We start from the raw sequence: 57,671 nt of genomic DNA on the forward strand, positions 1-57,671 counted from the left end.
TTTACATTCTCTTATTTCACATCTGCTTCTACTGGCAAGTAACTACCGCCAAAGAATTTTTGGGATAGTTTTTCCAGAGTTCCGTCTTTATACAACTCTTGAATGCGCCTATTAACAAATGTCTTCAACTCATCTTGTCCTTTTGCTAAAAGTGGATAAACATAAGGTTGTTGGTCACTTGGTAAATCAATCACTTTCAAGTTGTCCAGTTTTTGATTTTTAATGACTGTTTCTACACCAATTTTATCAAAAATCTTATAATCAAACTTACCGTCGTTTAAATGACTCATAATCTGTTGAAAATCTGCTTTTGTATAGCTAATTTTCGTTGGATTGCCAGAATGTTCTTGGTTGTATTTTTCTAATTGTGCTGCAGTCGTTGTCCCTTGTACAACTTCTGTTGTTTTCCCACCAATATCATCCAGCGATTGAATGCTTTTATCAGATTTTTTCACCACTAAAACGTTTGGATTTTTAGCAGTTGGAGCTGCATACAAATACTTTCCTGCACGTTCTTTTGTATAGCTGATATTGTTGACCGCCATTTGGTAGCGATCACTATCCAGACCTGCGAAAATACCTGACCACTCTGTTGTTTCAAATTTTACCTTGTATTTGTCAGAATCTTTGAAGATCGCACGAACGACTTCGATTTCATAACCTGTTAGTTTACCATTTTCTTCATAGTTAAACGGCTTGGGTGAAGCATTCGTTGCGACTTTAATTTCTGTTTTTCCAGATGAAGTCGTTGATTTTGAATTGGAGCAAGCTACTAAAGCTCCTATTGTCAAAAGCCCAAGGGCTGTTAAAGAAGAATATTTTAACACTTTTTTCATATTCCTATAATAACCTCTTTCATTAAGATAAATCTTATCATATCAAATATTTTCCTTCTTGACTATTATTTGATTTTTATCAAAGTGATAGATTTTCTTTATCAAGTAGAGCTAAACGAAATCAGATTTTTACCAAACATTGATACATTTGACGAATAGTGGAAAACTCAATTACCTTTCTAAACTAACTGCGCGCGTTAAAGCGACATCAATATTAGCACAAAAGTTGTCTGCACCAACTCTATCAATAAAGCTTGCTTTTTCCATGACATGGTAAGGTTGTTCGTTGACATTGCCAAGGAGCTCTTCAAGAGCATCCAATCCTGAAATATCCATTGCAGACACACTGCGCATACGAAGAATTAAGACATTTTTACCTTGTTCAGACAAAATAAGTCCTTGATTTGTCCAACGATGATTCCAACGGCAATTCCAAGGGTAAATCCAACAGTGATGGTCTTTGAAATAAATTTAATCAGATCATCAAAATGCAACAAACCTATGCCAATGAGCATAAGACCAGCTAAGAAAGTAGCCACTGTCAGACCAGCCAGACCGTATTGCGCAATAATTCCATAAATGATAACAACCAAAGCGGCTGTTGGCTCACCAATCTGACCACGACTCCCACCTAAAAAAGGAAATGAAAAAACCAACTACAACAGCTGTATAAAGATCTTGCTTTGGATTGACCCTCGAAGCAATCGCTAAAGCAATTGACAATGGTAAGGCAATAATTGCCACGATAATCTAGCTACAAGGTCTTTGACAAATTGTGCACCCGAATAATTCTTTACCATACTAAAAACTTAGGATTGATATGCTTAAAAGCGTCCATTTCCCTGTTCCCAGACGCTTGCGAGAATCTTATTACCATTGTAATATAACCCCATGTAAAATCTCTAGATGACCTGAATATGAAAACTTACCAGAAAAGGCGATAGTTATTTCACCAACGCCTTTAACAATTATTCTCATTCGTTTCTATCCTTTAGTGAGGAGATAGAAAGGCTGGCTAAACCAAGTCCAAGCATTGTCAGTGCAGCCTTAGTGTCCACTTTTCCTAAAGCAGATAAAACCACTACAACAATCCCCATGGCTACTCCAAGTCCTCTCAACACGGTGTCAACAATATCAGATTTTCTATTTTTCTTGTTTTCTTTCATCACTGTCTGTCCTTGCATCAGCTCATCTACCGATGTATCAAACAGGTCTGCTAATTTAGGAATGGTATTAATATCTGGATAGGATAAATCTCTTTCCCATTTTGAAACAGCCTTATCAGTGACCCCCATCTTTTCAGCCAGTTCTAATTGTGTCATCCCTTTTGCTTTCCTTAATGATGAAATCATCATACCTAGTGTTTGTTTTTTCATCAGATTTTTCCTCCTTCCATTTGCTAATTATATTGTAGCACCTTTTCTTACAAACTCAATCGACCAATAGTTTACTTCTCTCAACTTATAGTTTATCACTGGTTTGTCTGCTTTTTACGCTCCTTATTTGAATTTCTAGAATAAACTAATCTACAACAAGCAGTCTTGGAAACCAACCTCACTCTTCAACTACATATTATTAGCTAGCCACCTTTTCTACCAAATTTCATGTCTACTCTATCAAAGTAAAGAAGATACTAGCTCAACATACTTACGGTCTTATAACTAAATTTCTTAAAAAACACTGAGAGATTAGTAAGTAACAAAAAAAGAGACTGGGACAAAATTATCTCAGTCTCAATCTGTATTAGTAAAAAACTCTTGACGCAGTAGCTGTCGGACTCTTCATTTGCTTTTTAAGCTCAGAAGAGTATCTAAGCAACCCTACGGTGGTGGGACAGAAGTAAAAATCAAAAATATTTACTTCTGTCCCACCACCTCTTTCTTCACTATTAAAATCCTTCTACATTTGTATAAATCTTTTGGACATCTTCGTCATCTTCCAAAACAGCATACAATTTTTCAAATGTTTCTAAGTCTTCACCTGATAAGGTCACATCAGATTGCGGAATCATTTCCAACTCTGTAACTTGGAATTCTTCCACACCAGATTCGCGGAGAGCAGTCAAAGCCTTGTGCAAATCTGTCGGTGCGGTGTAAACTGTAATGCTTCCGTCTTCTGCTTCTACATCATCCACATCAACATCAGCTTCTAGCAGTTGTTCAAACACACTGTCCGCATCGTCTCCTGCAAATACAATGACACCTTTATTATCAAACATATAAGACACTGAGCCACTCGCTCCCATGTTTCCACCATTTTTACCAAAGGCAGAACGAACATTTGCTGCGGTACGATTGACATTTGAAGTTAGTGTATCCACAATAAGCATTGAACCATTTGGACCAAAGCCCTCATAACGTCCTTCAGTAAAGGTTTCGTCTGTATTTCCTTTTGCCTTATCTAACGCTTTGTCAATAACATGCTTTGGCACTTGCGCTTGCTTCGCACGTTCAATAACAAATTTCAAAGCTGAGTTCGATTCTGGATCTGGCTCTCCTTTTTTAGCTGCTACATAGATTTCAACACCAAATTTAGCATAAACTTTTGAGTTTGCACCGTCCTTGGCAGTTTTTTTCGCCACAATATTGGCCCATTTACGTCCCATTGGATATTCTCCTTTAGATTTTCACTTTTTCAATCTTTTTTATTATATCACAAGTCAGGTTGAATTTCACTAGCAAATTATTAACAAAAAATCTGTTCCAAAAAATAATTTTTGCATCAATCTAGCATTATCGGGATTCTTCCAAAATTCTGATCCTCTAGTTGGGCGTTCCCTAGCTGATAAATACAATCAGCTCGCTGGGTTAAGGAATCCCATGGTTCTTGACCGATACGACTGACGAAGTCTGTTTTCCCTTTCATCTTTTTAAGATGTTCTCGACCTGCTTGAGTAAAGCCCAAGATATGAATACCGCTAGGCAACTGATCATTTCTTGCACCGACCAAAATATAAGTCAGAATTCGTCTGATTCGTGCTTTCGTATATCGCTTGGTTGCGACTTGTTCGACCAACTCCTCTACGCTATAACTGGTTTTCACTGCTTCCTGCAAGCGTACCGAAAGTTCTCGATTAACCTGATAAAAACTCGTCAAATCGGGATGACTGATAATCTGGTAACGCAGCAAAGGATAAAGTGCTGACCAGGTCACTTTGGGAGACTGAATCAGCAGTTCATGAGCCGGGGTAAATTTCTCCAGAAAGTCTGGACAATTAAGACGCTCTCTAAGAGCCGTAGCTGAGGCATATTTTAAATTTTCTTCTTGCGAATGATAGCCAGCTCCTTGACGCTTGATTGGAAGAATCTCAATAGCCTTTCCAGCACAAGCTTTGGCATAAGAAAGTCCTAAAATGTGATTGGGTGTATTGCCTGTGAATTTTACACCAGCAAACTTTTCCCACATTTTCTGTGTTTTCTGTGGATAAGACAAATCATCTGGCAAACTTTGTACGTAGTCCAGCATTTTCTGTTGATTATCTGTATAAATCTGTGAAAAGTGTTGATAATCTAAGACCTCTTCCGTGCCAAAGGTCAACTTATTCACACTAAGGCGCTCTAAAATATCTACTGCTCCTTGTGCGAAGTAGTCAGCTGACTGAACAGCCACCAAAAATGGCAATTCAACCACCAAATCAGCGCCATTTCGCAGAGCCATTTCCGCGCGTATCCACTTATCTACAATCGCGGGCTCACCACGTTGGACAAAATTGCCGCTCATGGCAATAATTTTCAAACCTTTAGCCTGCTCTAGCAAGTATTTATGACCATTGTGGAAGGGGTTGAATTCTGCAATGATACCGGTGATAGTCATGTGGCGCTCCTATTTTAAATTAGCTCTTCACTAACATTGTGGTTTGTTTTTTTCAACAATTTTATATTTTCATCAAGTTTAGACACTTCGTCATATATTTTCCAGACATCATCAGCATATCTCGAAGAATTATTGTATTTTAAGGCGAAATTCCTTATTCTCTGGTAAGGGTAATCATCTTCTCCTATAATATATAAATCATGAATTTCTTTCACAAGTAAAGAAACGCTATGATTATCATTTCTAGAATCATTTTGCGCAATATTTCGGGTAGAAGATTTTATAATATTCTCTATATATCTAATAAATTTTGGGCGTTCAAAATCTTCCACTATCAGAATTGCAAGAGCCAAGTAAAGTTCTTCACCTTCTAATTCAAATAAAACTTTAAACTTAGAAAGGTACAAATCCAACTTCTCTAAAATGAATCTAGTACGTCTTAAATCGTAATCATCTCGCTCATAAATAATTTGTATTGTTGAAACTAAAAATATTCCCAATATCAAGTAAAGCTGAAATGTCGTATTATTAGCATTCGGCAGTATATCTTTTACATCTCCAGTAAAAGATATTGAAGATAAATACCAATTAAACAGAATTGAACTTCCAGCTATAAAACTAACAAAAAGCCAATTTACCAGTTTTCGTCTCCCTAATACAAACACTAATAGAGAAAACCATAACCAAAACAGTACACTTATAAGCCAAAGCATATCAAATTGGATATAATTACACTCCAGTGTAGAATTTACAAATAAAGTAAATATATATGCTAGAGACGAAAAAATAGGAGAAGCCAATATCCAGAAAATAACACTGCCTGTACTGATACTATTGTTGCTTGGAGAAAAAAATCTCGTACTAAATCCCTGATAATCTTTTACATTCACGGATAAAATATTCTTCAATACACAAAATTCTATAACTACGATTCCTACAATAATTAATAATTGAAACATTAAATCATTCCTTTATACATATAATACGTGGGGATATAACGATTTTCTCATTTCTCCACCACAAAGAACCAGCGGTTTGATTTTTTGCGTGGCTTTTTGTCCTCAAAGTCGGCGTAGAGTTTGAATGATTTGAAACCTGCTTGTTCCAAGAGGATATCGTAAGTTAGAACTTCATAAGTACGTTCTTCATGAACTTCGTCATAGCGTGTGAAGCGTCCATCCTCGTCTTGCAGGAAGAAAGTCAATTCATGCACAACAGAATGCGGTGCCTCATCGGCGTATGTATCCCAGACCATGGCAAATTCTTCAGCGTTTTCATGGTAAGAATAGCCAGGAAAGACTGTGTCTGTCTGGTAAGTTGAGTGCACGTCAAAGATGAATACCCCGCCTTCGTTCAAACAGTTGTAAACTTGCTGAAAGACATCACCGACTTCAACTTCATCGGCCATGTAGCAAATTGAATCAGAGTAACAAGTCACCAAGTCGTATTTCCCAGCTTGCGATAAATCAAGCATGTTGCCCTGTTTGAATTCAATGGCTTCACCTGCTTCTTTGGCACGTTTACGAGCGATTTCAAGCATCTCGTCACTCAAATCAAGTCCTGCCACATCAAAGCCAGCTTTGGCAAAGCGTACGGATTGAATTCCTGTTCCACAAGCTAATTCTAAGAGCTTTTTCTTATTTTTTGGAAAATGGCGGAGCGAAAAATCGGTCCATTTATCATAAAGACTATCATCCATAATAGCATCATAGACTGATGCGAAGGTTTCATAAGTTGTCATCTTATCTAGAAGTACCAAAAAGGTACTCTTCCTTTCTTCTCATTGAAAGAGGTTGGGACAATGTCCTCAACCCTCATCGTTTTTTATCTACAAGGCTTGTTTCTCAAGCAATGGTGTCACATCCACACCAACGGCTTCATGCCAGAGTTTTTCAAGGTTGTAGTGATTCCGCATTTCCTCAGAAAAAATATGAACAACCACCTCGCCTAGATCCAAAAGTACCCAGCCTCCAGCAGAGTCTCCTTCTACATGGCTAGCTGATTGCCCTGCTTCTGTGACTTTTTCACGAATATTATCAGCAATAGCCTCTAGTTGACGGCTGTTCATAGAGCTGGCAATGACAAAATAGTCTGTCATCGTCGTCAATTCTTGCAAATCTAGCACAGTAATGTCTTCTGCTCGTTTTTCATCCGCTGCTTTTACAACAATTTCTAATAGTTCTTTTTTATCCATTTAATCCTCTTTTAAAATTTCTTCTAAATCAGCCACTTGGGCAAAACGTCCGTTCCAAGTATTTTCATAATGCTGTATTAATTGTTCTGCTGTAATTTCTCTTTCAGCAAAGGTAGTCGTGCCATTTTTAACAACTGCCAAATCATAACCAAACTCAAACGCCACCTTAACAGTCGTATCAATGCAATAATTCGTTGCCATGCCAATGATAATCAGCCGCTCAATAGCTTGGCTATCCAGATAAGTCTGTAAATGAGTTTCTTTAAAAGCACTATTATAATGTTTATCAAAGATTTTTTCGCCAACTTCTGGAGCAATAACTCCGTAAATTTCCCAGCCATGACTTCCTGTCAGTCGTTCGTCGTCATTGTGGCGGACATAAATCACTTCAATGTTTTTCTCACGACAAGTGGCGATTGCTTTTTGCCAGACAGATAAGCAGTTATCAACAGCATACGGTTTAGCCTCTATCAAGGCTGTTTGAATATCAATCACTAACAGAGCCATTTTCATTTGTCATCTTTCATAAAGCCAACATACGCATTATAAGTCTCAATGGTTTGTGGGAAGATAGGCAAGCCCTTATGTGCCAGGTGCTCTACCGTCCGCGCTGTTTCGTAGGCAACCGCCTTATTTAACGATTTTTTAGCAATTTCACGTGCTTGCTCCACTCCTGGAAAGTTCCGATTAGGCTCAATATAGTCTGCTACGTAGACCACCTTATCTAAATCGGACATTTGGGCAGAACCTACGGTATGAACTTCGATAGCTCGTAAAATTTCTGGATCTGTCAATCCTAAATCTTCCTGAATTTTATAAATGCCGACCATGCCATGCCAGACATTATTTCCCCAATCTTTCAATGCTGGATCCAGAGCATACTTATCAATCAGTGCCAGAAATTCTTCGTCAGAGAGCTTTTTTGCATAATCATGGAGCAGACCTGCCAAACCAGCTTTTTCTACATCTACACCGAAGCGCTCTGCCAAGTCAATCGCTGCTTGTTCCACTCCTAGACAATGTTTAAAACGTTTCTCTGGTAAAAGATGCTGCATTTTGACTAAAAGCTGCTCACGAGAAATTCCCACGTAAGTTTCATATCCCATTATTGTAAAGCCCTTCTTTCTCAATATAGTCTAAAACTGGCTTGGGTAGGAGAAAATTAGGCGTCCGACCTTGAGCCAGAAAATCTCGAACCATACTCGAAGAAATATCCATCAACGGCACATCTACCCAGATAACTGGATAAGAGGTACCAGCTTTATAACGGGGACGCTGAACACCAACAAATTGCACCAAATCAACTAATTCGTCAATTCGATGCCACTTGGGAAGGTAATCTACCATATCCGCTCCGATGATGAAATAATAATCTGTATCTGGATGTTTTTCCGTCAAGAGCTTCATCGTATCATAGGTGTAACTAATACCCTTTCTCTCTAACTCAATGGTTTCAATTCCCAGACCTTCAATACCTTCAATCGCCAACTCCAGCATTTTCAGTCGGTGTTTCTCATCAATCGTGGATTTCTTATCAACATGTGGTGGCTCATACTCAGGCATCAGCAAGACTTGATCTAAACATAATTGTTGCCGAACTTGATCCGCCACAACCAAATGGGCATTATGAACTGGATTAAAGTTTCCACCTAAAATCCCCACCTGCTTTCTTTTTTTTGCTTTTACTTCTGGTTCCAACTTCACCTTGGTGAAGGGAGTCAGTAATTCAATTGCCATAGGCTGCTTCCTCTAAATTTCTTTTACCTTTACTGAAATTTTGCGGTTTTCCTTTTTGCTAGACTGTTTGTAGAGAATTAAAATACGGCCAATTTTTTGAACAGTATCCACACCGATTTCCTCTTCGAGAATTTCTGCTACTTCATGGATGTTCTCATCTGTATTTTGTAGAAGAGTTACTTTAATTAATTCTCTAGCATCTAGAGCTTGACGAACACTCGTTTTAATCTGGTCGTTGAGACCGTTTTTGCCAATCTGAATAATGGGTTTGAGACTGTGAGCTTGACTATTTAAAAAAGCTCGTTGTTTGGATGTTAATGACATAATAAGATACAAAGAACGACAAAACCAACAGAAAACTAGGAAATTCGACGAAGAATCAATGATTTTCTAAGAGAATTTTTCTATTTTCCAAAGTTTTAACTCGTGTTCAATTCCTTTCTAAAAATTGGTTTAACTGTGACGGTTTCTTACTAGAATTCCTTAGATAATGGCTTTTCGGGTCACCACCGCTACTCCCTCTGGTGCCCAGGCTACAATCTTTGCTGGCCCTGTCACGCGAATCCAGCCCAAGCCTGAAAAGACTACATCTGTTTTGGTTTCAATTTTCAACTCATGTTTGACGAGCTGAGGAAAATCTGCCACTTCTTTTTTAGAGGGCGGTGCTAGCAAAGAGCCAACATGCTTTTCATAAAATTCTCCCGCTCCTACAAGCTTGGTGCGGTGCAATTTGAGTTCATTGTCAAAATAAGCCGTAAAGCCTTGTTTATCACCTGACACAAAATCAAAGCGCCCCAAGCCCCCTAAAAAGAGGGTTTGTTCAGGATTGAGTTGGTAAGTTTTGGGTTTGATTTCCTTTTTAGGACTGACATATTTAAGATTTTTAGCAGACAGATAATGAGCCATTTGGTGGCGGTGGATAATCCCTGGTGTGTCGTAGATATGACTGCCGTCAGCCAGCGGAATCTCAATCTTATCCAGTGTGGTTCCTGGAAAACGCGAAGTCGTAATGATTTCCTTATCCCCAGTAATTTCCTGAATAATAGCATTGATAAGGGTGGACTTACCAACATTGGTCACGCCGACCACATAAACATCTCGGCCTTTCCGATATTGCTCAATCTTTTCAATCAATTCTTTAATCGCTTGCTTGTTTTGAGCTGAAGTCAAAACTACATCAACAGGGCGCAGTCCTTCCTCGTGAGCCCGCTCCGTCAGCCATTGGGCAACCTTGCTCGTCTTAACCGACTTAGGGAGAATATCTTTTTTATTCCCGACCAACAGCACATCGTTACCAGCCACAAAGCGTGGCAAACCCGGAATCACCGAACCATTAAAATCAAAAATATCTACTACATTGACTACGAGAGCATTGCTGTCGCCGACTTCGTGGAGAAGTCTGAGAAAATCATCGTCTGTCAATTGCACATCGGTAATTTCGTTGTAGTGACGCAGACGGAAACAGCGCTGACAATACAGCTCACCTGTCTCCATTCCCTTTTCCAAAGCCGACTGAGGGGTGTAGCCAAGCCTATCCTTATATTTTGTCTGAATCGGTGCTCCACACCCAATACAGAGAATGTCTTCCATACTTAAATTCCTTTTTTATACTCAATCGATCCATATTTTTCGGTGATTTTTTTCAACACACGACGCTCACGAGCTCGGTTAATCTGGGTCTTTAACGAATCATGCTCAACCAGTGGCTTAACCAAAATCGAACGAATTCCAGCTCTATGAGCAGCTCGAATGTCCGTCATGAGTTGATCTCCCACCATGACAACTTCATTTTTTTCAAAATGAAATTCTTTCAGCGCCCGATCAATCCCCCAAGTGAATGGTTTCATAGACCAACAGACATAGTCAATTTCAAACTTTTCAACTGCTCGTTTTACTCGTTTTTTAGTGTTATTGGACACCACAATAATCCGAATCCCTGCATCGCGCACGTCATGGAGCCACTGTTTCATTTCTGGCGTTCCGTCAGGATTGTTCCATGCGATAAGAGTATTATCTAAATCCACCAAAACAGCCTTGATACCGTGTTTTTTTAAACTTTCAACTGTCAAATCATAAACTGCCTCAATCGCAAAATCAGGCATGTAGTTTTCAATTGCCACATTTCTCTCCAAACATTATACTTCTACCTATTTTAACATAAAAAAAGAGTTTTCGCACCCTAGATTTTTTCATCGATTTTATGTACAATTTGCCAAAAAATGTTTAAAAATGTTATAGTAAGAATAGAGAATTTAACACGGAGGAACTTATGGCAAATACGAGTAAGAAAATGACTGCCGTCTCCCCTCTTTTACAAAAATTTATCAACTGGTCTTCTATTGTTGGAGCAGTTGGAACAGTAATTTTCTGTATCTGGGCCTATTATACTGGCATTTTACAATCCAAAGAAACTCTGTCAGCCTTTATTAAGCAAGCTGGCATTTGGGGACCGCCACTCTTTATTTTCCTGCAAATTCTACAGACAGTTGTTCCTATTATTCCTGGAGCTTTAACTTCGGTTGCTGGTGTTTTTATTTATGGTCATATCATTGGAACCATTTATAATTATATCGGCATCGTCATCGGCTGTGCTATTATTTTTTACCTAGCGCGTACCTACGGTTCTGCTTTTGTCCAATCGGTCGTCAGCAAACGCACCTATGATAAGTACATCGGTTGGCTGGATGAAGACAATCGTTTTGAGCGTTTTTTCATCTTTATGATGATTTGGCCTATCAGCCCAGCGGATTTTCTTTGTATGTTAGCAGCCTTAACAAAGATGACCTTTAAGAAATATATGATGATTATCATTTTGTGCAAACCAATCACACTAGTCATCTACACTTACGGTTTGACATACATCATTGATTTCTTTTGGCAATTATTTTCAAAATAAAAGGCAGAGCGAAACAAACGGCTCTGTCTTTTTATAAAATGCCTTTTCGTTTTTCCACTATCAAATCTTTTATAGAAATCAAGGCAACTGCTGATAAAATCATGAACATCCCGACAAAATCCAAAAAGTAAAATTGCTCGTGCATTATGAGAAAGGCAAAAAATACAGCCGATATAGGCTCAACAGCTGCTAGAAGGCTAGATTTTACCGGTCCAACCGAACTAGTTCCTTTGAGAAATAGCGTATAGGCGATAATTGTCCCTACTAGGATAATCCCCGCTAAAGCCAGATATACTTCCATTGACAACTGCCAATGAAAACGCAAAATACCGCTAAATGGTGTTAAGACAATGCCTGCTAGCATCATGCCCACTCCAACCACCGGAATGCTACCCCACGCCTTTATCAGCTGAATCGGAATAAGAATATACAAAGCGTAAGTGAATGCGGCAAACAGTCCCCAAAACAGTCCTGCAGGCGTGACAGATAACTGATTGAGCTGTCCGTGAGTGGCAATCAAAAAGGTTCCACCAACCGCTAATATCATAGACAATACTTCTGTCACAGTAGGTGCAACACGGTCTTTGAGACAAGTGTAAGCAAGGATTCCCACCGGACAAACATATTGTAAAACGGTTGCTGTTCCTGCATTGCTTTCATAAATAGACTTTAAATAAGCAAATTGATTGAGCAACAACCCTAATAAAGCAAACAGTGTCAAAGACATCATCGTCTTTCGGTCTTTTATCATTTCAATCAATTTTCTACGATTAGTTAGCACCATATACAATACCAACAGAAGTCCTGCAATTAAAAGTCGAATATTCGTTAAAACTAAAACAGGAAATCCATGCGTCATCAAGTATTGTCCGCTCGTCCCAGACAATCCCCATGCAATTCCTGCGACTAAGGTTAAAATGGTGCCTTTTGCTATTTTTGACATATCTTACCCCCAAGCTTTTCCATTCTATGATTATAGCACAAAAAATCAGCCGAAACGACTGATTTTTTTTTAGATTTTACAACTTTGCCAATTCTTCATTAAGAAGTTTTTGAGCTACTTGTGGATTAGCTTGTCCTTTGGTTGCTTTCATGAGCTGACCAATTAAGGACTTGGCAGCATTCTTATTGCCACCCTTGTAGTCGTTGATTGCTTTTTCATTATTGGCAAAAACCTCTTGGATGATTGGAAGAAGTTGTGCTGGGTCAGAAATCTGCACTAAGCCAGCTTTTTCAACGTATTCCTTGGCTGAACCACCATTCTTCGCCAAATGAACAAAGACTTTTTTAGCGATTTTAGAGGAAATCGTACCGTCTGCCACCAAACTCAACATTTCAGTCAAGTTGACTGGTGTTAAGCCGATTTCTTCAATCGTTTTACCTTCAGCATTGAGGTATTGAGCAACCTCACCTTGGAGCCAGTTTGACACAGATTTCGCGTCTCCACCTGCTGTCACTGCAGCTTCAAAGAAGTCAGAGATGTTCTTCGTTGCTGTCAATTGCTTGGCATCATAGTCTGACAATCCAAAGTCTGCCTTGTACTTAGCCCGACGTTCTTTTGGAAAGGCTGGTAAATCTGAGCGCACTGACTCAATCCAACTATCATCAATCTCAAAGTTTGGTAGGTCAGGCTCTGGGAAGTAACGATAGTCAGCCGAGCCTTCCTTGACCCGCATAAGTAGGGTTTCACCCGTTGCTTCGTCATACCGGCGAGTTTCTTGACGAATTTGACCGCCGCTACGCAAAATCTCAGCCTGACGTTTTTCCTCAAAGGCCAGACCTTTGCGAACAAAGTTGAAAGAGTTAAGGTTTTTCAGCTCAGTCTTGGTACCAAACTCTTCCTGACCGTAAGGACGGATGGAAATATTAGCATCTACCCGCATGGAGCCCTCTTCCATCTTGACATCAGAAATGCCAGTGTACTGAATGATTTCCTTGAGGGCTATCAGGTAAGCATAGGCTTCTTCTGGACTGCGCATATCCGCTTCAGAGACAATCTCAATCAACGGCACTCCTTGGCGGTTAAGGTCAACATAAGAATAACCGTCACTGCCATGGGTATTCTTGCCAGCATCCTCTTCCAAATGAGCCCGCTCGATGCGAATTTTTTTAGTCGTACCGTCTTCTAGCTCAATCTCAATCCAGCCATTGTAGCCAATGGGCTCATCAAATTGAGAAATTTGATAGGCTTTAGGATTATCTGGATAAAAATAATTCTTGCGGTCAAAGTGCATTTTTTGATGAATGTCCATATTGAGCGCCAGAGCAGCCTTGATACCGTAATCAATAACTCCCTTGTTCATCACCGGCAAGACACCTGGGAAAGACCAGTCAATGATATTGGTGTTGGTATTTGGATCTTCTCCGAAATGAGCCGGTGCTGGTGAGAAAATTTTTGAATTTGTTTTTAATTCAACGTGGACTTCCAGCCCAATAATCGTTTCAAAGTTCATTATTTTTCACCTCCAAAAATGACTGGTTTTTGCTTGTGGTAGTCTGTCGTTGCTTCAAAAGCAGCTGCCACTTGATAAATCGTTTCTTCATCAAAATGATTTCCAATCAATTGCAGACCAACCGGAAGTCCGTCCGCAAAGCCTGCTGGAATAGAAATACCAGGAAGCCCTGCCAAATTGACCGGAATTGTCAAAAGGTCAGCCAAATACATCGCTACTGGATCGTGACTTTGAGTTCCTAAGTCGTAAGCAACCGTTGGTGCAGTTGGTCCTAAAATCAAATCATACTTTTCAAATACCTTGGCAAAATCCTGCATAATGAGCGTCCGAACTTGACCTGCTTTCTTGAAATAAGCATCGTAATAACCAGAAGATAGACTAAATGTTCCCAACATAATCCGGCGCTTTACTTCCTCACCAAAACCTTGGCTACGAGACTTGACATAGACATCTTCTAAGTTCTCAATCTCATCTGCCCGATAGCCATAACGAATCCCATCGAAACGTTGCAAGTTAGAGCTGGCTTCAGAGGAAGCGATGATATAGTAAACCGCTACCCCATATTTGCTGTGCGGCAGGCTGACTTCTTCAACAATCGCTCCCAGACTTTCCAAATGTTTAGCAGCTGCCAAAATGCGTTCCTTGACTTTTTCATCAATCCCTTCACCCATATATTCTTTTGGAAGAGCAATTTTCAATCCTTTAATATCTTGACCAATCTTGCTAGTGAAATCAGGAACAGTCCGTTGAGAAGAGGTTGAGTCTTTTTTATCATTGCCTGCAATTACGCCCAACAGCTGAGCGTTTTCTTTGACCGTCTGAGAAAAAGGTCCAATTTGATCCAACGAGCTACCAAAAGCAATGAGCCCAAAGCGAGAAACTCGTCCATAAGTTGGCTTCAGTCCGACCACTCCGTTAAAGGAAGCTGGCTGACGGATAGAGCCACCGGTATCAGAACCTAAAGACAAGCGAACCTGACCAGAAGCAACTGCTGTCGCTGAACCACCAGATGAACCACCGGGAACTTTTGTAGCGTCCCAGGCATTTTTCGTAGTCTTAAAATAAGAATTTTCACTGGAGCCACCCATGGCAAATTCGTCCATATTGGTCTTACCAATGACAATCATATCTTTCTCATGGAGTTTTTCTACACTGGTTGCATCAAAAATTGGCTTATAATTGTAAAGAATTTTTGATGCAGCTGTCGTTAAAATCCCCTTAGTAGAAATATTGTCCTTAACAGCTAGTGGAATCCCGCTCATAAGATTATCTGCGTCAATTCCCTTCGCGTCTACTGCTGCTGCTTGCGCCAATGCTTCTTCTTCACTAATCGTAATAAAGCTATCAACTGCACTTTCTCGACTCTTAATATCTTCCAGAGTAGCTTTCGCCAGCTCAACTGCGGAAAGTTCCTTTTTGACAAGGAGATCATGCAATTCTTCAATTGTTTTTTGATTCAAAGTCATTAGGCGTCTCCTCCGTCATCTAGAATAGCAGGCACTTTGATATAGCCTCGCTCTTTTTCAGGCACATTTTGGAAAAGTTCTTCTCGATTCCAACCTGCAACTGCTACATCTTCACGCATATAGTTGACATTTTCTGCAACATTTGATGTAAAAGGCACACCAGTCGTATCAACTTCGTTTAACAACTCCACCATGTCCACAATTTTTGACAAAGTTGTCGCAAATTCTGCCGTTTCTTCAGGTGAAAAAGCTAGTTTTGACAAGTGGGCAACATGCGTTACTTCCTCTTGAGTAATTTTCATCTCTGTTTCCTTTCTCTTCTTTTATTTTTCAGCATAGCCGAAAAACAATCATCTTCTTATTTTATCACAAATAGGCTTAGTTCTTCAATTCCAAATGAAGTTCTTTCACTTGACTCGCATCTACTTGGCTGGGACTTTCTAGCATCGGATCAAAACCAGTTCCATTTTTAGGAAAGGCGATGACTTGGCGGATATTTTCTTCCCCAGCCAAAATCATAACCAAGCGATCCAAGCCTAGAGCCAGGCCACCGTGTGGTGGGAAACCATAATCAAGCGCTTCTAGGAAAAATCCAAAGTCCCGCTCGTAATCTTCTTTTTCCATGCCCAAGAGTTCAAACATAGCTTCTTGACTCTTTCGATCATGAATCCGCAGGCTACCACCCCCAATTTCATAACCATTAAGGACAATATCATAGGCATGACTTTTGATTGAAGCTAAATCTTCTTTCTCATTTTCAAAAATTCCTTGGGTGAACGGGTGGTGCATAGCTTGATAGCGCCCCTGCTCCTCATTCCACTCTAGCAAAGGCCAATCTAATACCCAAAGGAAGTCCAGTCGACTCTGATCGATTAAATCTAATTGTTTGGCAATCTCCAATCGCAAGTGCCCCAAGGCTTCCTGAGCTTGTCTTTTCTTGGCGATGACCAGTAAAAGCAAATCACCGTCTTGCGCTTCCAATCGGTCTAGGAAGGCAGCTGCTTCTGCTTCAAAAGTCGAAGCCAAATCCCCTTGAAGTTCACCTGCTTCCACTTTAAGACTAGCAAACCTACTAGCTCCAAATTCTTTCATTTCCTGATAGAAATGACTGAGTTGCTTCTTCGTGAAAGAATCCGCAGCATTTGGAACACAGATACCCCATAATTCTTCGTGACGAGCAAAAGCCTGCTTCAGCAAAAGAGAGGAATTATCCTGACAGAGAGCGGTCAGATTTTTCAGTTCCAAACCAAAACGCGTATCCGGTTTATCTGTACCAAAGCGACTCATAGCTTCCTCATAACTGATAGTTGGAAAAGCTTCGGTCAGTTCCAAACCATGAGTTTTCTTGACAACAGCTTTGAGCATCTCTTCTACAAGCATACGAATATCTTCTTCACTAGCAAAACTCATTTCCATATCGACCTGAGTAAATTCAGGCTGACGGTCTCCCCGTAGATCCTCATCTCGAAAGCAGCGAACAACTTGATAATAACGCTCCAGACCAGCTCCCATTAGGAGTTGCTTCAGCATTTGCGGACTTTGAGGCAAGGCATAAAATTGATTTTTAAAGACGCGGCTGGGAACCAAAAAGTCTCTGGCTCCTTCTGGTGTAGACTTTGTCAAATAAGGTGTCTCCACTTCCAGAAAATCCTTACCGTTTAAGTAGTCACGAATTGTGCTGGTTACTTGGTGACGAAGTTTGAGGTTCTCCGTCATCTTACTCCGACGCAAATCCAGATAGCGGTACTTCTGCCGCAACTCTTCTCCTGTATGGGCGTGCTGATCGAGTTCAAAAGGAAGAGGCTTACTACTTGCAAGGATTTGAATCGCCTCTGCTCGCAGCTCCACCTGTCCAGACTTGATTGCTCTGTTGACAAAGCGGGCTTCTCGCTCGACAACTTCTCCTGTAACAGCAATCACATCTTCTTTATGTAGATGTTCAATTTCCGCAAAAGCCGAGCTATCACCTGCGACAAAAACTTGAAGCAGTCCTTCTCGGTCTCGTAGCTCTATAAAAGCCAATTTCCCATGATTTCGGATATTTGCGACCCATCCAGTCGCTGTCATTTTCTGACCAACTTGTTCCAAACCGTAGTTTCCAATAAAAACTTCTTTCATATTCTCTACCTCTTTCTAAATTCATTTCAGTTAAATCGTCAACTTGCCGCAAATTACTTATAGAGATCTACGCCCGTAGCTCTAGATACTAAAAGTAGGAAGCATTTTTTGTTTACAGCTTTTGTCCAACTGACAAAATTGCAACCGCTCCTCTAAGTACTAAGAATTATAAGGAACATTGACTTTACTACGTAAATCTATGACCATAGCTCTAAACACTAAAACATTCAGAGCTATAGAAAAACGGCTTCCGCCTGTAAAACAGACGAAAGCCGTGGTACCACTGTTATTCGTTGCATTGCAACCTCTGGCTCGTAACGTGAGCAGACGTTTGTGCTTTGATTCACACAAATTATTTACAATGATCTAATAGTTTCAGACAATATCATCCTTTGCCATTAATAGTATAGAAAAAAACCATTTTATCATTGACAGTATGTTCTTCGGATTTTGCTTCCTTGGTGCTGCTCTCAGCTTTCAGCACTCTCTGTTCAAGTCAACAAGCCTACTCTACTGCTTTTTTACTTTTAAATTGTTATCTATTATAGTCGAACCTAAAACATTTTGCAAGTGGTTTAGTGCAAATTTATGATTTTCCTCCGAAAGAGAAGCTACAGCAGACTCTACCACCTCAATTTGATACCCTAAATTATAGGCATCAATAGCTGTGTGGAGAACGCAAATATCCGTCAGAACACCAGTCAAAATCACCGTGTCAACTTTTCTTTCTCGCAGACGAATATCCAAATCTGTTCCCGAAAAAGCTGAATAATGCCGTTTATCCATCCAAAAGACGCGAGAATCTGCTTTATGCTCCTGATAAAAATCCGCCAACGGTCCATAAAGGTTACGTCCACTAGTGCCTTTGATGTTATGTGGTGGAAAGAGTTTACTCTCTGGGTGAAAAATATCCCCTTCATCATGGGCATCAATGGCAAAAAAGATATAATCGCCTCGATCAAAAGCAACCTTTGTTACCTGTGCGATAGTTTTAGAAATCGCCTGAGCTGGTGCACCTGCCGTCAATTTCCCATTATCTGCTACAAAGTCCACCGTATAATCAATCGAAATCAATGCTTTTGTCATCAGTAATCTCTCTTTTTAATCTCTTCAAAGACATCTGGAATAAGGACTTTAAGATAGGTCCCTTTCATTCCTAGAGAGCGACTTTCAATAATGCCTGCACTCTCTAGTTTACGCAGAGCATTGACAATCACCGAGCGAGTAATGCCAATACGATCCGCAATGACCGATGCTGTCAATTGACCTTCATTACCGTTTAATTCACCTAAAATAGCTGAAACAGCTCGTAATTCTGAATAAGACAAAGTATTCACAGCCATGGTTACCGCTGTTCTGCGACGAATATTTTTTTCATCTTCTTCTCGTTGGAAATTGAGTAACTGAATACCAACCACTGTACTTGCAATTTCTACTAAGATTAGATCATCATCGTCAAATTCTTTATCATTGCGCCAAACAATCAAAGTCCCTAAGCGAATCCCTGAAACATGAATAGGCGAAATCGTCGTCAAGCCGTCTGGAAATTCATCTTTGGTTTCGACAGGAAAAATTGACAAATCATGATTGACAGGAAGATTGGCCTCTGTGTCATACATTAAATTCGCTGTGCGAACATATTCTTCTGGGAAGATTTTCGTTTGATAAAATGCTTCCACTCGGTCATTATTCGTCTTGTAGCGCATGAAATACCCCAAAAGACGCCCTTTACTGTTTACAATGCAGGCATTGCAATCCATAATTTCAGCTAACTGCTGGGTAATTGCATTGTAAGGTAATTCATCCTGTAATCGCTCATCTGAACGACGCAAAATAGATGTAATTTTTCGTGTTTTTGCTAATAAGTTTGCCATAATTTACCTCGCATATAATCTTATTGATTATATCATAAAGCGCTTTAATCTTCAACAATTATCTGAAAATTGTTTATTGAGATACAATTGTGTGCAATTAGTCCTGCTAAGTTTATTACTCTTTTATTTCAGCAACAAAAAAGCAACCTTTCGGCTGCTCTTCATCATCTCCGATATTGCCTTAAGAAACGAGTCATCTTTTCTTGAATTTGTGCCAGTTCATCTACACGAGGCAGATAAACAATCCGGAAATGATCTGGATCTTTCCAGTTAAAGCCTCGTCCGTGCACCAGCAAAATCTTTTCTTGCTTTAAGAAATCAAGCACGAATTGCTCATCATCGTCCACTCGGTACATTTCTCTGTCAATTTTAGGAAAAATATAAAGACCAGCTTTAGGTTTGATTGCTGACAAGCCTGGAATTTCATTGATAGCCTTGTAAATAAAGTTTCGTTGCTCATAAATGCGCCCACCAGGAAGCAGCAATTCATCGACTGATTGATAACCACCAAGCGACGTTTGTACCACATGCTGAGATAAGACGTTTGAGCACAAACGCATATTGGATAGCATGTTTAGCCCTTCAATATAATCTTTCACGTGATATTTAGGACCAGATAACACCATCCACCCGACACGAAAACCCGCGATACGGTGTGATTTAGACAAGCCATTCATGCTGACACAAAAAAGGTCAGGAGCCAAACTGGCGATAGCCGTATGTTTCTCACCGTCCATCACTAAACGGTCATAAATCTCATCTGCAAAAATAATCAAGTTGTTTTGCCGCGCAACTTCAACAAGTTCTTCCAACACCTCTTTAGGATACAAAGCTCCTGTCGGATTGTTTGGGTTGATAACGACAATAGCCTTTGTATTAGAGGTAATTTTTGATTTGATGTCATCAATATCTGGATACCAATCAGCAGCTTCATCACAAAGATAGTGAACAGCATTCCCTCCTGCTAAACTGACCGCTGCGGTCCAGAGAGGATAATCCGGCATAGGTACCAGCACCTCATCGCCATTGTCTAGCAAACCTTGCATAGACATGACAATCAGCTCGCTGACTCCATTTCCAAGGTAGACATCGTCAATATCAACATTTGGAATACTCTTTAACTGGCAATATTGCATAATGGCTTTTCGAGCAGAAAAAATCCCTTTCGAGTCTGAATACCCCTCGCTATCACGTGCATTCATAATCAAGTCATGAATCACCTCATCTGGCGCTGTAAAACCAAACTCAGCTGGGTTTCCTGTATTCAAACGGAGGATTTTCTCACCGTTTGCGCGCATCCGCATGGCTTCTTCTAAGACAGGACCACGAATATCATAAGCCACATGTTCTAATTTTGTTGATTTATTAAATTCTTTCATCGAATTTTTCCTCATTTCAAAAGAGTCAATTTATTATAACGCAATTTTCCTAAAAAATCTAAAAAACTTCTTGTAAAGTCTGCATGAAAATGCTTTACTTTTTTCATGTAAAGGGTTACAATATAACTAAAGAAAGAATGGAGGTATTCCTATGCTACAAAGATATCAAAACATTATGGTCGCTGTTGACGGTTCTCACGAAGCTGAGCTTGCCTTTGAAAAGGGTGTAAATGTTGCGCTTAGAAATAATTCACGCCTAACGATTGCCCATGTAATTGATACACGTGCCTTGCAAAGCGTTTCTACATTTGATGCAGAAGTCTATGAAGAATTGCAAGAAGATGCAAAGAAACTCATGGATCAATATGCTGAAAAAGCCAAAGAAGCCGGCGTGGGAAATGTTGTCACAGTTGTTGAAATGGGAAATCCGAAAACCCTTCTTGCCACTGATATTCCAGAAGAACAAAAAGTTGATCTCATCATGGTCGGTGCTACTGGGCTCAATGCCTTTGAACGGTTACTGGTTGGTTCCTCATCTGAATACATCTTGCGTCATGCAAAAGTTGACTTACTTGTTGTTCGTGATAAGGAAAAAACATTATAATACAAAGATAGAGAGATTGGCATAAACCAGTCTCTCCTCTTTTTTATTCTTCATTTTTTTCACAATTTCGTTGATAAGCTTGAATTTGACGTTCAAGCTCTTTTTTGATAGCAGGTTCCGGTGCATAATTTTTTTCCCAATCATCTGGTTTTAAAATTTTATGAGTAACTGGGTCAAAGTGCGCTTTGCCATCTGGGAAGAGTTTCCCCATATTCGCTTGGTGTACAATTTCAAATAAACGCTCAGGATCTACTCCCATTAAAACAAAACTACCATAAGTAAAATACAACATATCAATCAGTGCATCTACTTGCCCAACTAAGGACATCTCTGCTTTGCTCTTCTTTTTGACTTTTTCAGCAGCTTTGTTCACAGCTTCGTGCAAAGATTGAACAGACTGATTGAAAATTTCTTCTGACGGACTGGCTGCCCGTAAAAATTCTACTAATTCTTCTACCTTGAAACCTGCACGATGACGAGCACCTTCTGTTGTCCACAGGATGGGCTCTTCCTGCGTGCATTCATCCATTATCCCATGAAATTCTTTGACCTTATTAAAGTGGTGGTCGTTACTGACAAAGACTTTTTCACTTGCCAAAATACCAAAATGCTCCAAAGCCTTATGAATTCCGTCCTGACTATTACTGCTAGTAGTGTGTTTCGCGACTTCTTTCACTCGACTGGTTCCATTTCCCATGGCGATGGACATACCAACCCCCGCTAACATTTCAACATCATTATCAGAATCACCAAAAGCCATGACTTGATTGATGTCAAAACCGTATTCTTTTCCGACCAGCTTAATTCCTTCTAACTTTGACATTCCTTGATTGACGATATCAGCTGCGAAAGGACTGCTACGAGTAAACTTTAAATCTGGAAAATCTACTTCGATAGCTTGTGTTTCTTTTGGTGTTGCCAGCATCAGTACTTGATAAATCGGCTCTTGAATAGATTTCAATAAATCATCCTGTTGTTGAGGAAGTGCCTTACTAATCACATTGTTGAAACTTTTATTGACCAAGTGTGTCATCTTCTTCGGAACAAAGTGACTGGTCCATTGAGAAAACTTGCTCATGCCAAAGCTCATGATTTTGGAGCCAACCACTCCTGATTTTGTCCCAAATGAAATTTCTATTTTATGCTGGCGAGCATACTGAATCAAGTGACGCAAACTGGTTTTATCAATTGGCTTCGCAGAAATGACTTTATCTTTTGAAAAAATATATTGTCCATTATAGGTTACTGCAAAGTCCAAATCCAACTGCTCCATAAAAGATTGAACAAAAAATGGACCCCGACCTGTCGCTAAACCAACTAAAATACCTTGCTGTTTTAAACTATGAATCGCTTGTTCTGTGGATTTCAAGACTGTCCGACTATCATTTACTAACGTCCCATCAATATCAAAAAAGACTGCTTTAATTTCCATTCATTTCTCATCTCTTTCTTTTATGATACAATAATTATAGCATAGATTCAGGAGAAGCTCACTTATGACCAAAAGAATTTTAGTTTTACATACTGGCGGTACTATTTCCATGCAGGCGGACACTACTGGAAAAGTCATCACAACTGAACACAATCCCATGAACCATGTCACAGTTCCTCTAGAAGGTATTCAAGTGACGGCTCTTGATGTTTTCAATATTCCTAGCCCTCACATAACACCACAGCACATGCTGCAATTGTATCAAAAAATCAAGACAGACGGGAAGCATTTTGACGGGGTTGTCATTACTCATGGAACGGACACTCTGGAAGAAACAGCTTATTTTTTGGATACCATGGAACTTCCAGATATTCCTGTCGTCTTGACCGGTGCCATGCGAAGCTCCAATGAACTAGGAAGTGACGGAGTTTACAATTACTTATCTGCACTCCGTGTAGCAAGTGATGACAAAGCACGCGGAAAAGGCGTTCTGGTGGTTATGAATGATGAAGTCCATGCTGCCAAATACGTGACAAAAACGCATACGACCAATGTCAGCACTTTTCAAACGCCAACTCATGGACCACTCGGACTGATTATGAAGCAAGAAATCCTCTATTTCAAAACAGCTGAACCACGCGTTCGTTTTCATTTAGATAAAATTTCTGGGTTTGTACCGATTATCCCAGCCTATGCTGGAATGAAAACCGAACTGCTTGATATGCTAGACTTGGAAAAGATAGACGGTCTCATCGTTGAAGGCTTTGGCGCTGGAAATCTACCACAAGAAGTTGCCCAAAAGCTCAGACAACTTGCGAATTCTGGATTGCCAATTGCACTTGTATCACGTTGCTTTAACGGGATTGCAGAGCCAGTTTACGCTTATGAAGGAGGCGGTGTAAAGTTACACGAATCAGGAATCATGTTTGTCAAAGAACTGAATGCTCCTAAAGCTCGTATCAAGCTGCTAATCGCCCTGAATGCTAGACTTCAAGAGCAAGAATTAAAAGACTACATGGAAGGCTAGGTTCTTACATAGATAAAAAGCCTCGAGTGATTCGAAGCTTCTTAGGATATTTTATGTTTAGGAGATTTATGAAAAAAAGTTTTTAGCTCTTTTGTTTTTTAGTTATTTGCCATATATTTCTGATTCCTTTCCTGTTTTTTTGAATGTTTTGTTATAATTTACTTTAATATTTACTGTCATTGGACTTACCTCTTTCTTTTTGATGAATTTAGTATAGCCCGAAAAACTTAAAGCAGACTTATAGATTTCTTTCAGAAAACTTAATTTAAAAAACTTCATCCAAATGAAAATGGTGAAGTTTTTTTGTTTTATACATGATGATAGACTCAAATCAATCCAAATAATCCTGTTGTTCCAAATGAAGTGCTACAATATACCAGTCTGCATTCGTTCGCCAATCAGGAGTGGACACAATTTGACTGGCGACCTTTCTGGCCTCTTCTAAAATTGGATAATCCTCCAAAATATCCGCTACCTGAAATTCCGGCAAACCAGACTGACGAGTGCCAAAGATTTCACCAGAACCACGCATTTTCAAATCTTCCTCAGCTAAGACAAAACCGTCAGTTGTTTCCGTCATGATTTTCATGCGTTTCTTGCCAGATTCCGTCTTGGGATTAGCCACGAGAACCGCATAAGACTGCTTATTCCCACGACCTACTCGACCACGTAACTGATGAAGCTGACTGAGCCCAAATCGATCCGCATCCATGATTAGCATGACCGTAGCATTGGGCACATTGACACCGACTTCAATAACAGTCGTGGAAACCAGAATGTCCGTTTTCCCTTCCTTAAAATCCTGCATAATGGCATCTTTTTCATCGCTCTTCATTTTACCATGTAGTAGTGCTACATGAGCTTTGTCACCGAAATAAGCCTTTAGTTCCTTTTCCAAAGCAAACGCATTTTTCAGATCCAGCGCTTCTGACTCCTCAATCAAAGGAGAGATGACATAGATTTGAGCACCTCGTTGCAGCTCTTTTAGCAACCAATCCAGAACTACTTCCAGCTGCTCATGCTTGACCCAACGGGTGATGATTGGCTTACGTCCTGCTGGCATTTGATCAATAATGGACACATCCATATCGCCAAAAGCAGTAATAGCAAGCGTCCTAGGAATGGGCGTTGCAGTCATCATGAGGACATCAGGATTATTTCCTTTTTCTCGCAAAATTCGCCTCTGCCCCACTCCAAAGCGGTGCTGTTCATCAATAATCACCAGACCGAGCTGATGATATATCACACTTTCTTGAATCAAAGCATGAGTGCCGACAATCATATCCACCTGACCAACCTCAATAGCTTCTAGTGCCTGTCTGCGTTCTGCTGGCTTCATTCCTCCTGTCAACAGAATTATCCGCAGTTCAGGAAAAAGTTGGCTCAAGCTATCAAAGTGCTGCTCTGCCAAGATTTCAGTCGGTACCATGAGAGTAGATTGCAAACCAGCTGTATAAGTAGCATACATAGCTAAACCTGCAACCACCGTCTTTCCGCTTCCGACATCTCCCTGCAAGAGCCTGTTCATGTGAGCTGGCGATTTCATATCCTGTAAAATCTCGTTTAGACTGCGCTCTTGAGCAACTGTCAGCTCAAAAGGTAGAGTAGCTTTTTTATTTTCTAGCAAGTCTGCCTGCCAAGGAATAATTAAGCCCTGACTAACATCTTTTGTTTCACATTTGAGAACCTGCAATTGCATTTGAAAATAAAAAAGCTCTTCAAACTTGACCCGACGCAAGGCTTGTTTGTACTCTGTTAAGTCTTTTGGAAAATGCATTGCTCGTACAGCCTGACTACGTTCCACTAACTGATAGCGCTCCAGCAGAATTTGAGGCAGATTTTCTTCCAACAGAAGTTCTAAGCTTTGGTCAAAAGCTGTCTTAATGACCTTCACCAAACTAGCTTGACTAATCCCTTGTGCCACTCGATAAACAGGCTGCAAATCATCTTCTACTTGTGCTAGAATTTTCATCCCGGTCAAACTAGCCTTTGCCTTATCCCATTTTCCGAAAATAGCAATGGTTGAGCCAACCTCCACCTTGTCTGCTAGATAAGGTTGATTAAAGAAGTTGACTGCAAGTACCACCTCTCCCTGCTTTATGGTAAAACGCAGGCGATTGCGCTTGTAGCCATAGTACTGGACATTTGCTGGTGTAGTCACCACCCCTGAAATAACTGCCTTTTCACCATCTTCCAGTTCTAACACATTCTTACTTTTAAAATCTTCATAGCGAAAGGGAAAATAGAGCAGCAAATCTTGCAGGCTTTCAATTCCCAGCTTAGTAAATTTTTCAGCAGATTTCGGTCCTACACCCAGCAGAACCGTTAAAGGTTGGTGTAAATTCATAATTCCTCTTTCAGTTCTGTTTTTCAAGAGTTTGTAAAAGCAGATTGGAACAACCATGCTGAAAATAGCTTTCTAGATTTTTCCAACTGCTTTTTAGTTTCAATCAATTTTTATAAACTCTAGGCACACGATCACTAATCAAGCAAACCACCTCGTAGTTGATTGTTCCTCGTTTTTCTGCTACATCTGTTGCCGAAATAGATTTTTTACTGCTTTCTCCGATAAAAACAACAGGTGTACCAATAGGATAAGCTTTAGGTAGACGAACAGTAATCTGATCCATAGACACACGCCCAACAATAGGACAAGGTTGCCCGTCAATCAAAACATTAAAACCTTGCATATCTCGTGTCCAACCGTCTGCATATCCTAACGGGATCGTTCCAATATACTGCGAATTTTCACTTGTATAAGTAGCTCCATATCCCACATCTGCCCCTGCTTCCAGCTGCTTGACATGAACTAATTCCGACACCAGAGAAAGAGCCGGCTTCATTTCATAAGGAAGCTGCAAGGTACGACCGCTAGGATTGAGACCATAGATAATATCACCCAGACGCACCGCTTTCATCACAGTCTCTGCATGCCAAAGAGTCGTTGCAGAATTACTAGCGTGAACAATCGGTGGAACGGTTTCTAATTGCTCTAAAATTTCTTTAAAACGTGCCAACTGTGCCTCAAATTTATGGGTATCTGCTTCATCAGCTGTTGCAAAATGGGTGAAGATGCCTTCTACCTGAGCACCCGCTTTTTCCAAACGATGAATGGCTTCTTGAGCGTCTTGACTATCTCGAAAACCAATCCGTCCCATTCCAGAATCAATTTTTATGTGAACAACCAAGCTAGCTACATCTATATTTGACTTCAAGAGCAAATCAATCCATTCTAAACTAGCAACCGTACAGGTCACTTTGCGCTCAATTGCCAATGAAATGGCATGAACATCTGACACTCCTAATACCAAAATCTTTTTCGTAATGCCAGCATCACGCAACTCTACAGCTTCATCAATATTGGAAACACAAAAGCCATCTACAATTGACTCAATATAGCGTGTAACAGCAACCGCACCGTGACCATAAGCATCTGCCTTCACCACAGCCCACTTTTCCACATCGTTTGGAATGTGGGCAGCAATTTGCTTAATATTAAAGCTGATAGCAGCTAAATCAACAACGGCCTTAGTAGGTCGATGATTACTCGTTTTCATGATGTTCCTCCAAAATAACACTAGCTGTAACAATATTTCCTGCATGGCTGAGCGACACCCAGACCTTGCCAGAAAAAGGCGATTTGGTAAAAACGGGCGCTCCCTTTTCATCGTTTAAAATTTCTAAATCCTGAAAAGTGACACAGCCAATACCAGTCCCCCACGCTTTAGAAAAAGCCTCTTTAGCAGACCAACGTCCCGCCAAATATTCCATTTTTCGCTTGCCCGTCAGCTTTTCAAATCGGTCAAATTCTGCAGCTGTCAAAATCTTTTGGGCAAAGCGAGCATTTTTTTCGTAAACTTTTTGAATAGAAGAAATTTCCTCTATATCAATACCATGTCCTTTAATCATCTTTTTAAAAAGAGGCTGGGACACAAACGTGTGCCAGACTCAGTTACTTTCTAAAATAAAACTTAATGCGCTAATACTATCAGATTTTACAAATCCACTCCCCATCTTTTTTATTTTTCATTTTTAGATAGGGTAGTATAAATTTCCTTGACCAGTCTGACTGTATTATCCCAACCCAAACAAGGGTCTGTAATCGATTTTCCAAACACTTCAGGCTCATTTTGACGGCCGTCTTCTAAGTAAGACTCAATCATAAATCCGCGTACAACTTTTTTGATTTTATCATTCCAGTCACGATTGATTAGGGTTTGACGGACAATCCGAATTTGTTCTAAATAACGTTTGCCTGAGTTATCATGATTGGTATCAATCATAATAAAAGGGTACTCTAGTCCCATTTCTTCATACTGTTGAATATCATTTAAGAGATTTTCATAATAGAAATTGGGAATATTTTTACCATATTCATTTATAGACCCACGCAAAATAGCATGCGCCAAAGAATTGCCAGATGTCTCTACTTCCTGACCGTGATATAGGAAAGTTTGCTTATTTTGCGCTACATAAATTGCATTGAACAGAACATTCATATTACCTGACGTTGGATTTTTCATTCCAATAGGTGCGTCAAGACCACTCGCTACAAAGCGATGTTCTTGATCTTCCACAGATCGTGCTCCGACAGCATGATAACTCACCAAATCATCTACTAAAATCAAATTAGACGGATACAGCATTTCATCAGCAGTTGTTAATCCAGTCTCTGTGATAACACGATAATGCAGATTACGAACCGCCTTAAGCCCATTGATTAAACTTGGAGCCGCCTTTACATTTGGCTGGTGAACCAATCCTTTATAACCGTCACCATTGGTTCGAGGTTTTGCTGTGTAAACACGCATGACCATAAAGAGTTTGTCTGCTACTTTCTTTTGCAAATCAGACAAACGACGAGCATATTCTAAAACTGCGTCTTCGTTATCCGAAGAACACGGACCGATGACCAACAAAAGTCTATCATCTTTTCCACGGAGAATAGCGGCCAGTTCTTTATCTCGCTTTTCCTTAATGATCAAAGCTGCTTCAGATAATCGTGTCGTCTCTTTAATACGATCAATATCAATTTTCTGACCCTTTTCAATAAATGTCATATCATTTTCCTAATGTATCATAAATCTCATGTACAAGCTGTGCTGTATTATCCCAACCCAAACAAGGGTCTGTAATGGATTTTCCAAACACTTCAGGCTCATTTTGACGACCATCTTCTAAGTAAGACTCGATCATAAAGCCACGTACAACTTTTTTGATTTTCTCATTCCAATCACGGTTGATTAGGGTTTGACGGACAATCCGCACCTGCTCTAAATACTGTTTTCCAGAATTATCATGATTGGTATCAATGATGATAAAAGGATTTTCCAAGCCCATTTTTTCATATTGGTCAATCGTGTCTAGCAAATTATCATAGTAATAATTTGGAATGTTTTTTCCATACTCATCAAGTCCACCACGCAGAATAGCATGTGCCAGAGGATTCCCTGAAGTTTCTACTTCCTTACCAGCAAACAAGAAACTTTGCTTGTTTTGCGCTGCATAAATCCCATTAAACATGACATTAAGATTGCCAGACGTAGGATTTTTCAAGCCAGTCGCAACATCAGCTCCACTCGCTACAAAACGGTGTTGCTGATCTTCCACAGAACGCGCCCCAACAGCCATATATGAAATCAAATCATCTACCAACGGAAGATTTTCTGGATAGAGCATTTCATCGGCTGTCGTCATTCCTGTCTCCGTAATGACACGATAATGCAAATTCCGAACAGCCTTAATCCCGTTGATTAAGCTTGGAGCAGCCTTAGCATTCGGTTGATGAATCAATCCTTTATAACCATCGCCATTAGTACGAGGTTTTGCCGTATAAACACGCATGACCATGAAAATACGGTCTTTCACCTCTTCTTGGAGGGCAGATAAACGTTTTGCGTATTCCAGAACAGCAGCCTCATTATCAGAAGAACATGGACCAATAACCAACAGAATGCGGTCATCCTCTCCACGAATAATGGCATTTAACTCGCGATCTCGTGCCTCTTTTTCAGCTAAAGCCTCTCCTTCCAACTTTGATAAATTGCGAACCTTTGCTACATCAATTGGCTCGCTAGTTGCCTTAAATGTCATAATCTTCCCCTCTTTACACTACTTATCTGTGGCGTCCATGACAATTTTTAAATTTCTTACCAGAACCACATGGACACAAGTCATTGCGCTTCACTTTTGTCAAATCAATATCGCTAGGTAAGCCAGAGTGTTGTGCTGAAATATTGCGTGTCGCTGTTGTGCTGATATGATGCTCCGTACGTGGACGTTCTTGCTCGTGAATTTGAGCCTTCATCATCAAACGCGTCACATCAAATTCGATCGAACCAATCATGTCATTAAACATACGGAAACTTTCAGCTTGGTATTCAACGACTGGGTTATTTTGAGCATAACCACGAAGTCCAACTGCGTTCCGAAGTTGATCCAAAGCATCAATGTGATCAGTCCATTTGCTATCTACAACGCGTAAAATCAGAACTTTTTGGAATTCTCTGACGGACTCTTCATCGCGAAGTTTTGCTACTTGACTATCATAAACTTCCAAGGCACGTTTGTATAAATCAGCCTTGATATCTTCATCAGACAAGCCTTCTAAATCTGCGATTTCAATAGATTCTTCTGGAACAAGATTGTATTTTGCAAAATTAACAATTGATTCTAATTTTTCATCTTGTTCTGCACGACTGTTGCCATCCACAAAACGGTTGATTGTTCGCTTCATCATGGCATGAATTTCCGGTGCCAAATCACGATCAGCCGTAATGACATCATAGCGCTGCGCATAGATAATTTCACGTTGCTCCCGCATAACATCATCATATTGAAGGACTTGTTTACGTGTATCATAGTTGTTCCCTTCAACACGCTTTTGAGCTCCTTCTACTTGGCGCGTCAGCATACGAGATTTGATGACAGACTCTTCTTCGCTAAGGTTCATGCGATCCAAAACAGCTTTAATCCGTTCCGATCCAAAGCGACGCATAAGTTCATCTTCAAGTGATAGGTAGAATTGTGATTCACCAGGATCTCCTTGACGACCTGAACGACCACGAAGTTGATTATCAATACGACGGCTTTCATGGCGCTCTGTACCAATAACACAAAGTCCACCAAGCTCACGAACACCTTCACCAAGCTTAATATCTGTACCACGACCGGCCATATTGGTTGCAATCGTTACAGCACCTCGCTGACCAGCATTCATAATGATTTGCGCTTCTTTATAGTGATTTTTCGCATTCAATACTTCATGAGGAACTCCAGCTTCGACTAATTTTTTAGAAATATAATCACTCGTTTCAACAGCAACTGTCCCAACAAGTACAGGTTGTCCTTTTTCATGACGAGCTTTCACATCTTGGACAACTGCTTTAAATTTTGATTCAATACTTGGATAAAGAAGGTCTGGGTGATCAATACGAGCCACCGGACGGTTGGTAGGAATCGGAATAACTCGAATGTTATAAGTTTCGCGGAATTCTTCTTCTTCTGTCTTGGCCGTTCCCGTCATCCCCGACAATTTCTTATACATACGGAACAGATTTTGGTAAGTGATAGAAGCTGAGGTCTTCGTTTCATCTTGAATTGGTACACCTTCTTTAGCTTCAATTGCTTGGTGGAGTCCATCAGAATAGCGGCGACCTTCCATTGTCCGACCTGTAAATTGATCCACAATCAAAATTTCTTGCTCTTCACTCACCACATAGTCAATATCTAACAGCATGATATAGTTTGCACGAAGGGCATTGTCAATAAAGTGAGTCAGTGCTACATTTTCAATATCATACAAGTTTTCTAACTTGAAGTAGCTTTCTGCTTTATCAATCCCAGAGTCAGAAAGTCCAATGGTTTTAGACTGCACATCAATGATGTAGTCATCTTTATTAAGAGACTTCACAAAGCTATCCGCCATGTGATAAAGTTGGTTCGTATCAGACGAAGTTGGTCCTGACACAATCAAAGGCGTACGAGCTTCGTCAATCAAAATGGAGTCTACTTCGTCAACCAAAGCGTAGTTGAGCGGGCGTTGCACCATGTTTTCAGCGCGCACTACCATGTTGTCACGCAAATAGTCAAAACCAATCTCTGCATTGGTTGAATACGTGATATCACATTCATAGGCTTCTTTTTTCTCTGCGGATGACTTGGCAGCAAGATTGATACCGACAGAAAGCCCCAACCAAGAGTACAGTTCCCCCATTTCCGTTGCGTCACGCTCTGTCAGATATTCATTTACTGTGACAACGTGAACCCCTTCTCCAGACAAGGCGTTCAGATAAACTGGCATGGTCGCTGTCAGGGTTTTTCCCTCCCCTGTACGCATTTCTGGCACATCTCCATGGTGTAAGACAATCCCACCCATAATCTGTACTGGGTAAGGGAAAAGTCCTAACACACGCTTTGCACCTTCACGAACAACCGCAAAAGCTTCATAAAGCAAGTCATCTAATGACTCGCCATTTTGATACCGTTGTTTAAATTCATCCGTCTTTGCTTTCAAAGCTTCATCTGACAAAGCAGCCATTTCATCTTCATACGCCATGACTTTCTTTGCCATTTTTTCTAATCTTCTTAATTCACCTTTATCATTTTCGATAATTTTTCTTAAAATATTCGCCATTTCTTTCCTTACTTGTTACAATTCTTATTTTAAAATGTTCTTTTCATTATAGCATTTTTCACTATATCTTTCAAGAAAATAAAAGGATAAAAACGGCAGTTCCATTCAAAACTGCCGTTTTATGTTCTTACTCTTTTAAGTGATAAGAATAACTGGCTACAACGACATTTTCATGCCATTTGAGGAAATATTTCAATTTCAAGCTCATTTGATTATGTAGCATGTTTTGCCAACTATGATTTGGAATGAACTGTGGCACTAATACCGTTACGGTATAACCTTTCTTCTGCGCACCACGAGCGATTTTTGTTACATACTGTACGGTTGGTCTGATGATATTACGGTAGCTTGTTTCCACATTTACAAATTGAATATCTGGAAAATATTGTTTAAATTCACTGGCTACTTCTTCATCTTTTTCTTGTGTTTCTTTGGTAGATACATGCATGGCAATCACCTCATCACCAATGCTACGCGCATAATTCATCGCACCGACACTAACACGCGTGACATTTCCAACAAGCACCAAAACCAGATTTCCTGCATAGTCTACGTGTTCAATTTCTTCATTCAAACGTAGCTGTTTCGCCACTTTATTGTAATGATTTTTGATACTCAAGAAAATCCATAATAAAACGATGATAATCGGAAAGAATGGCCAAATATCTCGCAAACGAAAAAGTAGCAAAATTGCTACAATGGTGTAACAAATAGCAGCGCCTAAAATATTTGCTACTGAATATTTCAAGAAATGTTTTCCATACTGCTTGCGCCAATGCACGACCATTCCCGTTTGAGAAAGAGCAAAAGGCACAAATACACCAATGGTATAAAGTGGAATGAGCCGTTCAGTATTCCCATTAAAAATTAGCAAAAGAAGAATAGCACCGATAGCTAAAGTCAGAATCCCATTTGAATAACCAAGGCGTGCTCCTTTTTCCATATACATGTGTGGCATATATTTATTTTTTGCCATATTGTAGGATAACATGGGAAAGGCCGAAAAGCCTGTATTAGCCGCTACAGCAAGGATGAGAGCTGTTGATAATTGGAAAATATAAAATAGAAGTCGTCCAACAGGTGAATTTCCCAAAATAGCTTGCGCCATTTGAGCGAGCGTTGTAACGCCTTTTACCGGAACAATGCCAATCCAGTAGTTTAAAAAAGTAATACCAGCAAACATGAAACCTAAAATGGCTGCCATAATTGCCAAGGTTTTCGCTGCATTTTCAGCTTTGGGTGTTTTGAAAAATGGTACAGAATTTGAAATAGCTTCCACACCTGTCAGAGAAGCCGAACCACTCGTGAAAGCGCGTAGCAGGAGCACTAAGCTGACACCCGAAATAGATTTTCCGATAGGAGCTGTTGCATGGTAGGATAAGTTCCCCAGTAATAATTGCAATAAACCAAAGCCAATCAAGAAAACAGTACTTGCAATAAACAAATAGACTGGTATCATCAGAGAAACCGCAGATTCTCGCAGTCCGCGTAAGTTCATTAGCATTAAAACCAACACTAAAATAATCGAAATGTGCAAATTGTACGGATGCAAAGCAGGAATTGCTGACGTAATCGCATCCGCACCAGACGAAACAGATACCGCTACTGTCAACATATAATCAACTAGCAAACTACCACCTGAAACTAGACCAGCTTTAGGGGAAAGATTTTCCGTTGTGACCATATAAGCCCCACCGCCTTGTGGGTAAGCATGAATCACCTGACGATATGAAATGGTTAAACTAGCCAGCAAAATCAGCACCACAATACCGATTGGCAAAGACCACCAAATTGCACCAGCAGATACGGATACCAAAACCAAAACAACTTGTTCAGGACCATAGGCAATCGAAGACAGAGCATCGCTTGACAGCATAGCCAAGGCTTGTAGCTTAGTGAGTAAATTCCCTTCATCTCCCTCATCGCTTGATTTTAAAGGTCGACCAATAAAAATATTCTTCAACTTGGAAAACATCTTTTTCTCCTAAATTTTCAATATCAGCTATTATAACGCTTTTCTGAAATAGTATCAACGTTTTCTGAAAATGACATCATTTCTTAATATAACTGACAATTCCTGCAAAAATATAAGGATTATACAGATAGGATTGTTTCACAGATACCTTTAAAAATCTGTAGAACAGTAGAGAACTACGCCATAATGCTTTACCTTATGATAAAAGAGGTCAAGGACTTTTCCTCAACCTCTGATGTTCTATAAAAGCTATTACGGATGACTAACAATCATTTCAAGGTCTTGTCCCTCAAAAGTCCATGCTTCCACATCGCTTGGCAGGATAAAATGGTCTCCTTTTGCGATTGGATACGTTTCTCCATCTACGGTCAGCACACCTCGCCCTGCTAGCACACTTACTAGTAAATAAGCAACTGTTTTCTCGATATCCACTTTTCCTGATACTTCCCATTTGTAAACAGCAAAGAAATCACTAGCTACTAAAAGCGTTGACGTCAAATCATCTGCTTTCAGCGTAACTGGGCGGCTATTGGCTGGCGCACCGATATTGAGCACATCAATGGACTTTTCCAAATGCAGCTCGCGCAGATTGCCTTTAGCATCTTTTCGGTCAAAGTCGTAGACACGATAGGTAGTGTCGCTAGACTGTTGCGTTTCTAAAATCAAAATACCTGAGCCAATCGCGTGCATAGTACCACTTGGAACATAGAAAAAATCTCCAGCCTTGACTGGCACTTTGGTTAAGAGCTTGTCCCATTCTTTCTTTTCAATCTGCTGGCGTAATTCTTCTCGTGATTTGGCATTGTGCCCGTAGATAATTTCTGCTCCTTCATCTGCAGCAATCACATACCAGCACTCCGTTTTTCCTAATTCTCCTTCGTGCTCCATAGCATAATGATCATCTGGATGAACCTGAACACTCAACCAATCATTAGCGTCCAAAATTTTGGTTAAAAGCGGAAAAACAGGCTCACTACTATTACCAAATAACTCTCGATGCTCTGCATAGAGCTGATCTAAGCCCGTACCAGCAAAACGACCGTTTTTTATGGTAGATACGCCATGCGGGTGAGCCGAAATCGCCCAATATTCGCCTACTTTATCACTGGGAATTTCATAGCCAAATTCATCTCGTAGCCTCGTTCCTCCCCAGATTTTTTCATGCATAACAGATTGTAAAAATAATGGTTCTGACATCATTTCCTCCTTTTCATTGTACAAATAATGACTTAAATATTTTTAACATCTAAAAGAGAATATCCTCTCGTGTCAAAGCGATTGCGACTTCTCGAATATTCAATCGGACGTCCATTTTCCAGATAAACAACTTGCTCCACCTGTAAAATCGGGTCTGTCTCTTGGCAAGCTAAATAGGTTTTGTCATATTCATCTGGCTTTTCAGCTGTGATATGGCGATAACTCCCGGCAAATTTTAAGTTTAACTCATCCCATAGATAAGCATAGATAGACTGAAGCAAAATCTCCTCATTCAATCCTGGTACCAAGTCACACGGCATATACGTGTGTTCCAACACATAAGGTTGCTCATCCAACAGACGCAAACGTATGATTTTGTAAACCGGTGCCGTTACTTCCACTTGCAGGCGCTCTGCAAGATCAGCTTCTGGAAATTCAACTGCAAATTGAATAATCTGGCTCGTTAATTTTCGCTCATCATTTTTTAAATCTTGACTCAAGCCATTGTAGTTATTCAAGCGAAATTTTGAATCTTCTTTATCCCAAAAGGAGGAATTTAACACTCTCGTTCCATTTCCTTGTTTAGAAAAAATGAGTCCTTCAATGGTTAAAATCTCAACGGCTTTTTTGATGGTCATTCGGCTGACGCCAAATTCTTTTGATAATTCGGACTGAATAGGCAACATGGAGTCTACTGGGTAGACTCCACTTGCAATTCTATCTCGAAGTATATTGGCGATTTCTTCGTATTTAGGCATAAGATAGCTCCTGCAAATCTGTCTTTCATCTCATTATAATACAGAATCAGGTTGTTTGTCCAGCATACGAAGGAATGGATACCAGATCAATCCAACAATCACCATATCCACTAACTGAAGGACACCACCTAAAATGGAATTGGTTGCTAGCATTCCGCTAAAGAATACGGGTACCGTCCAAGGAACTGCCACTCCTGTTGGAGCTGGAACAATTCCTACTGCCATCACAGTATAGTTAAACGCAGTCACAACAATCGGTGCTAAAACCCATGGAATCAGAATAGTCGCATTCAAAACGATTGGCAAGCCAAAGATAACTGGTTCATTGACATTGAATAGCCCCGCACCAAGAGCAAGTCGTCCAACGTCCTTATACATTTTCTTTTTCAGAATAAAAGCCATAATGATAACTACAGCTAGCGTCATCCCAGAACCACCTAAACCAACAGTAAATGTTTCCATAAATGATTTGGAAATAATGTGTGGCAAATGCTTGCCAGCCTGATAAGCCTCTAAGTTATCCAACATCAATGTATTCCAAATTGGATCCATGACAGAATTAACAAGAATTTGTCCATGAAGTCCAAAGAACCATAAAAATTGAACAAAGAAGATTGCCACTAAAGTTGCCCAGATACTACTTCCCAAGCCAACTAGCGGCGTTTGAATAACCTTATAAATAATATCATGAAGATTTGCATTGAAAAATCCTGTCAAACCAGCATTGACAAACAAGAATATGGAAAGAGTCAATACGGCAGGAATCAAAGCCGCAAACGACTTGGCTACTGCAGGCGGAACGCTGTCTGGCATTTTAATCTGCCAACCTTTTTTCGTTGCCCAGCAGTAGATTTCCGCTGCCAAAAATGCAACCAGCATGCCAAGGAACATCCCTTTAGCCCCTAAACGGTCTAAACTCAATACGCCTGAAATTTTTTCACCTTTTTCTGACATGGTATAAAAAGGTGTCAAGAGAAGAAAACTAGAAAAGGAAACGGCTCCTCCAAAGATTCCCTCTACATCATAAGATTTTGATAAATAATAGCCAATACCAAACGTTACAAACACTGTCATAATAGACATTGTTGCACTTTGACCGCTACCAAACAGATTAGATAAAGTTGCTTTCGTTGCATCATTAAAAAATGGCAAATTGTTAAATACTACTACGATTGAGCCAAACATCGTTAATGGAAAGGAGAGCATAAAAGCATCCCGTAAAACAGCCAAATAACGATTGGAAGCGAGCTTGTTTGCCAATGGCAACAACTTATCACCGATTTGATCTAGAAACTTGTTCATCAATCTTCCCTCTTTTTCTTTTTTTGATACTCTAACTATACTATATTTTTTGTAAAATGTCTATACTTTTTTAATAAAAGATTGACTTTTTTCTAAAAAAGTATAGAATTATATTATAGAGAATTTTTTAAAGGAGAAAATATATGACATTTCTAACATTTCCAAAGGGATTTTTCTGGGGGACTGCTTCCAGCGGTCCGCAAACAGAAGGGCGTTTTGAGGGGGACGGAAAGGGAGAGAATATCTGGGACTATTGGTACGATAAAGAGCCCGAAAAATTCTTCAATCATATTGGCCCAGATAAAGCTTCTTATAATTATCAGTATTACAAAGAAGATGTGCAATTGATGAAAGCAACAGGGCATAATTCTTTCCGCACTTCTATCCAATGGAGTCGCCTAATCCCTGAAGGCGTTGGTGCTGTTAATCCAAAAGCTGTGGATTTTTACAACTCATTCATTGATGAACTGATTGCAAATGGTATTGAGCCATTTATCAACTTGTACCATTTTGACATGCCAATGGCACTGCAAGAAAAAGGCGGTTGGCTCAATCGGGAAACGGTTGATGCTTATGTAAATTTCGCAAAAACCTGCTTTGAGTTATTTGGAGACCGTGTCAAATATTGGTTTACACATAACGAGCCGATTGTCCCTGTTGAAGGTGGCTACCTCTATAACTTCCATTATCCTAACGAAGTCAACATGAAACACGCTGTTCAAGTGGCTTTTTATGAAATGCTCGCCAGTAGCTTAGCTGTCAAAGCCTATCATGAAAACCAAGACGGAAAAATCGGGATCATCCTTAACTTAACTCCAAGCTATCCGCGTGATGAAAACAATCCCGAAGATGTCAAAGCTGCTCAGATTGCGGATGCTTTCTTTAACCGCTCTTTCTTAGATCCTGCTATCAAGGGCGAATATCCGGCTGACTTGATTGCCCTTATTAAGGAATTAGACATGGTGCCAGAACACACAAGTAAGGATTTGCAGACTATTAAAGAAAACACCATTGATTTGCTTGGTGTCAATTATTACCAGCCACGTCGGGTTAAAGCAAAAGAAAATCCTGCCGGTAAAGATCCGCAGAATCCTATGCCAGATGATTTCTTTGACTACTACGATATGCCGAATAAAAAAATGAACCCTTATCGCGGTTGGGAAATCTATGAAAAAGGGATTTACGATATTATGATTAACGTTCGTGATAACTACGGTAATATTCCTTGCTACATCTCAGAAAATGGTATGGGCGTTGAAGGTGAGGAGCGCTATATCAATGCCAATGGTCAAATCGAGGACGATTACCGTATTTACTTTATCAAAGATCATCTCCGTTACCTTCATCAAGCAATTAACGAAGGAGCTAACTGCCTTGGTTATCATCTCTGGACCTGTATGGACAATTGGTCCTGGTGCAATGCCTATAAAAATCGCTATGGACTTATTGCCGTTGACCTAGACCAACAAGGTAAACGAACGATTAAAAAATCGGGTTATTTCTTTAAAGAACTGTCTGACAAAAACGGTTTTGAAGATTGAATTTAGCAAAACTCCCCAAGGTATCGGAACCCTTGGGGAGTTTGAGTTATCTTAAAAATAAAAAATAAACCTATAACATGTAACTAGTTTGCACAAATGTTATAAGTTTATTCTTAGGAGGTTTAGCAATAAATTATTTTTCTTCTAGCTTTTTATATAATTCAAGCATTTCTAATGCCACTTCACGTAATGTCATCGTTGTCATCAAATGGTCTTGTGCATGAACCATGATAATCTCGATCTTAATCTCAACACCACTTGCATAATCTTGCAACAATTTCGTTTGCGCGTGATGCGCTTCAACCAACTCTGTATTCGCAGCTTCCAATTTTTGAGAGGCTTCATCGTAGTGACCAAGACGCATCACTGCAAATGCTTCGTGTACTGTTGCACGCGCCGTTCCACTATGAAGAATGATTTCAAACGCTGCTACTTGTAATTCTTCTGTATTCATAAAACCCTCTTTATAGATTGTCCGTTACCACTTTGGCTAAGGCTGCGACCCCTGTTGGGATAGGCACATAGGCTTGAGGCGGAATTTGAACAACTGGGCGTCCAACTCTTTCACCGAGGTCAGCAAATTGTTTGAAATACATTCTTGTTTGAGGACTAATTAAATAAAGATCAAACGCTGCAGATTCAATCACTTTATTTCCTTCTGTTGCACCAATTGCTTCAACGGTAATGTCTTGTCCTTGACCTTGAAGGTATTCAGTTGTCTTTTTTGCCATAAGAGAGGAAGACATCCCTGCCGCACAGATAATTAACGCTTTTGCCATGAAAATTCTCCTTAAAATATTGTATATTAGGTAATTTTTTATTAACGAATTACCTATCATTGATATTAGTATAGCACAGTTTTTGTTAAATGTCTAGTCTTTTATATATAAAGATTATACTTTTCAAAAAATTTAATAACAAAAAACTCTTTCCGGTCAAATTTTGACTAGAAAGAGTCCCTATTGCAATTTATCGTTTGTCATTTCCTTTACGCATATTCTGCGTCTTCATCAAATTGACTATTGTAAAGATCAGCATAGAAGCCGTTTTGTTCCATCAATTGTTCGTGATTGCCTTGTTCAATGATATTGCCATCTCGCATAACCAAAATTAAGTCAGCATTACGAATCGTTGACAAACGGTGAGCAATGACAAAGGAAGTCCGTCCTTCCATTAGTTTATCCATCGCTTTTTGAATCAGCTCTTCCGTCCGTGTATCAACAGATGAAGTCGCTTCGTCCAAGATAAGCAATGGAGCATCCTTAAGAAGGGCACGCGCAATGGTTAGCAATTGCTTTTGCCCAACAGAGAGGCTCACAGTATCGTCCAGCACCGTATCATATCCTTTTGGCAAAGTCTTAATGAAGTGATGAACCCCAACAGCTTTGGCAGCTGCCACAACTGCTTCGTCAGAAATATTTTTCTGATTGTAAATCAAATTTTCCTTAATCGTTCCCTCAAATAACCAAGTGTCTTGAAGAACCATGGAGAAGGCATCATGTACCTCAGAGCGTTTCATTTGCTTTGTATCAATACCATCAATCGTAATCCGCCCTTTCTCAATCTCATAGAATTTCATCAGCAAATTGACGATCGTCGTCTTCCCAGCACCGGTCGGACCGACAATGGCAATCTTTTGCCCTGCTTTTGCATTGGCAGAAAAATCATGAATAATCGTTCGATCTGGATTGTAACCAAAGAATACATTATCAAAGGCAACATCGCCTTTTAAGGTCGTGAGTTGTTGCGCCTTGTGCTCATCGTTTTCCATTTCAGGCTCTGCTAAAAATTCAAACACGCGTCCCATAGCAGCGCTAGCTTGTTGAAGAGTGGTAATCCCTTGCGCAATTTGTGACAACGGTTGAGAGAAAGTCCGTACATACACCATAAAGGCAACAATCGTTCCCATAGTGACATCGCCATTCAAGGCCATGCTCGCTCCAACCAAAACAACCATAACGTAACCGAAGTTCCCTACAAACATCATAAGCGGCATCATAATCCCTGAAATAAATTGGGATTTCCACATGCTGTTGTAAAGATTCGTATTGAGCGTTTGAAAGGCTGCTTTAGATTCCTCTGCGGCATTGTAGCTGACAATGACATTATGCCCAGAGTACATTTCTTCTACATAGCCATTAACGCTGGCAAGATTTTCTTGTTGTGCTCGAAAAAATCGTTGAGATTTGCCCATAATCAAAGCAACAAAGACAAAGCCAATCAAGACTGAGCCAATCGTTACAAAGGAAAGGATGACATTGTTGTAAAACATCATAAAGAGAACAGCAATAAGAAGTAAACTTGAGGATATGACTGCTCCTAAACTTTGGTTCAAAGACTGTCCGACCGTATCCACGTCATTGGTGACCCGTGAAAGAGTATCCCCTTGAGAATGGCTGTCAAAATACCGCAATGGTAATTTATTGATTTTTTCAGCAATAGCAGTCCGCAAACGCTTGGAGAAATGCTGAATAACAGATGAAATGATAAAAGATTGAACGTAATTTAACAAAGCACCTGCTGCATACAAAATCGCTAGGAAAAGAGCAATGTTGGAGATTGCTTTCAAATCAATCTGACTTCGCATTCCCTCTGTGATAAGGTTGGTAATTTCTTTTAATTTGTCCGGTCCATAAACTGTAATAATACTAGACACTGCCGCTCCCACAAATGCAATGAGCAATGGAAGCTGAAAACCTTTGAGATAAGGTTTCACTTGGCTAAATAAAGATGATTTTTTATTTTCCATTTTCCAATTCCTCCTTTGATAATTGTGAGTAAGCAATTTCTTGGTAAACTGCGTTCGTTGCCAGCAATTCTTTATGAGTACCCTGACCGACTACTTTTCCTTTATCCAGTACCAAAATCTGATCAGCATCCATAATCGTTGAAATCCGCTGCGCCACAATCAATCTGGTTGTGTCCTTCACTTTTTTCGCTAATTCTTCCCGCAAAATGCGGTCTGTCTTATAGTCCAGCGCTGAAAATGAATCATCAAAAATCAAAATTTCAGGCTTGCGAGCAAGCGCACGCGCAATTGCCAAACGTTGCTTTTGCCCACCAGAGAAATTGGTCCCGCTTTGTGCGACCTCTGAGTGCAGACCACCTTCTTTTTCTTCAACAAATGATTTCGCTTGTGCCAAGTCCAACGCAGCCCACATTTTTTCATCATCCAATGGACTTTCATTGCTTTGTCCAAAGTCCAAATTACTCTTTATATCACCAGAGAAGAGGACAGCTTTTTGTGGAATGTAGCCAACTTTATTATGCAAATCTTCTAGCTGATAATCTTTGACGTTTACGCCGTCTACTAAAATTCTTCCTTCTGTCACATCATAAAAACGAGGAATTAAGCTAATTAGAGTAGATTTCCCAGAACCGGTTGAACCAATGAAAGCTACGGTTTCACCTGCTTTTGCTGTAAAGCTGACATGCTCAATGACAGCCTCAGAGTTTTTAGCATAGCGGAAAGACACATTGTCAAATACCACTTCTCCTTTAATATCTTTAGCTTCTTTAGGGTGTTCTGGAGACTCAATCGTTGAATATAAATCAAGCACTTCATTAATCCGTCCAGCAGACACCAAGGTACGAGGTAGAATGATAAAAAGAGCCGCCATGAGCATGAAGCCCATTACCACTTGCATGGCATAAGACATAAAGACTACCATATCACTAAAGATAGGCAATCGCTCTGGTAAAGCTGCGTCTTGAATCAAGTAAGCCCCAATCCAATAAATCGCTAAAGTCAATCCGCTCGAAATCCCCATCATAATTGGATTTAAAATTGCCATGAGACGACTGACAAAGAGATTCAAACGAGTCACTTCATCATTGGCTCCTGCAAACTTGTCATCTTGATAGTCTTCAGCATTGTAAGCCCGAACAACACGAATCCCTGTTAGACTTTCACGCGTAATACTGTTCAACTTATCAGTCAACCGTTGAATAACGGATTGCTTTGGAAAGGCAAGCGTCATCAGAACTGTTGTCATGATAATATTCACAATTACCGCCACAATAACTGCCCAGAGCCAATATTCTGATTTCCCAATGATTTTCGTAATCGCCCAAATCGCCATAATCGGTCCACGAGTCACAACTTGCAAGCCCATTGTAATCATAAGTTGAATTTGCGTAAGATCATTGGTTGTCCGAGTCAAAAGACTCGGAATAGAAAATCTCTTAATTTCGGCATCTGAATAATCCAGTACACGATTGAAAATATCCGACCGCAAACTCGTCGTAAAGCTAGCTGCTAATCTAGCCGCTATAAAGCCAACTGCTACTGCACTTAGAAAGCTCGCAAAAGATAAGCCAATCATTTTCAAACCTGGATTCCACAGGTCAGAAACTACTGTCCCTCTCGTCTGTAGGAGTTCCGTAATTTTTGAAATATAAGTTGGAACCTCTAATTCCAAATAAACTGTTAAACAAGTAAACAAGATACTAATGACAATCATCCCTACTTCTTTAGCAGTTAAACGTTTAAATAATTTAAACATTCGTTTCTCCTTCTTCTAATTTTTCAATATTCTGGTAAAATTTTCCCATTACCTGAAAAAAAATGACCAGATCCTCTTCTGAAACGCCAGCTAATAGACAACGATCCATTTCATAAAAGAAATCACGAATTTTATCCATGCGTTCTTTTGATTCCGGCGTCAAACGAATAATCTTAGCGCGTTTATCGGTCTCACTCACTTCCAGATAAATCAAGCCATTTTTCACCATCCGCTTCATTAAATTACTGGCAACGGACTTAGTAATGCCCAACTCCTGCTCAATATCTTTAATAAAGGTCATCTTGTCACAATCTTCGCGGTGGTTCACAAAATGCAATACCTGCCCCTGTGGACCCGCCATAAATTCAATTCCTCGCTCTTTGGCAATCTTTTGAATCATAAGATGCGTTTTTCGCCCAAATCGCTTGAATTCCAATAATGGTTTTTCCATTTTGACTTCCTTTCAAATAGTTCTCTAGAGAACCAAATGATTTTCATGAGAACTATTTTACTATATTCTAAGCGAATGTCAAGGAAAAAGTTTCTATGAGAACTAATTTTCAAACAAATTAAAACTCAACTCTATAAAAGCTGAGTCGTCAGATTATTAAATCAAAATCCCTTCCAAATGATCCAGTTCATGCTGACAGATTTGTGCGGGAAAATCTTTCAAAGTCAGTGTTTGCTTTTGCCAATGCTGATCCAAATAGTCAACTGTAATTTCCTTATAACGAGTCGTCAAACGACTACCCGCAAGTGACAAACAGGATTCTTCCGCTCGGTAAGGAGATAACTTCCTTTTCAAAATAGGATTGAACATGATAACAGGCACCATACCATACATAAAAATAATAACTTGTTTCTGAACTCCAATCATATTGGCTGCCATTCCGACACACTTATCTTGATTTGCTTTTAAGGTATCAAACAAATCTTGTCCAATTCCGACATCTTCTTTGCTTGCTAGTTGTGCTTTTTGCTGCAAAAACAACATATCTTTTACAATTGATTTAATCATTTCTTCCTCATCAAAAAAAGAGCAAGCTCATTCCATATTCGCTCACTTGCTCTCAATTACTCAATTATCCTTTGGCTTTTTCACTGACTTTTTTAGCTAAGACAAAATTTCCAAGTGTTGCTGATCCATTTCCTGCAACAGCTGGCGTCACAATGTAATCACGCACATCTGGAACAGGCAGATAACCATTCAACAAAACTGTGAACTTTTCACGAACACGGTCCAACATGTGCTGTTGCGCCATAACACCTCCACCAAAGACAATCACATCAGGGCGGAATGTCACCGTTGCTTGAATTGCTGCTTGCGCAATGTAGTAGGCTTGAATATCCCAAACAGAGCTGTTTAGTTCAATATTTTCACCTCGAATGCCTGTCCGAGCCTCTAAACTAGGTCCAGCAGCCAGCCCTTCTAAACAGCCGTTATGGAAAGGACAAACCCCATTAAATTCTTTTTCTACATCCATTGGGTGTTTTGCAACATAGTAATGCCCCATTTCTGGATGACCCGTTCCACCGATGAATTCTCCACGCTGAATGGCACCAGCACCGATTCCCGTTCCAATAGTATAATAAACCAAATTTTCAATACGACCACCAGCATTGTTTCGTGCTACTATTTCACCGTACGCAGAGCTATTAACATCTGTCGTAAAGAAAATCGGCACATTCAATGCACGCCGCAAAGCACCAACAATATCAACATTTGCCCAGTGTGGCTTGGGTGTAGTTGTAATAAAACCATACGTTTTTGAATTTGGATCAATATCAATCGGTCCAAAAGAACCAATTGCCAATCCCGTCAAATTCTCAAAGCGTGAGAAAAATGCAATTGTTTTATCCAATGTTTCAATCGGTGTAGTCGTTGGAAATTGTGTTTTCTCAACCACTTCAAAATTGTCGCCACCAACTGCACAAACAAATTTTGTACCACCAGCTTCTAGGCTTCCATACAATTTTGTCATTTCAAAACCTCTTTTAATTTTGTTTTCTTCTCTATTCATTATAGCATATCCTCGTATGACTTCTGAGTAAAAATCTTACTTTTTCTTCTCTTTTTCAAAGAAAAGGGAGTGGGAAAGAACCGGAAAAAGTTCGTTTCCCACCCCGCACAGTTGATTGACAACTTTGAGACGTGAAGCGAGCAAAGAAAACAATCAACCGCTGTGTTAATGTGTTTTGTTAACTAAAAGTGAAGAAGCTGAACTTTTTGTTCAGCCTCTTATCACATTACAAGGTTAGGCTTTCAGCTCAATCACAGCATCGCCTTTCGCTACTACACCTTCTGCAACAGGAATAACAGAAGCATAATCAGCTGTGTTGGTAACAATCACCATAGTTGTGTCATCCAGACCAGTAGCTGCGATTTTAGCAGTGTCAAATGTTCCAAGAATATCGCCAGCTTTCACCTTATCACCTTGAGCAACTTTTTGATCAAATCCGTCACCGTTCATAGAAACTGTGTCAATACCTACGTGAATCAAGATTTCAGCACCATTTGCCGTTTTCAAGCCGTAAGCGTGACCAGTTGCAAATGCAATTGTCACTTCTGCATCCGCAGGAGCATACACAACACCTTCACTAGGTTTTACCGCAACTCCTTGTCCCATAGCACCGCTAGAGAATACTGGGTCATTGACATCTTTCAAGTCAACCATTTGACCAACGATTGGAGAAACAATTGTTTCATCAGAAAGGACTGGTGCAGCTGCTTCATTAGCTTCTACTACTTCTTTTGCTTCAGTCACTTCTTCTTCAGCATCTTTGTAACCAAATACGTAAGTCAAACCAAATCCAAGACCAGTAGTTACAAGTACCATGAAGATATATTGAAGAACTTGCCCATTCAGATAGAGAAGTGTACCTGGGATAATAGTAATACCAAATCCAGTACCAGCAAGTCCAAGAATAGATGCTAACCAACCACCAGCAGCACCGGCAACAAGACCAAGTACAAATGGTTTACCATAACGTAAGTTTACCCCGAAAATAGCTGGTTCAGTAATTCCAAGACCTGCAGAGAGAGCAGCTGGGAATGCAAGAGCTTTTAGTTTTTTAGATTTTGTTTTTACACCAACTGCAAGAGTTGCACCCGCTTGGGCAGTCATAGCAGCTGTGATGATCGCATTAAAGGCATCTTTTCCTTCATTTGCAATTAATTGCGCTTCTAATAAGTTGAAGATATGGTGAACACCGGTTACCACGATAAGCTGATGTACACCACCAAGGATGAGGCCAGCTAAACCAAACGGCAAAGCAAGAATAGCTTTTGTTGCAGCAAGAATGACATTTTCAAGTGAGTGGAAGATCGGACCAATGACAAAGAGTCCAAGAACTGACATCACAAGGAAGGTCAAGAATGGCACAACGAGCAAATCAAGCACATCTGGAATTTTCTTATGCAACCATTTTTCAAGTTTCGCACCAAGTAATCCAATGAAGAAGGCTGGCAATACTGAGTTTTGATAACCAACTACTGGAATGAAACCAAAGAACATGATTGGCTTTGCAGCACCAGAAGCTACATCCCATGCATTTGGAAGAGCTGTATTGACCAACATCAAACCAAGTACAATACCAATAACTGGATTACCACCGAATACACGGAAAGCTGACCAAGAAATCAAAGCCGGGAAGAAGGCAAAGGCTGTATCTGTCAACACAACTGTGTAAGTATAGAAGTCTGATGCAGCGAATGCTTTTGAAGTTGTGCCAAATAACCCAAGAATTGTATCGTTATTAATCGCACCACGAATCCCCATGAAGAGACCTGTTGCTACGATTGCTGGCAGGATTGGCACAAATACGTCACCAAATGTACGAACGGCACGTTGGAACCAATTCCCCTTTTTAGCTGCTTCTGCTTTTTGTTCACCAGTTGAAGACGTAGGCAAACCAAGTGCTACCACTTCATCATAGATTTTATTCACTGTACCAGTACCAAAGATAATTTGATATTGACCTGAGTTAAAGAAAGCTCCCTGAACCTTTTCAAGATTCTCAACTCTGTCTTTATCAATCTTAGCTTCATCTTTGACCATGACACGCAGACGGGTCGCACAGTGAGCAACACTACTTACATTGTCACGTCCGCCAATGGCCTCAATGACTGCTTTTGCAATGTCCTTATTTTCCATTTGCATCTCCTTATTGAAAATAATTAAAATTTATGAAAGCGATTTAATCGCTCCTACGACTATTATTTTAACATGATTTCAAAATATGTCAAGCGTTTTGCAGAAATTTAATTTTTTTCTATTAAAAAGTTGATTTTTTCAGAGAAAACGTTTACTATATAAGTAAGAAAACTATCTCGGAGGACAAAAGATTGGCTTGGACAACCGAACAACGCTACAAACGCTATGAACAATGGACTGAAAACGAAATCCAACAGATAAAAGAAAAAATTGCTGCATCACCTTGGCGTGCTGCCTACCACGTAGAGCCTGATACGGGGCTTTTGAATGACCCAAATGGTTTTTCCTATTTTGACGGAAAATGGATTGCCTTCTATCAAAATTTTCCATTTGGTGCAACTCATGGGCTCAAGTCTTGGGTACAGCTTGAAAGTGATGACCTCGTACACTTCACAGAAACCGGTGTTCGTGTTCTGCCAGACACCCCATTAGACAGTCACGGTGCTTACTCTGGCTCTGCCATGCAGTTTGACGACAAACTTTTCCTATTCTATACTGGGAATGTCCGTGATGAGAATTGGGTTCGTCACCCTTACCAAATCGGTGCTTTGCTGGACAAAGACGGACATATTCAAAAACTAAACAAGATCTTGATTGAACAACCTAAGGATACTACAGATCATTTTCGTGATCCTCAGATTTTTAACTACCACGGACAATTTTATGCCATTGTTGGGGGACAAAACCTTGACAAAAAAGGCTATATCAAGCTTTATAAAGCGGTTGACAATGACTATACAAACTGGGAAGAAGTCGGTAATTTACACTTTGAAAATGATAACACCGCCTACATGATGGAGTGCCCAAATCTTGTCTTTATTGATGAGAAGCCTGTTTTGCTCTACTGTCCTCAAGGTTTATCAAAAGAAATTGTCCCTTATGACAATATTTATCCAAATATGTATAAAATAGGTCAATCGTTTGACACAAAGAAAGTAGCAATTGTTGAACCTAGTCCTCTGCAAAATTTAGATTATGGATTTGAATGCTACGCCACTCAAGCTTTCAATGCTCCAGATGGCCGTGCCTTAGCTGTCAGCTGGCTGGGTTTGCCAGATATCGCTTATCCATCTGACCGTTTCGACCACCAAGGAACATTCTCTTTGGTCAAAGAATTAACCCTAAAAGACGGTAAACTCTATCAATACCCTGTCCCAGCTATCACATCCTTACGCACAGATAATATCCAAACGTTTGCTAACCAAGCGCAAACAAAGAACTGCTATGAATTAGAACTAGAATTTACAACTGATTCACAAACTGAGATCGTCCTTTTTGCAGATCAAGAGCATAAGGGGCTACGCATTTGCTTTGACATCAAAAATGGTCAAGTAACAGTTGACCGTAGTCAAGCCGGTGAGCAATACGCTCTTGAATTTGGTACCGTTCGTAGTTGTACGATTGAAAACCAAGCTACAACCGCTACTATCTTCATTGATAAGTCAGTTTTTGAAATTTTTATTAACAAAGGAGAAAAAGTATTTTCAGGCCGCGTTTTCCCTCATGAAAACCAAAACGGTATTTTTATCAGCGAGGGAAATCCAACTGGAACTTACTATGAGTTAGATTATGGTCGCGAAGTTAACTGATGTTGCAAAAATTGCTGGGGTCAGCCCAACCACTGTGTCTCGTGTAATTAACAAAAAAGGTTACCTCTCAGAAAAAACGATTACAAAAGTCAATGAGGCCATGCGCGAGTTGGGATACAAGCCCAATAATCTCGCTCGTGGCTTACAAGGAAAATCCGCTAAGCTGATTGGACTGATTTTCCCAAATATCAGTCACGTCTTTTATGCCGAACTCATTGACAAATTAGAACATGAGTTATTCAAAAGAGGCTACAAGACAATCATCTGCAATAGCGAGCACAATTCAAGTAAGGAAAAAGAGTATCTGGAGATGCTAGAAGCCAATCAAGTGGATGGCATTATCTCAGGCAGCCACAACTTAGGCATCTCTGATTATGACCGTGTAACAGCTCCCATTATCTCTTTTGACCGCAACTTATCCCCTTCCATTCCTGTTGTATCTTCGGACAACTATGCTGGTGGTGTCTTGGCTGCAGAAACCTTGGTCAAATCCGGTGCCCAAAATATCATTATGATTACCGGAAATGATAATTCAAACTCCCCGACAGGTCTCCGCCATGCAGGTTTTGCTTCCATTCTACCTGATGCACCAATTATCAATGTATCAAGTGACTTCTCTCCTATTCGCAAAGAAATGGAAATCAAAAATATTTTAAAACATAGAGAGCCTGATGCCATTTTTGCTTCAGATGATCTGACAGCCATTTTAATCATGAAAGTTGCTCAAGAATTGGAAATCAAAATTCCAGAGGATCTAAAAGTCATCGGCTACGACGGAACTTATTTTGTAGAAAACTACTATCCCCAACTAGCCACCATACAGCAACCATTGAAAGATATAGCTTGTTTGCTGGTAGATTTGTTGCTCCGAAAAATTGCTGGTGAAGAAGTTGTGACAACCGGCTACTTTCTTCCCGTGCACCTCTCTTCAGGAAAGAGTATTTAATTCTGTAAGATAGTGAAAACCCACTTAAGATTTCTCAATACTTAAGTGGGTTTTAGTGTCTATTCGTTGTCTTTATATTTTTCTGCCAGAAGCACATCATCAATAGCCTGCGCACAGCCACCGTGGTCGTTGTCTGCCACAACAATATCTGCTAAATTTTTGATAGTCTCATTGGCATTTCCCATAGCAACACCAAAACCTGCTTCGCGAATCATGCTTTCATCATTGTCAGCATCCCCAACAGCAATGATTTGCTCCATAGGAAGATTTAATTTTTGAGCAAGGTGAGCTAAACCCTGCCCCTTTTCAACTCCTTGCGCTGTTAGTTCAAGACCACTTACTTCAGCTTTTATCATCGTTATCTTTTCAGACAATAAAGTTTCATACGATTGATCTCGATCCCTTGCCGTAAAGTGATAAATATTGATTTTGTCAAAATGCTCTCTCTCCTTAGCTAACAAATCGTAAATGTTATCCACCAAGATAGCTGTTTTATCATAAAGTTCAGTATAAATTTCCATATAATAGTTAGCAATATTCTCAAAATGTGATTTTTGAAGATAGCCTTGTCCGTCAATCATACAAACCAGCATCAAATCTTGAGCTTCTGCTATCGCCTTCACCTTATCCACTGCTATAGCAGGCAAGGTTTGCTTAGCTAAAACGCATTTAGCCTCCAAATCATAAATCAATGCACCACTTGCAAGAATAGCATAGCGAATCCCGCGCAAATCATCTCCATAAGGAAGCAGTTCTGACAAAGAGCGTCCTGTTGAAAGTACAACTTGTTTACCAGCATCTTGAGCTCTCCCAATCGCTTCAACGCTGCTTTTGGCAATCGTTTTTTTACTAGTCAAAAGTGTTCCATCCATATCAAACGCAATCAATTGATACATTCCATTACTCCTCTTTTCTATCATATCTAGTATAGTACAGTTTAAAATAGAATCGTCCAGAAAAAGATAACATGAATTCAAAAATCACTCTAGATAACCTCTAAAGTGATTTTTAAAATTCTCTCAAAGTCAAAGAATGATGTTATAATTCTTTTTTATATTTTTCAACTTCTGCTTTATTAGCCCACACAAAGTGTCCAGGACGAATTTCGACCATTTCTGGCTTATCCGTTGAATAATCATGCTGATTAGCATCATAGACTTTCAACACTTTCTTCCGCTCCAATATTGGATCTGGAATTGGCACAGCTGACAATAAAGACTGAGTATAAGGATGAATTGGATTGTTAAAGAGTTCTTCTGTTTCAGCTACTTCGACAATCACACCCTTATAAATAACCGCAATACGATCTGAAATGAAGCGTACAACCGATAAATCGTGAGCAATAAAGAGATAAGTCAAACCTAATTCTTTTTGGAATTTTTTCAGTAGGTTTAAAACTTGTGCCCGCACAGACACGTCCAAAGCTGAAATCGGCTCATCGGCAATGACAAAATCTGGTTCCATAACAAGCGCACGGGCAATCCCAATCCGCTGACGTTGACCACCAGAAAATTCATGCGGGTAACGCGTTAAATGCTCTGATAACAATCCAACTTCATGAATAATATCTTTCACTTTTTTCTTGCGTTCTTCTTCATCTTTAAATAAGTGGAAATTATACAAGCCTTCCGAAATGATATAATCAACTGTCGCACGTTCATTCAAACTAGCAGCAGGGTCTTGGAAAATCATTTGAATTTTACGAATGATTTCTGACTCTTCTTCTTTTGATTTTTTGCCATTAATTTTTTTCCCTTCAAAGAAAATCTCTCCATGACTCGTATCATTTAAACCAATAATCGCACGACCAATTGTTGTTTTACCAGAACCAGATTCTCCTACAAGTGAAAACGTTTCTCCTTTATTGATAAAGAAATTAGCATTTTTAACAGCAACAAATTTCTTGCTTCCCTCACCGAAGGAAATTTCCAAATCTTTAACTTCTACTAATTTTTCAGGCATTTCCTTCCTCCTAGGCGTCTAAATGGGCAAAGCCCATTTTTGAGCTAATTTTTTCGTGTAAATCATCAATAACAGCTGGCTTATTCACTTTTGGAGCATTCTCATGTAACAACCATGTTTTTGCCCAATGGGTATCCGTTACATAGATTTGAGGTGGCTTCTCTTCAAAGTCAATTTCCATAGCATAATCCGAACGCAAGGCAAATGCATCTCCTTGCAAATGTGAATAAAGAGATGGCGGCGTTCCAGGAATTGAATACAACTCACCCTTGTCATCTGCCAACTGAGGTAGACTAGATAACAAACTCCAAGTATAGGGGTGGCGTGGGTCGTAAAAAACTTCTTCTACTGTTCCGTATTCAACGATTTCACCAGCATACATAACCGCAACCTTATCGGCAATACTTGCTACCACTCCCAGGTCGTGGGTGATAAAAATAGTTGTGAATTCATATTCGTGTTGCAAAGATTTCAACAAATCAATGATTTGTGCTTGAATCGTAACGTCAAGCGCTGTCGTTGGTTCATCACAGATAAGGATATCAGGTCGACAAGCAAGCGCAATAGCGATAACAATCCGTTGACGCATTCCTCCTGAATATTGAAATGGGTATTCATAAAAGCGCTTTTCAGCATCAGGAATGCCGACCTTATTCATATAGTCAACAGCCATTTCTTTCGCTTCTTTAGGCGTTTTCTTTTGATGCTTGATAATCACTTCTGTAATTTGGCTACCGATTGTGTTAATAGGATCCAAACTTGTCATCGGATCTTGGAAGATTGTCGCAATTTTAACACCACGTATAGGTTCCCAATCTTTATTTGACTTCAATTTTGTCAAATCTTGCCCCCGATAATCAATCGTTCCTTGAGCAACTCGACCATTTTCTTCTAACATTCCTGTAAATGTCTTTGTTAAAACAGACTTACCAGAACCAGATTCCCCTACAAGTGCAAGAACTTCACCTTCAATGAGGTCAAGCGAAACACCACGAATAGCTGTTAAGACCTTATCACGAACGTCAAATTCCACGACAATATCGCGAGCAGTCAATATTACATTTTTTTCTTGTGTCATATTTACTCCTATCTATGTGTACGTGGATCACTAGCATCCGCTAAGTTTTGACCGACAACGAATAATGAGAGGGAAACCAAAATCAAGGTTGTCAATGGAATCCAGAAAAGATACGCATTTGTTGTCACGTTTTGTGAATAATCTGAAATTAACCGTCCCAAACTTGGTACTGTGACAGGAAGCCCCAAACCAAAGAACGATAGAAATGCTTCATAAGAAATGAAACTTGGCAGCAGTTGTGAAGCCGTGGTCACAATAACAGAAACCAATTGTGGCATGATATTTTTTACAATGATTTTCAGTGTTGGCGTACCCAAAGTTCGGCTGGCAAGGTTATATTCCAAGTCGCGATAACGCATGATTTGGATACGAATCGTATAAGCAATCCCAACCCAACCTGTGATGGTCATAGCAAAAATCAAGTTCCAGAAACCAGCACCAATTGAATAAGTCAAGACAATGACAATCAAGAGAGATGGGATGTTAGAAATGATATTGTACACTTCCATCATGATACGGTCAACGGTTTTGGAAATTCCCCAGATACCACCAATCACAATACCAATAACTAAGTTAATCACAGTTGCAATGACGGAAATGAGGATAGAGTTACGAGCTCCAAACCATACTCCGTCAAAAAGGGATTTCCCGTTGCTATCTGTACCAAACCAATATTGACCATTTGGTTTAATATAACGCGCACCGAAATCATTCACCTTGCTGACATCGTTAAAGTCAAAATCTGAGAAAATCGGATAAATGAAACTCATCAAAATAATAGCGACCAAAATTCCCAACATGATAACTGTTGATTTCTTTTTTAGGAACTGACGCATAACTGATTTCCAGTAAGAATAGGCTGGAGCATCAATCGTTTCAGAGGCAAAATCATCGCGTTTGACAAATTGGAACTTAGTCTTATCAATTGTAGCCATTATTTACCTCCTTTTGATGTTAATTTAATACGTGGGTCAAGTACTGTCATCAGAATATCACCCAATAGAAGAGCGAAGATAGAAAGACATGTAAAGATAAAGACAAGACCAACGACCATAGAGTTATTTGAAGCTTTAACAGAGTCAATCAACATCTTACCCATACCAGGGAAAGCGAAGACTGTTTCAGTCAAAGTTGCACCTGTAATAACCCCAATAACTGAGTTTGGAATGCTGGATACAAGTGGCACCATGGCATTTTTGAAAATATGTTTATTTGAAATTTCTTTTTCAGAAAGACCTTTTGCACGTGCAAAACGAACAAAATCTTGTGATTGCAAGTCAATCATATAACGACGAATCCACACTGCTGTCCAAGGTGCACTCAAGAGCCCAAGAATAACTGCCGGCAGCACATAAGAGCGCCAATCACCTGCTCCCAAAATAGGGAATGAATCAGGCAAGCCAATTGCTGAGCCAATCAACCGAATGATATAAACCAAGGCAATAGTCGGCAGTGACATTAAGAAAGTCAAAGCACCGGTTGAAATACTATCAAACAATGTATTCTTAAAACGAGCCATATAAGATCCAAGTGGAACGGCGATTAAGTATGACAAGGCCAAACCAATCAACCCAACAATAGAAGAGCTCACAATCATAGATGGATATTGATAATTGCTCTCTGTCGCCGTATAAGGATCATCTTTTCCGTAATTAGCAACATCGCGTGCATCGGCTTGTTTTGGAGACTTATATGTACGTGTATAAATATTAACAGATGATGTTTTCTTTCCTGTTGGAAATTGAACTTCTGAAGTCTGCGTTTGACCTTGCCCTTGTGAAATAACTTGTAGGACAGGGAGATTTGCATAGGTTGGATAGGAGATTCCCAGATTTAATCTCACAAAATTTTGGTGGATAAATGGAAACCGACTATTGAAGTACAATAAATATTTATGTTTCGTTCCAGAACCAACAACAGACCAACCAATAGCAGGATCATTTTCAATGCGAATATAACGCTTCAAATTCGGATTAGAAGCATCTTTCACAGCACCTGTATGGTCAATTTGAATCAAATTACCATAGAAACCAAGAACGCGTTCATAGACTGGAACTTCACGAGTTGCATAAAATTGCTTGCTTTCTTTAAATTGCTGCAATTTCCAACCGCGTCCCAGCTTTTTGATGTAAGCTTCATAGATTTTTTTATTTGCATTAGTAGGTTCTACTGTTACAGAGGAATTCTCTTTACTAGCTTTTTCTTGCAATTCCTTCGTATCATAGTAGTCAATGTAACCCATACGCTCAAAAATCGTATTTTCGTAATTGGCTTTTTTATCAGGAGTTGTCGCTATTTTGTTATAGTTTGGGTCCTGTTTGAAAATCAACTTCCTAGGCACCATGGTATAGATAATGGTGTAAGTCAGCGTTGTTACCATGAAAATAGATACTAAAGAGCGTAAGATACGCATAAAAATATATTTCTTCATTTACCGTTTCCTTTAAAATCCCAAAAGAACTTTCCCTCCTGTTAGAGAAAGTTCTGATGAGAAGTTTATTTTACATGATCTGCTAATTCTTTTTGTATTTTAATGATTCAGCATGAGTCACATCAGATATTCCACTTTAATAACTATGGTTAAGTTATTAAACATAACCTGTCAGCCAAGACCGAAGGAACTGATAGAGAAATGCCACGCGTCACGACAAATACCTATTTTCAATTTTAGAATACCTTCAATTTTTAAACTGATTGTTTAAAATTATATCACAATTCTGGTTAATTGTAAAATCAATTGTCAGAATATTTTTATCATAATTGAACTTTTTTTGTTTTTCTGTTAAATTTTATCTAATTTTTTTCAATTATTTAACATGATCTGCAAGTTCTTCTTGAGCCTTTTTATTAGATTCTGTGCGCTTTTTATTCCATTTTTCCATTGCTTTCTTGTATTGATTTTGAGTCACAGGCTCATCTTGGAGTTCAAGATATTTATATAGAATGATTTCACTATTCCCTTTGTTTCCTGACCAAGCAAATGGATTGCTAAATGGTACTGTACGAGAAAGAATTGGACGACCAGTCAAGGTTGTTGTCGGAATAACCAAAGCATTATCAGTCAACCAAGCTTGGGCTGCAGCATATTTTTCATAACGTGCATTCGTATTGTTGGTTTCTTTTTCAGCCTCATTCAACAACTTTTCATATTCGTTCATACCAACTTGTGCTGCAGCAGCGTTGTTCGTGCCTGCATCAAATCCTAGATAAGTCTTAGTGCTTTCACCGCTTGAAGGCTTGATAACATCAAGATAGGTAGATGGGTCTTGAAAATCTGGGCTCCAACCAACATTATCAGAAAGATCCCAATCTTCTGCCGCTGCAGATTCGGCAAAGTAAGTGATATTATTCACATCGTCTTTAGACATTTGTTGAATATCAATCACAACATTTTCTTTCCCAAGATTTTTTTCAATAGATTGTTTCAATGATTGTACACGTTGAACTTTATTAGTTGCTGTTTGGTCAACTGGCATATCAATGTGGATTGGGAATTGAACGCCATCTGCTTGAAGTGCTGCTTTCGCTTTCGCTAATTTTTCTTTAGCTTTAGTTGGATTATAAAGCCCATCTTGCGCATCATTTAAGTTGACATCTTTCCAACTTTCATCGTAGCCAATCAATTTTTCTTTGACCAATTCTCCAAAGCTCTTGTCATCTGTTTGAACAAATGTTGGTGGTACAAAGAGATTACGGAGCATCTTCGTCGCACCGTCTTTACCATTCACCTGTGATGCATAAGCTGTGCGGTCAAATGCAAAGGTAATCGCTTGACGGAAGTCTTTATTTAGCAAAGCTTTCTTAGTAGAAGTCTTTTGAGCATCTGTTGTCTTTGAAGTATGTTTGTAAGATTGACGGTCAATGTTTGTAGCTACTAGGTAAGTCGTTGCATCTTGCGGAGTATAAACGATGTTGTTTTTGTATTTCTTGCTGACAGAAGCATAACTTGGACTTGTTGGAAATACTTTGGCATTGGTAAATGAGCCATCACTAAATCCTTTAGCAAGTTTGTCTTGGTCTTGACCATCATAGTAGGATAACTTGATGTTGTCAATGTGCACATTCTTCTTATCCCAGTAGTTTGGATTTTTAGCAAATTCAACAGACGATTTCGCTGTGATAGATTTCAGCAAGTATGGA

At 39.7% G+C, this 57,671-nt stretch carries 53 protein-coding genes and 1 pseudogene (1 of these 54 only partly in view); 6 read left to right on the forward strand and 48 right to left on the reverse strand.

What is annotated here, in order from left to right:
* Positions 1-11 precede the first annotated feature (11 nt).
* From HMPREF2984_RS04300 to HMPREF2984_RS04370, 15 genes and pseudogenes are all read right to left on the reverse strand, one after another.
* Entirely contained in the window at positions 12-836 is an 825-nt protein-coding gene (locus tag HMPREF2984_RS04300; RefSeq protein WP_003039741.1) for an amino acid ABC transporter substrate-binding protein, read from the reverse strand.
* 171 nt (positions 837-1,007) lie between these two features.
* Complete coding sequence (locus tag HMPREF2984_RS04305; RefSeq protein ID WP_059221429.1) at positions 1,008-1,226, reverse strand: hypothetical protein; 219 nt, start codon at positions 1,224-1,226, stop codon at positions 1,008-1,010.
* Positions 1,217-1,674, reverse strand: a pseudogene (locus HMPREF2984_RS09940) (SulP family inorganic anion transporter); the annotation flags it as partial. The pseudogene HMPREF2984_RS09940 and the gene HMPREF2984_RS04305, both read right to left, overlap by 10 nt.
* Positions 1,675-1,810: 136 nt before the next feature.
* The gene (locus HMPREF2984_RS04315; protein ID WP_003026092.1) at positions 1,811-2,212 is read right to left on the reverse strand and encodes a helix-turn-helix domain-containing protein; all 402 of its coding nucleotides are present in this window, start codon (positions 2,210-2,212) and stop codon (positions 1,811-1,813) included.
* A 512-nt stretch (positions 2,213-2,724) separates the two neighbouring features.
* On the reverse strand, positions 2,725-3,441 hold the full coding sequence (locus HMPREF2984_RS04320; protein ID WP_003026093.1) for a YebC/PmpR family DNA-binding transcriptional regulator: 717 nt from the start codon (positions 3,439-3,441) through the stop codon (positions 2,725-2,727).
* Between the two features lie 116 nt (positions 3,442-3,557).
* Positions 3,558-4,649: a nucleotidyltransferase gene (locus HMPREF2984_RS04325; RefSeq protein WP_003039372.1), complete on the reverse strand. Its 1,092-nt coding sequence runs from the start codon at positions 4,647-4,649 to the stop codon at positions 3,558-3,560.
* 14 nt (positions 4,650-4,663) lie between these two features.
* A complete protein-coding gene (locus HMPREF2984_RS04330) occupies positions 4,664-5,608 on the reverse strand; it encodes a hypothetical protein (RefSeq protein WP_003039509.1) in 945 nt (314 codons plus the stop codon).
* 47 nt (positions 5,609-5,655) lie between these two features.
* Entirely contained in the window at positions 5,656-6,390 is a 735-nt protein-coding gene (locus HMPREF2984_RS04335; RefSeq protein ID WP_037566749.1) for a class I SAM-dependent DNA methyltransferase, read from the reverse strand.
* Positions 6,391-6,477: 87 nt separating this feature from the next.
* Positions 6,478-6,843, reverse strand: coding sequence for a ribosome silencing factor (gene rsfS / locus HMPREF2984_RS04340; protein ID WP_003039702.1), 366 nt, complete (start codon positions 6,841-6,843; stop codon positions 6,478-6,480).
* On the reverse strand, positions 6,844-7,356 hold the full coding sequence (locus HMPREF2984_RS04345) for a cysteine hydrolase family protein (protein WP_003039420.1): 513 nt from the start codon (positions 7,354-7,356) through the stop codon (positions 6,844-6,846).
* Positions 7,353-7,949, reverse strand: coding sequence for a bis(5'-nucleosyl)-tetraphosphatase (symmetrical) YqeK (gene yqeK, locus HMPREF2984_RS04350; RefSeq protein WP_003028838.1), 597 nt, complete (start codon positions 7,947-7,949; stop codon positions 7,353-7,355). Before yqeK ends, HMPREF2984_RS04345 begins: the two co-directional genes overlap by 4 nt.
* Positions 7,939-8,580 (reverse strand): nicotinate-nucleotide adenylyltransferase, encoded by a 642-nt coding sequence (locus HMPREF2984_RS04355; protein WP_003039720.1) that lies wholly within the window; start codon positions 8,578-8,580, stop codon positions 7,939-7,941. Before HMPREF2984_RS04355 ends, yqeK begins: the two co-directional genes overlap by 11 nt.
* A 12-nt stretch (positions 8,581-8,592) precedes the next feature.
* Entirely contained in the window at positions 8,593-8,904 is a 312-nt protein-coding gene (yhbY, locus tag HMPREF2984_RS04360; RefSeq protein WP_003039538.1) for a ribosome assembly RNA-binding protein YhbY, read from the reverse strand.
* A 159-nt stretch (positions 8,905-9,063) separates the two neighbouring features.
* Positions 9,064-10,170 carry a ribosome biogenesis GTPase YqeH gene (yqeH, locus tag HMPREF2984_RS04365; protein ID WP_059221435.1) on the reverse strand — a complete coding sequence of 369 codons (1,107 nt, stop codon included), beginning with the start codon at positions 10,168-10,170 and terminating at the stop codon, positions 9,064-9,066.
* Positions 10,171-10,172: 2 nt separating this feature from the next.
* Positions 10,173-10,700: a YqeG family HAD IIIA-type phosphatase gene (locus HMPREF2984_RS04370; RefSeq protein ID WP_003039408.1), complete on the reverse strand. Its 528-nt coding sequence runs from the start codon at positions 10,698-10,700 to the stop codon at positions 10,173-10,175.
* A 149-nt stretch (positions 10,701-10,849) separates the two neighbouring features.
* On the opposite strand from HMPREF2984_RS04370, the gene HMPREF2984_RS04375 reads away from it, so the two are divergent.
* Positions 10,850-11,476, forward strand: a complete 627-nt coding sequence (locus HMPREF2984_RS04375) for a TVP38/TMEM64 family protein (RefSeq protein ID WP_003039498.1) — start codon at positions 10,850-10,852, stop codon at positions 11,474-11,476.
* Positions 11,477-11,507: 31 nt separating this feature from the next.
* On the opposite strand, the gene HMPREF2984_RS04380 is transcribed toward HMPREF2984_RS04375, so the two are convergent.
* The 8 genes from HMPREF2984_RS04380 to HMPREF2984_RS04415 all read right to left on the reverse strand — a co-directional run bounded on the left by HMPREF2984_RS04380 (position 11,508) and on the right by HMPREF2984_RS04415 (position 20,766).
* Positions 11,508-12,419, reverse strand: coding sequence for a DMT family transporter (locus HMPREF2984_RS04380; protein ID WP_070670590.1), 912 nt, complete (start codon positions 12,417-12,419; stop codon positions 11,508-11,510).
* Between the two features lie 76 nt (positions 12,420-12,495).
* A complete protein-coding gene (gene gatB, locus HMPREF2984_RS04385) occupies positions 12,496-13,929 on the reverse strand; it encodes an Asp-tRNA(Asn)/Glu-tRNA(Gln) amidotransferase subunit GatB (RefSeq protein WP_059221440.1) in 1,434 nt (477 codons plus the stop codon).
* Positions 13,929-15,395, reverse strand: coding sequence for an Asp-tRNA(Asn)/Glu-tRNA(Gln) amidotransferase subunit GatA (gatA, locus tag HMPREF2984_RS04390; RefSeq protein ID WP_049534404.1), 1,467 nt, complete (start codon positions 15,393-15,395; stop codon positions 13,929-13,931). Before gatA ends, gatB begins: the two co-directional genes overlap by 1 nt.
* A complete protein-coding gene (gene gatC, locus HMPREF2984_RS04395; RefSeq protein WP_003026120.1) occupies positions 15,395-15,697 on the reverse strand; it encodes an Asp-tRNA(Asn)/Glu-tRNA(Gln) amidotransferase subunit GatC in 303 nt (100 codons plus the stop codon). Before gatC ends, gatA begins: the two co-directional genes overlap by 1 nt.
* Before the next feature lie 76 nt (positions 15,698-15,773).
* Complete coding sequence (aspS, locus tag HMPREF2984_RS04400) at positions 15,774-17,513, reverse strand: aspartate--tRNA ligase (protein ID WP_049534407.1); 1,740 nt, start codon at positions 17,511-17,513, stop codon at positions 15,774-15,776.
* Between the two features lie 510 nt (positions 17,514-18,023).
* Positions 18,024-18,599 carry a cysteine hydrolase family protein gene (locus tag HMPREF2984_RS04405; protein ID WP_070670591.1) on the reverse strand — a complete coding sequence of 192 codons (576 nt, stop codon included), beginning with the start codon at positions 18,597-18,599 and terminating at the stop codon, positions 18,024-18,026.
* Positions 18,599-19,387: a GTP-sensing pleiotropic transcriptional regulator CodY gene (gene codY, locus HMPREF2984_RS04410; RefSeq protein ID WP_003028802.1), complete on the reverse strand. Its 789-nt coding sequence runs from the start codon at positions 19,385-19,387 to the stop codon at positions 18,599-18,601. The genes HMPREF2984_RS04405 and codY overlap by 1 nt, the downstream gene beginning before the upstream one ends.
* Before the next feature lie 164 nt (positions 19,388-19,551).
* Positions 19,552-20,766, reverse strand: coding sequence for a pyridoxal phosphate-dependent aminotransferase (locus HMPREF2984_RS04415; RefSeq protein WP_070670594.1), 1,215 nt, complete (start codon positions 20,764-20,766; stop codon positions 19,552-19,554).
* 151 nt (positions 20,767-20,917) lie between these two features.
* Between HMPREF2984_RS04415 and HMPREF2984_RS04420 the strand changes: the two genes are divergently transcribed.
* Positions 20,918-21,370: a universal stress protein gene (locus HMPREF2984_RS04420; protein WP_003028799.1), complete on the forward strand. Its 453-nt coding sequence runs from the start codon at positions 20,918-20,920 to the stop codon at positions 21,368-21,370.
* Positions 21,371-21,413: 43 nt separating this feature from the next.
* Here HMPREF2984_RS04420 and HMPREF2984_RS04425 read toward each other — a convergent pair whose 3' ends face one another.
* Positions 21,414-22,802, reverse strand: coding sequence for a Cof-type HAD-IIB family hydrolase (locus HMPREF2984_RS04425; protein WP_049534417.1), 1,389 nt, complete (start codon positions 22,800-22,802; stop codon positions 21,414-21,416).
* 64 nt (positions 22,803-22,866) lie between these two features.
* On the opposite strand from HMPREF2984_RS04425, the gene HMPREF2984_RS04430 reads away from it, so the two are divergent.
* Positions 22,867-23,829 (forward strand): asparaginase, encoded by a 963-nt coding sequence (locus tag HMPREF2984_RS04430; protein ID WP_049534419.1) that lies wholly within the window; start codon positions 22,867-22,869, stop codon positions 23,827-23,829.
* Positions 23,830-24,160: 331 nt separating this feature from the next.
* Here the strand turns inward: HMPREF2984_RS04430 and recG are convergent, their stop codons facing one another.
* The 10 genes from recG to celB all read right to left on the reverse strand — a co-directional run bounded on the left by recG (position 24,161) and on the right by celB (position 37,696).
* Positions 24,161-26,176, reverse strand: coding sequence for an ATP-dependent DNA helicase RecG (recG, locus tag HMPREF2984_RS04435; RefSeq protein WP_070670596.1), 2,016 nt, complete (start codon positions 26,174-26,176; stop codon positions 24,161-24,163).
* Between the two features lie 103 nt (positions 26,177-26,279).
* Positions 26,280-27,386 carry an alanine racemase gene (alr, locus tag HMPREF2984_RS04440; protein ID WP_003027390.1) on the reverse strand — a complete coding sequence of 369 codons (1,107 nt, stop codon included), beginning with the start codon at positions 27,384-27,386 and terminating at the stop codon, positions 26,280-26,282.
* A complete protein-coding gene (gene acpS / locus HMPREF2984_RS04445) occupies positions 27,373-27,738 on the reverse strand; it encodes a holo-ACP synthase (RefSeq protein WP_003027392.1) in 366 nt (121 codons plus the stop codon). The genes alr and acpS overlap by 14 nt, the downstream gene beginning before the upstream one ends.
* A 110-nt stretch (positions 27,739-27,848) precedes the next feature.
* On the reverse strand, positions 27,849-28,889 hold the full coding sequence (locus HMPREF2984_RS04450; RefSeq protein WP_003027395.1) for a 3-deoxy-7-phosphoheptulonate synthase: 1,041 nt from the start codon (positions 28,887-28,889) through the stop codon (positions 27,849-27,851).
* Position 28,890: 1 nt separating this feature from the next.
* The gene (locus HMPREF2984_RS04455) at positions 28,891-29,922 is read right to left on the reverse strand and encodes a 3-deoxy-7-phosphoheptulonate synthase (protein WP_003027398.1); all 1,032 of its coding nucleotides are present in this window, start codon (positions 29,920-29,922) and stop codon (positions 28,891-28,893) included.
* Between the two features lie 22 nt (positions 29,923-29,944).
* Positions 29,945-32,464 carry a preprotein translocase subunit SecA gene (gene secA / locus HMPREF2984_RS04460; protein ID WP_003027401.1) on the reverse strand — a complete coding sequence of 840 codons (2,520 nt, stop codon included), beginning with the start codon at positions 32,462-32,464 and terminating at the stop codon, positions 29,945-29,947.
* A 127-nt stretch (positions 32,465-32,591) separates the two neighbouring features.
* On the reverse strand, positions 32,592-34,439 hold the full coding sequence (locus HMPREF2984_RS04465; RefSeq protein ID WP_003027404.1) for an APC family permease: 1,848 nt from the start codon (positions 34,437-34,439) through the stop codon (positions 32,592-32,594).
* 252 nt (positions 34,440-34,691) lie between these two features.
* Positions 34,692-35,636 carry a mannose-6-phosphate isomerase, class I gene (gene manA, locus HMPREF2984_RS04470; RefSeq protein WP_022525144.1) on the reverse strand — a complete coding sequence of 315 codons (945 nt, stop codon included), beginning with the start codon at positions 35,634-35,636 and terminating at the stop codon, positions 34,692-34,694.
* 32 nt (positions 35,637-35,668) lie between these two features.
* Positions 35,669-36,394, reverse strand: a complete 726-nt coding sequence (locus tag HMPREF2984_RS04475; RefSeq protein WP_003027408.1) for a GntR family transcriptional regulator — start codon at positions 36,392-36,394, stop codon at positions 35,669-35,671.
* Between the two features lie 33 nt (positions 36,395-36,427).
* Positions 36,428-37,696, reverse strand: coding sequence for a PTS cellobiose transporter subunit IIC (gene celB / locus HMPREF2984_RS04480; protein ID WP_049534423.1), 1,269 nt, complete (start codon positions 37,694-37,696; stop codon positions 36,428-36,430).
* Between the two features lie 143 nt (positions 37,697-37,839).
* Between celB and HMPREF2984_RS04485 the strand changes: the two genes are divergently transcribed.
* Positions 37,840-39,237 carry a glycoside hydrolase family 1 protein gene (locus tag HMPREF2984_RS04485; RefSeq protein WP_003027414.1) on the forward strand — a complete coding sequence of 466 codons (1,398 nt, stop codon included), beginning with the start codon at positions 37,840-37,842 and terminating at the stop codon, positions 39,235-39,237.
* A gap of 133 nt (positions 39,238-39,370) precedes the next feature.
* Here HMPREF2984_RS04485 and HMPREF2984_RS04490 read toward each other — a convergent pair whose 3' ends face one another.
* From HMPREF2984_RS04490 to HMPREF2984_RS04525, 8 genes are all read right to left on the reverse strand, one after another.
* Entirely contained in the window at positions 39,371-39,691 is a 321-nt protein-coding gene (locus HMPREF2984_RS04490; RefSeq protein ID WP_003027417.1) for a PTS cellobiose transporter subunit IIA, read from the reverse strand.
* Positions 39,692-39,701: 10 nt separating this feature from the next.
* Positions 39,702-40,016, reverse strand: a complete 315-nt coding sequence (locus HMPREF2984_RS04495) for a PTS cellobiose transporter subunit IIB (protein ID WP_022525145.1) — start codon at positions 40,014-40,016, stop codon at positions 39,702-39,704.
* Positions 40,017-40,225: 209 nt separating this feature from the next.
* The gene (locus HMPREF2984_RS04500) at positions 40,226-41,986 is read right to left on the reverse strand and encodes an ABC transporter ATP-binding protein (protein WP_003027423.1); all 1,761 of its coding nucleotides are present in this window, start codon (positions 41,984-41,986) and stop codon (positions 40,226-40,228) included.
* Entirely contained in the window at positions 41,976-43,742 is a 1,767-nt protein-coding gene (locus HMPREF2984_RS04505; RefSeq protein WP_070670598.1) for an ABC transporter ATP-binding protein, read from the reverse strand. The genes HMPREF2984_RS04500 and HMPREF2984_RS04505 overlap by 11 nt, the downstream gene beginning before the upstream one ends.
* Positions 43,735-44,193 carry a MarR family winged helix-turn-helix transcriptional regulator gene (locus HMPREF2984_RS04510; protein WP_070670601.1) on the reverse strand — a complete coding sequence of 153 codons (459 nt, stop codon included), beginning with the start codon at positions 44,191-44,193 and terminating at the stop codon, positions 43,735-43,737. The genes HMPREF2984_RS04505 and HMPREF2984_RS04510 overlap by 8 nt, the downstream gene beginning before the upstream one ends.
* Before the next feature lie 156 nt (positions 44,194-44,349).
* A complete protein-coding gene (locus tag HMPREF2984_RS04515) occupies positions 44,350-44,760 on the reverse strand; it encodes a peptide deformylase (RefSeq protein ID WP_059221459.1) in 411 nt (136 codons plus the stop codon).
* A gap of 64 nt (positions 44,761-44,824) precedes the next feature.
* The gene (gene scrK, locus HMPREF2984_RS04520; protein ID WP_070670625.1) at positions 44,825-45,724 is read right to left on the reverse strand and encodes a fructokinase ScrK; all 900 of its coding nucleotides are present in this window, start codon (positions 45,722-45,724) and stop codon (positions 44,825-44,827) included.
* 273 nt (positions 45,725-45,997) lie between these two features.
* Positions 45,998-47,896, reverse strand: coding sequence for a sucrose-specific PTS transporter subunit IIBC (locus HMPREF2984_RS04525; protein WP_070670603.1), 1,899 nt, complete (start codon positions 47,894-47,896; stop codon positions 45,998-46,000).
* A gap of 191 nt (positions 47,897-48,087) precedes the next feature.
* On the opposite strand from HMPREF2984_RS04525, the gene HMPREF2984_RS04530 reads away from it, so the two are divergent.
* Both HMPREF2984_RS04530 and HMPREF2984_RS04535 read left to right on the forward strand, forming a co-directional pair.
* Positions 48,088-49,545, forward strand: coding sequence for a sucrose-6-phosphate hydrolase (locus tag HMPREF2984_RS04530; RefSeq protein WP_003039426.1), 1,458 nt, complete (start codon positions 48,088-48,090; stop codon positions 49,543-49,545).
* Positions 49,526-50,491 carry a LacI family DNA-binding transcriptional regulator gene (locus HMPREF2984_RS04535; RefSeq protein WP_003039503.1) on the forward strand — a complete coding sequence of 322 codons (966 nt, stop codon included), beginning with the start codon at positions 49,526-49,528 and terminating at the stop codon, positions 50,489-50,491. The genes HMPREF2984_RS04530 and HMPREF2984_RS04535 overlap by 20 nt, the downstream gene beginning before the upstream one ends.
* A 59-nt stretch (positions 50,492-50,550) precedes the next feature.
* Here the strand turns inward: HMPREF2984_RS04535 and HMPREF2984_RS04540 are convergent, their stop codons facing one another.
* The 6 genes from HMPREF2984_RS04540 to HMPREF2984_RS04565 all read right to left on the reverse strand — a co-directional run.
* The gene (locus tag HMPREF2984_RS04540; protein WP_003039829.1) at positions 50,551-51,387 is read right to left on the reverse strand and encodes a Cof-type HAD-IIB family hydrolase; all 837 of its coding nucleotides are present in this window, start codon (positions 51,385-51,387) and stop codon (positions 50,551-50,553) included.
* Positions 51,388-51,529: 142 nt separating this feature from the next.
* Positions 51,530-52,453 (reverse strand): ATP-binding cassette domain-containing protein, encoded by a 924-nt coding sequence (locus HMPREF2984_RS04545; RefSeq protein ID WP_003026175.1) that lies wholly within the window; start codon positions 52,451-52,453, stop codon positions 51,530-51,532.
* A 10-nt stretch (positions 52,454-52,463) separates the two neighbouring features.
* Positions 52,464-53,531, reverse strand: a complete 1,068-nt coding sequence (locus HMPREF2984_RS04550; protein ID WP_003039437.1) for an ABC transporter ATP-binding protein — start codon at positions 53,529-53,531, stop codon at positions 52,464-52,466.
* A gap of 8 nt (positions 53,532-53,539) precedes the next feature.
* Positions 53,540-54,466, reverse strand: a complete 927-nt coding sequence (oppC, locus tag HMPREF2984_RS04555) for an oligopeptide ABC transporter permease OppC (RefSeq protein ID WP_003026180.1) — start codon at positions 54,464-54,466, stop codon at positions 53,540-53,542.
* Positions 54,466-55,962, reverse strand: a complete 1,497-nt coding sequence (locus HMPREF2984_RS04560) for an ABC transporter permease (RefSeq protein WP_049534436.1) — start codon at positions 55,960-55,962, stop codon at positions 54,466-54,468. Before HMPREF2984_RS04560 ends, oppC begins: the two co-directional genes overlap by 1 nt.
* A 376-nt stretch (positions 55,963-56,338) precedes the next feature.
* On the reverse strand, positions 56,339-57,671 hold the 3' portion of the coding sequence (locus HMPREF2984_RS04565; RefSeq protein ID WP_070670605.1) for a peptide ABC transporter substrate-binding protein. The gene runs 647 nt beyond the window's last position; the window shows 1,333 of its 1,980 coding nt (coding positions 648-1,980); its start codon lies off the right edge, out of view; it ends in the stop codon at positions 56,339-56,341.

The sequence above is a fragment of the Streptococcus sp. HMSC066E07 genome, assembly GCF_001814695.1.
Classification (GTDB): Bacteria; Bacillota; Bacilli; order Lactobacillales; family Streptococcaceae; genus Streptococcus; species Streptococcus hominis.

What these genes read in the sequence shown, in the direction of transcription:
- HMPREF2984_RS04300 (WP_003039741.1), bottom strand. Translation starts at nt 836, where the DNA reads ATGAAAAAAGTGTTAAAATATTCTTCTTTAACAGCCCTTGGGCTTTTG.
- HMPREF2984_RS04315 (WP_003026092.1), bottom strand. Translation starts at nt 2,212, where the DNA reads ATGAAAAAACAAACACTAGGTATGATGATTTCATCATTAAGGAAAGCA.
- HMPREF2984_RS04320 (WP_003026093.1), bottom strand. Translation starts at nt 3,441, where the DNA reads ATGGGACGTAAATGGGCCAATATTGTGGCGAAAAAAACTGCCAAGGAC.
- HMPREF2984_RS04325 (WP_003039372.1), bottom strand. Translation starts at nt 4,649, where the DNA reads ATGACTATCACCGGTATCATTGCAGAATTCAACCCCTTCCACAATGGT.
- HMPREF2984_RS04330 (WP_003039509.1), bottom strand. Translation starts at nt 5,608, where the DNA reads ATGTTTCAATTATTAATTATTGTAGGAATCGTAGTTATAGAATTTTGT.
- HMPREF2984_RS04335 (WP_037566749.1), bottom strand. Translation starts at nt 6,390, where the DNA reads ATGACAACTTATGAAACCTTCGCATCAGTCTATGATGCTATTATGGAT.
- rsfS (WP_003039702.1), bottom strand. Translation starts at nt 6,843, where the DNA reads ATGGATAAAAAAGAACTATTAGAAATTGTTGTAAAAGCAGCGGATGAA.
- HMPREF2984_RS04345 (WP_003039420.1), bottom strand. Translation starts at nt 7,356, where the DNA reads ATGAAAATGGCTCTGTTAGTGATTGATATTCAAACAGCCTTGATAGAG.
- yqeK (WP_003028838.1), bottom strand. Translation starts at nt 7,949, where the DNA reads ATGGGATATGAAACTTACGTGGGAATTTCTCGTGAGCAGCTTTTAGTC.
- HMPREF2984_RS04355 (WP_003039720.1), bottom strand. Translation starts at nt 8,580, where the DNA reads ATGGCAATTGAATTACTGACTCCCTTCACCAAGGTGAAGTTGGAACCA.
- yhbY (WP_003039538.1), bottom strand. Translation starts at nt 8,904, where the DNA reads ATGTCATTAACATCCAAACAACGAGCTTTTTTAAATAGTCAAGCTCAC.
- yqeH (WP_059221435.1), bottom strand. Translation starts at nt 10,170, where the DNA reads ATGGAAGACATTCTCTGTATTGGGTGTGGAGCACCGATTCAGACAAAA.
- HMPREF2984_RS04375 (WP_003039498.1), top strand. Translation starts at nt 10,850, where the DNA reads ATGGCAAATACGAGTAAGAAAATGACTGCCGTCTCCCCTCTTTTACAA.
- HMPREF2984_RS04380 (WP_070670590.1), bottom strand. Translation starts at nt 12,419, where the DNA reads ATGTCAAAAATAGCAAAAGGCACCATTTTAACCTTAGTCGCAGGAATT.
- gatB (WP_059221440.1), bottom strand. Translation starts at nt 13,929, where the DNA reads ATGAACTTTGAAACGATTATTGGGCTGGAAGTCCACGTTGAATTAAAA.
- gatA (WP_049534404.1), bottom strand. Translation starts at nt 15,395, where the DNA reads ATGACTTTGAATCAAAAAACAATTGAAGAATTGCATGATCTCCTTGTC.
- gatC (WP_003026120.1), bottom strand. Translation starts at nt 15,697, where the DNA reads ATGAAAATTACTCAAGAGGAAGTAACGCATGTTGCCCACTTGTCAAAA.
- aspS (WP_049534407.1), bottom strand. Translation starts at nt 17,513, where the DNA reads ATGAAAGAAGTTTTTATTGGAAACTACGGTTTGGAACAAGTTGGTCAG.
- HMPREF2984_RS04405 (WP_070670591.1), bottom strand. Translation starts at nt 18,599, where the DNA reads ATGACAAAAGCATTGATTTCGATTGATTATACGGTGGACTTTGTAGCA.
- codY (WP_003028802.1), bottom strand. Translation starts at nt 19,387, where the DNA reads ATGGCAAACTTATTAGCAAAAACACGAAAAATTACATCTATTTTGCGT.
- HMPREF2984_RS04415 (WP_070670594.1), bottom strand. Translation starts at nt 20,766, where the DNA reads ATGAAAGAATTTAATAAATCAACAAAATTAGAACATGTGGCTTATGAT.
- HMPREF2984_RS04420 (WP_003028799.1), top strand. Translation starts at nt 20,918, where the DNA reads ATGCTACAAAGATATCAAAACATTATGGTCGCTGTTGACGGTTCTCAC.
- HMPREF2984_RS04425 (WP_049534417.1), bottom strand. Translation starts at nt 22,802, where the DNA reads ATGGAAATTAAAGCAGTCTTTTTTGATATTGATGGGACGTTAGTAAAT.
- HMPREF2984_RS04430 (WP_049534419.1), top strand. Translation starts at nt 22,867, where the DNA reads ATGACCAAAAGAATTTTAGTTTTACATACTGGCGGTACTATTTCCATG.
- recG (WP_070670596.1), bottom strand. Translation starts at nt 26,176, where the DNA reads ATGAATTTACACCAACCTTTAACGGTTCTGCTGGGTGTAGGACCGAAA.
- alr (WP_003027390.1), bottom strand. Translation starts at nt 27,386, where the DNA reads ATGAAAACGAGTAATCATCGACCTACTAAGGCCGTTGTTGATTTAGCT.
- acpS (WP_003027392.1), bottom strand. Translation starts at nt 27,738, where the DNA reads ATGATTAAAGGACATGGTATTGATATAGAGGAAATTTCTTCTATTCAA.
- HMPREF2984_RS04450 (WP_003027395.1), bottom strand. Translation starts at nt 28,889, where the DNA reads ATGACATTTATTGAAAAGGGTCAGAAAATTGATATTGATCGTATTAAA.
- HMPREF2984_RS04455 (WP_003027398.1), bottom strand. Translation starts at nt 29,922, where the DNA reads ATGACATTTAAGGCAACTAGCGAGCCAATTGATGTAGCAAAGGTTCGC.
- secA (WP_003027401.1), bottom strand. Translation starts at nt 32,464, where the DNA reads ATGGCGAATATTTTAAGAAAAATTATCGAAAATGATAAAGGTGAATTA.
- HMPREF2984_RS04465 (WP_003027404.1), bottom strand. Translation starts at nt 34,439, where the DNA reads ATGTTTTCCAAGTTGAAGAATATTTTTATTGGTCGACCTTTAAAATCA.
- manA (WP_022525144.1), bottom strand. Translation starts at nt 35,636, where the DNA reads ATGTCAGAACCATTATTTTTACAATCTGTTATGCATGAAAAAATCTGG.
- HMPREF2984_RS04475 (WP_003027408.1), bottom strand. Translation starts at nt 36,394, where the DNA reads ATGCCTAAATACGAAGAAATCGCCAATATACTTCGAGATAGAATTGCA.
- celB (WP_049534423.1), bottom strand. Translation starts at nt 37,696, where the DNA reads ATGAACAAGTTTCTAGATCAAATCGGTGATAAGTTGTTGCCATTGGCA.
- HMPREF2984_RS04485 (WP_003027414.1), top strand. Translation starts at nt 37,840, where the DNA reads ATGACATTTCTAACATTTCCAAAGGGATTTTTCTGGGGGACTGCTTCC.
- HMPREF2984_RS04490 (WP_003027417.1), bottom strand. Translation starts at nt 39,691, where the DNA reads ATGAATACAGAAGAATTACAAGTAGCAGCGTTTGAAATCATTCTTCAT.
- HMPREF2984_RS04495 (WP_022525145.1), bottom strand. Translation starts at nt 40,016, where the DNA reads ATGGCAAAAGCGTTAATTATCTGTGCGGCAGGGATGTCTTCCTCTCTT.
- HMPREF2984_RS04500 (WP_003027423.1), bottom strand. Translation starts at nt 41,986, where the DNA reads ATGGAAAATAAAAAATCATCTTTATTTAGCCAAGTGAAACCTTATCTC.
- HMPREF2984_RS04505 (WP_070670598.1), bottom strand. Translation starts at nt 43,742, where the DNA reads ATGTTTAAATTATTTAAACGTTTAACTGCTAAAGAAGTAGGGATGATT.
- HMPREF2984_RS04510 (WP_070670601.1), bottom strand. Translation starts at nt 44,193, where the DNA reads ATGGAAAAACCATTATTGGAATTCAAGCGATTTGGGCGAAAAACGCAT.
- HMPREF2984_RS04515 (WP_059221459.1), bottom strand. Translation starts at nt 44,760, where the DNA reads ATGATTAAATCAATTGTAAAAGATATGTTGTTTTTGCAGCAAAAAGCA.
- scrK (WP_070670625.1), bottom strand. Translation starts at nt 45,724, where the DNA reads ATGACAAAATTGTATGGAAGCCTAGAAGCTGGTGGTACAAAATTTGTT.
- HMPREF2984_RS04525 (WP_070670603.1), bottom strand. Translation starts at nt 47,896, where the DNA reads ATGGAAAATAAGGACATTGCAAAAGCAGTCATTGAGGCCATTGGCGGA.
- HMPREF2984_RS04535 (WP_003039503.1), top strand. Translation starts at nt 49,526, where the DNA reads ATGGTCGCGAAGTTAACTGATGTTGCAAAAATTGCTGGGGTCAGCCCA.
- HMPREF2984_RS04540 (WP_003039829.1), bottom strand. Translation starts at nt 51,387, where the DNA reads ATGTATCAATTGATTGCGTTTGATATGGATGGAACACTTTTGACTAGT.
- HMPREF2984_RS04545 (WP_003026175.1), bottom strand. Translation starts at nt 52,453, where the DNA reads ATGCCTGAAAAATTAGTAGAAGTTAAAGATTTGGAAATTTCCTTCGGT.
- HMPREF2984_RS04550 (WP_003039437.1), bottom strand. Translation starts at nt 53,531, where the DNA reads ATGACACAAGAAAAAAATGTAATATTGACTGCTCGCGATATTGTCGTG.
- oppC (WP_003026180.1), bottom strand. Translation starts at nt 54,466, where the DNA reads ATGGCTACAATTGATAAGACTAAGTTCCAATTTGTCAAACGCGATGAT.
- HMPREF2984_RS04560 (WP_049534436.1), bottom strand. Translation starts at nt 55,962, where the DNA reads ATGAAGAAATATATTTTTATGCGTATCTTACGCTCTTTAGTATCTATT.